This window comes from Cysteiniphilum sp. 19S12-1 (assembly GCF_052030685.1).
Classification (GTDB): domain Bacteria; phylum Pseudomonadota; class Gammaproteobacteria; order Francisellales; family Francisellaceae; genus Caedibacter.
The window spans coordinates 1-57,671 of sequence record NZ_JBQAJM010000006.1 but is presented as its reverse complement, the minus strand read 5'-3'; the positions used below and the strand labels follow the sequence as shown (position 1 = coordinate 57,671).

At 38.4% G+C, this 57,671-nt stretch carries 48 protein-coding genes (1 of these 48 running past the window's edge); 37 read left to right on the top strand and 11 right to left on the bottom strand.

Features of this window, described 5'->3' with window-relative positions; genetic code table 11:
* From aceE to ACTS4L_RS03150, 4 genes are all read left to right on the top strand, one after another.
* Window positions 1-2,162: the 3' portion of a pyruvate dehydrogenase (acetyl-transferring), homodimeric type gene (aceE, locus tag ACTS4L_RS03165; RefSeq protein ID WP_440615216.1), read on the top strand. 520 nt of this gene lie to the left of the window's left edge; the window shows 2,162 of its 2,682 coding nt (coding positions 521-2,682); its start codon lies beyond the left edge, outside the window; its stop codon occupies window positions 2,160-2,162.
* Window positions 2,163-2,272: 110 nt separating this feature from the next.
* A complete protein-coding gene (gene aceF, locus ACTS4L_RS03160) occupies window positions 2,273-3,853 on the top strand; it encodes a dihydrolipoyllysine-residue acetyltransferase (RefSeq protein ID WP_440615215.1) in 1,581 nt (526 codons plus the stop codon).
* Window positions 3,854-3,868: 15 nt separating this feature from the next.
* Entirely contained in the window at window positions 3,869-5,287 is a 1,419-nt protein-coding gene (gene lpdA, locus ACTS4L_RS03155) for a dihydrolipoyl dehydrogenase (protein ID WP_440615214.1), read from the top strand.
* Window positions 5,288-5,427: 140 nt separating this feature from the next.
* Window positions 5,428-6,393 carry a biotin--[acetyl-CoA-carboxylase] ligase gene (locus tag ACTS4L_RS03150; RefSeq protein WP_440615213.1) on the top strand — a complete coding sequence of 322 codons (966 nt, stop codon included), beginning with the start codon at window positions 5,428-5,430 and terminating at the stop codon, window positions 6,391-6,393.
* 1 nt (window position 6,394) lies between these two features.
* Here ACTS4L_RS03150 and ylqF read toward each other — a convergent pair whose 3' ends face one another.
* A complete protein-coding gene (ylqF, locus tag ACTS4L_RS03145) occupies window positions 6,395-7,237 on the bottom strand; it encodes a ribosome biogenesis GTPase YlqF (RefSeq protein ID WP_440615212.1) in 843 nt (280 codons plus the stop codon).
* 248 nt (window positions 7,238-7,485) lie between these two features.
* On the opposite strand from ylqF, the gene gcvT reads away from it, so the two are divergent.
* The 4 genes from gcvT (at window position 7,486) to gcvPB (ending at window position 12,109) form a co-directional block, all read left to right on the top strand.
* On the top strand, window positions 7,486-8,592 hold the full coding sequence (gene gcvT, locus ACTS4L_RS03140; RefSeq protein WP_440615211.1) for a glycine cleavage system aminomethyltransferase GcvT: 1,107 nt from the start codon (window positions 7,486-7,488) through the stop codon (window positions 8,590-8,592).
* Window positions 8,593-8,631: 39 nt separating this feature from the next.
* Complete coding sequence (gcvH, locus tag ACTS4L_RS03135; protein ID WP_440615210.1) at window positions 8,632-9,015, top strand: glycine cleavage system protein GcvH; 384 nt, start codon at window positions 8,632-8,634, stop codon at window positions 9,013-9,015.
* 253 nt (window positions 9,016-9,268) lie between these two features.
* Complete coding sequence (gene gcvPA, locus ACTS4L_RS03130) at window positions 9,269-10,651, top strand: aminomethyl-transferring glycine dehydrogenase subunit GcvPA (RefSeq protein WP_440615209.1); 1,383 nt, start codon at window positions 9,269-9,271, stop codon at window positions 10,649-10,651.
* 3 nt (window positions 10,652-10,654) lie between these two features.
* Window positions 10,655-12,109, top strand: coding sequence for an aminomethyl-transferring glycine dehydrogenase subunit GcvPB (gcvPB, locus tag ACTS4L_RS03125; protein WP_440615208.1), 1,455 nt, complete (start codon window positions 10,655-10,657; stop codon window positions 12,107-12,109).
* A 135-nt stretch (window positions 12,110-12,244) separates the two neighbouring features.
* On the opposite strand, the gene ACTS4L_RS03120 is transcribed toward gcvPB, so the two are convergent.
* The 4 genes from ACTS4L_RS03120 to ubiD all read right to left on the bottom strand — a co-directional run bounded on the left by ACTS4L_RS03120 (window position 12,245) and on the right by ubiD (window position 16,675).
* A complete protein-coding gene (locus ACTS4L_RS03120) occupies window positions 12,245-13,261 on the bottom strand; it encodes a DUF475 domain-containing protein (protein WP_440615207.1) in 1,017 nt (338 codons plus the stop codon).
* Between the two features lie 13 nt (window positions 13,262-13,274).
* The gene (locus tag ACTS4L_RS03115) at window positions 13,275-13,841 is read right to left on the bottom strand and encodes a UbiX family flavin prenyltransferase (RefSeq protein ID WP_440615206.1); all 567 of its coding nucleotides are present in this window, start codon (window positions 13,839-13,841) and stop codon (window positions 13,275-13,277) included.
* Between the two features lie 528 nt (window positions 13,842-14,369).
* Complete coding sequence (locus tag ACTS4L_RS03110) at window positions 14,370-15,125, bottom strand: CDP-alcohol phosphatidyltransferase family protein (protein ID WP_440615205.1); 756 nt, start codon at window positions 15,123-15,125, stop codon at window positions 14,370-14,372.
* Between the two features lie 80 nt (window positions 15,126-15,205).
* On the bottom strand, window positions 15,206-16,675 hold the full coding sequence (gene ubiD, locus ACTS4L_RS03105) for a 4-hydroxy-3-polyprenylbenzoate decarboxylase (RefSeq protein WP_440615327.1): 1,470 nt from the start codon (window positions 16,673-16,675) through the stop codon (window positions 15,206-15,208).
* A gap of 294 nt (window positions 16,676-16,969) precedes the next feature.
* Here ubiD and fur point away from each other — a divergent pair, with 294 nt between their 5' ends.
* On the top strand, window positions 16,970-17,398 hold the full coding sequence (fur, locus tag ACTS4L_RS03100) for a ferric iron uptake transcriptional regulator (RefSeq protein ID WP_440615326.1): 429 nt from the start codon (window positions 16,970-16,972) through the stop codon (window positions 17,396-17,398).
* Window positions 17,399-17,415: 17 nt separating this feature from the next.
* Here fur and ACTS4L_RS03095 read toward each other — a convergent pair whose 3' ends face one another.
* Complete coding sequence (locus tag ACTS4L_RS03095; protein ID WP_440615204.1) at window positions 17,416-18,576, bottom strand: hypothetical protein; 1,161 nt, start codon at window positions 18,574-18,576, stop codon at window positions 17,416-17,418.
* Window positions 18,577-18,926: 350 nt separating this feature from the next.
* Between ACTS4L_RS03095 and ACTS4L_RS03090 the strand changes: the two genes are divergently transcribed.
* From ACTS4L_RS03090 to ACTS4L_RS03060, 7 genes are all read left to right on the top strand, one after another.
* A complete protein-coding gene (locus tag ACTS4L_RS03090) occupies window positions 18,927-19,250 on the top strand; it encodes a hypothetical protein (protein WP_440615203.1) in 324 nt (107 codons plus the stop codon).
* A gap of 176 nt (window positions 19,251-19,426) precedes the next feature.
* Window positions 19,427-19,933, top strand: coding sequence for a hypothetical protein (locus ACTS4L_RS03085; RefSeq protein WP_440651696.1), 507 nt, complete (start codon window positions 19,427-19,429; stop codon window positions 19,931-19,933).
* Window positions 19,934-20,282: 349 nt separating this feature from the next.
* On the top strand, window positions 20,283-20,876 hold the full coding sequence (locus ACTS4L_RS03080) for a hypothetical protein (RefSeq protein ID WP_440615201.1): 594 nt from the start codon (window positions 20,283-20,285) through the stop codon (window positions 20,874-20,876).
* Window positions 20,877-21,093: 217 nt separating this feature from the next.
* Entirely contained in the window at window positions 21,094-22,926 is a 1,833-nt protein-coding gene (locus ACTS4L_RS03075) for a hypothetical protein (RefSeq protein ID WP_440615200.1), read from the top strand.
* Window positions 22,927-23,042: 116 nt separating this feature from the next.
* Complete coding sequence (locus ACTS4L_RS03070; protein WP_440615199.1) at window positions 23,043-23,222, top strand: hypothetical protein; 180 nt, start codon at window positions 23,043-23,045, stop codon at window positions 23,220-23,222.
* A gap of 393 nt (window positions 23,223-23,615) precedes the next feature.
* The gene (locus ACTS4L_RS03065) at window positions 23,616-24,581 is read left to right on the top strand and encodes an SGNH/GDSL hydrolase family protein (protein ID WP_440615198.1); all 966 of its coding nucleotides are present in this window, start codon (window positions 23,616-23,618) and stop codon (window positions 24,579-24,581) included.
* A 117-nt stretch (window positions 24,582-24,698) separates the two neighbouring features.
* Window positions 24,699-25,454, top strand: coding sequence for a response regulator transcription factor (locus ACTS4L_RS03060; RefSeq protein WP_440615197.1), 756 nt, complete (start codon window positions 24,699-24,701; stop codon window positions 25,452-25,454).
* Window positions 25,455-25,474: 20 nt separating this feature from the next.
* Here the strand turns inward: ACTS4L_RS03060 and ACTS4L_RS03055 are convergent, their stop codons facing one another.
* Window positions 25,475-25,963 (bottom strand): universal stress protein, encoded by a 489-nt coding sequence (locus ACTS4L_RS03055; RefSeq protein WP_440615196.1) that lies wholly within the window; start codon window positions 25,961-25,963, stop codon window positions 25,475-25,477.
* Between the two features lie 239 nt (window positions 25,964-26,202).
* Between ACTS4L_RS03055 and ACTS4L_RS03050 the strand changes: the two genes are divergently transcribed.
* From ACTS4L_RS03050 to ACTS4L_RS03015, 8 genes are all read left to right on the top strand, one after another.
* Window positions 26,203-27,111, top strand: a complete 909-nt coding sequence (locus ACTS4L_RS03050; RefSeq protein WP_440651694.1) for a DotH/IcmK family type IV secretion protein — start codon at window positions 26,203-26,205, stop codon at window positions 27,109-27,111.
* A complete protein-coding gene (locus tag ACTS4L_RS03045) occupies window positions 27,108-28,391 on the top strand; it encodes a DotG/IcmE/VirB10 family protein (protein WP_440615194.1) in 1,284 nt (427 codons plus the stop codon). Before ACTS4L_RS03050 ends, ACTS4L_RS03045 begins: the two co-directional genes overlap by 4 nt.
* A gap of 23 nt (window positions 28,392-28,414) precedes the next feature.
* Window positions 28,415-29,677, top strand: coding sequence for a hypothetical protein (locus tag ACTS4L_RS03040; protein ID WP_440615193.1), 1,263 nt, complete (start codon window positions 28,415-28,417; stop codon window positions 29,675-29,677).
* Between the two features lie 168 nt (window positions 29,678-29,845).
* The gene (locus ACTS4L_RS03035; protein WP_440615192.1) at window positions 29,846-32,836 is read left to right on the top strand and encodes a hypothetical protein; all 2,991 of its coding nucleotides are present in this window, start codon (window positions 29,846-29,848) and stop codon (window positions 32,834-32,836) included.
* Window positions 32,823-33,251 carry a type IVB secretion system protein IcmW gene (locus ACTS4L_RS03030; protein ID WP_440651692.1) on the top strand — a complete coding sequence of 143 codons (429 nt, stop codon included), beginning with the start codon at window positions 32,823-32,825 and terminating at the stop codon, window positions 33,249-33,251. The genes ACTS4L_RS03035 and ACTS4L_RS03030 overlap by 14 nt, the downstream gene beginning before the upstream one ends.
* A 32-nt stretch (window positions 33,252-33,283) precedes the next feature.
* Window positions 33,284-33,901 (top strand): DotI/IcmL/TraM family protein, encoded by a 618-nt coding sequence (locus tag ACTS4L_RS03025; protein ID WP_440615190.1) that lies wholly within the window; start codon window positions 33,284-33,286, stop codon window positions 33,899-33,901.
* A gap of 96 nt (window positions 33,902-33,997) precedes the next feature.
* Window positions 33,998-34,414 carry a hypothetical protein gene (locus ACTS4L_RS03020; protein ID WP_440615189.1) on the top strand — a complete coding sequence of 139 codons (417 nt, stop codon included), beginning with the start codon at window positions 33,998-34,000 and terminating at the stop codon, window positions 34,412-34,414.
* Between the two features lie 39 nt (window positions 34,415-34,453).
* Window positions 34,454-35,476, top strand: coding sequence for a secretion/conjugation apparatus DotM-related subunit (locus tag ACTS4L_RS03015; protein WP_440615188.1), 1,023 nt, complete (start codon window positions 34,454-34,456; stop codon window positions 35,474-35,476).
* Between the two features lie 16 nt (window positions 35,477-35,492).
* On the opposite strand, the gene ACTS4L_RS03010 is transcribed toward ACTS4L_RS03015, so the two are convergent.
* Entirely contained in the window at window positions 35,493-35,681 is a 189-nt protein-coding gene (locus ACTS4L_RS03010; RefSeq protein ID WP_440651690.1) for a hypothetical protein, read from the bottom strand.
* Window positions 35,682-35,761: 80 nt separating this feature from the next.
* Between ACTS4L_RS03010 and ACTS4L_RS03005 the strand changes: the two genes are divergently transcribed.
* A complete protein-coding gene (locus ACTS4L_RS03005; protein WP_440615187.1) occupies window positions 35,762-36,286 on the top strand; it encodes a hypothetical protein in 525 nt (174 codons plus the stop codon).
* Between the two features lie 497 nt (window positions 36,287-36,783).
* Here the strand turns inward: ACTS4L_RS03005 and ACTS4L_RS03000 are convergent, their stop codons facing one another.
* Entirely contained in the window at window positions 36,784-38,070 is a 1,287-nt protein-coding gene (locus ACTS4L_RS03000; RefSeq protein WP_440615186.1) for a sensor histidine kinase, read from the bottom strand.
* A 299-nt stretch (window positions 38,071-38,369) separates the two neighbouring features.
* Here ACTS4L_RS03000 and ACTS4L_RS02995 point away from each other — a divergent pair, with 299 nt between their 5' ends.
* On the top strand, window positions 38,370-39,764 hold the full coding sequence (locus ACTS4L_RS02995; RefSeq protein WP_440615185.1) for a response regulator: 1,395 nt from the start codon (window positions 38,370-38,372) through the stop codon (window positions 39,762-39,764).
* Between the two features lie 74 nt (window positions 39,765-39,838).
* Here ACTS4L_RS02995 and ACTS4L_RS02990 read toward each other — a convergent pair whose 3' ends face one another.
* Window positions 39,839-40,018, bottom strand: coding sequence for a hypothetical protein (locus ACTS4L_RS02990; protein ID WP_440615184.1), 180 nt, complete (start codon window positions 40,016-40,018; stop codon window positions 39,839-39,841).
* Between the two features lie 94 nt (window positions 40,019-40,112).
* On the opposite strand from ACTS4L_RS02990, the gene ACTS4L_RS02985 reads away from it, so the two are divergent.
* From ACTS4L_RS02985 to ACTS4L_RS02970, 4 genes are all read left to right on the top strand, one after another.
* Window positions 40,113-40,268, top strand: coding sequence for a hypothetical protein (locus tag ACTS4L_RS02985; RefSeq protein WP_440615183.1), 156 nt, complete (start codon window positions 40,113-40,115; stop codon window positions 40,266-40,268).
* A 231-nt stretch (window positions 40,269-40,499) separates the two neighbouring features.
* Window positions 40,500-40,814, top strand: coding sequence for a PQ-loop domain-containing transporter (locus tag ACTS4L_RS02980; RefSeq protein ID WP_440615182.1), 315 nt, complete (start codon window positions 40,500-40,502; stop codon window positions 40,812-40,814).
* Between the two features lie 33 nt (window positions 40,815-40,847).
* Window positions 40,848-46,748, top strand: coding sequence for an amino acid adenylation domain-containing protein (locus ACTS4L_RS02975; protein ID WP_440615181.1), 5,901 nt, complete (start codon window positions 40,848-40,850; stop codon window positions 46,746-46,748).
* A 58-nt stretch (window positions 46,749-46,806) separates the two neighbouring features.
* A complete protein-coding gene (locus tag ACTS4L_RS02970) occupies window positions 46,807-47,994 on the top strand; it encodes an ATP-binding protein (RefSeq protein ID WP_440615180.1) in 1,188 nt (395 codons plus the stop codon).
* A 28-nt stretch (window positions 47,995-48,022) separates the two neighbouring features.
* Here ACTS4L_RS02970 and ACTS4L_RS02965 read toward each other — a convergent pair whose 3' ends face one another.
* The gene (locus ACTS4L_RS02965; RefSeq protein WP_440615179.1) at window positions 48,023-49,582 is read right to left on the bottom strand and encodes an AAA family ATPase; all 1,560 of its coding nucleotides are present in this window, start codon (window positions 49,580-49,582) and stop codon (window positions 48,023-48,025) included.
* 455 nt (window positions 49,583-50,037) lie between these two features.
* Here ACTS4L_RS02965 and ACTS4L_RS02960 point away from each other — a divergent pair, with 455 nt between their 5' ends.
* The 7 genes from ACTS4L_RS02960 to ACTS4L_RS02930 form a co-directional block, all read left to right on the top strand.
* A complete protein-coding gene (locus tag ACTS4L_RS02960) occupies window positions 50,038-50,784 on the top strand; it encodes a hypothetical protein (RefSeq protein ID WP_440651688.1) in 747 nt (248 codons plus the stop codon).
* A 107-nt stretch (window positions 50,785-50,891) separates the two neighbouring features.
* Window positions 50,892-51,389 (top strand): hypothetical protein, encoded by a 498-nt coding sequence (locus ACTS4L_RS02955; protein ID WP_440615177.1) that lies wholly within the window; start codon window positions 50,892-50,894, stop codon window positions 51,387-51,389.
* 117 nt (window positions 51,390-51,506) lie between these two features.
* Window positions 51,507-53,975 carry a TcfC E-set like domain-containing protein gene (locus tag ACTS4L_RS02950; protein WP_440615176.1) on the top strand — a complete coding sequence of 823 codons (2,469 nt, stop codon included), beginning with the start codon at window positions 51,507-51,509 and terminating at the stop codon, window positions 53,973-53,975.
* An 8-nt stretch (window positions 53,976-53,983) separates the two neighbouring features.
* Window positions 53,984-55,003 carry a hypothetical protein gene (locus tag ACTS4L_RS02945; protein ID WP_440615175.1) on the top strand — a complete coding sequence of 340 codons (1,020 nt, stop codon included), beginning with the start codon at window positions 53,984-53,986 and terminating at the stop codon, window positions 55,001-55,003.
* 1 nt (window position 55,004) lies between these two features.
* Window positions 55,005-55,511: a hypothetical protein gene (locus tag ACTS4L_RS02940; RefSeq protein ID WP_440615174.1), complete on the top strand. Its 507-nt coding sequence runs from the start codon at window positions 55,005-55,007 to the stop codon at window positions 55,509-55,511.
* Window positions 55,512-55,520: 9 nt separating this feature from the next.
* Complete coding sequence (locus ACTS4L_RS02935) at window positions 55,521-56,093, top strand: hypothetical protein (protein WP_440615173.1); 573 nt, start codon at window positions 55,521-55,523, stop codon at window positions 56,091-56,093.
* 15 nt (window positions 56,094-56,108) lie between these two features.
* On the top strand, window positions 56,109-57,671 hold a 1,563-nt coding region (locus ACTS4L_RS02930), incomplete at its 3' end, for a hypothetical protein (RefSeq protein ID WP_440651686.1).

The window sequence follows — 57,671 nt, the reverse complement described above, 5'->3', positions numbered from 1 at the left end:
ATAAAGGTTTATCGTCTTATCCTCATCCATATTTACAGCCAAGCTATTGGCAGTTTCCAACCGTTTCGATGGGACTTGGTCCTTTGCAGGCAATTTACCAAGCACGCTTTATGAAATATCTACAAGCGCGTCAATTAGCCGAAACCAAAGATCGGCGTGTATGGGCGTTTTGTGGTGATGGTGAGATGGATGAGCCTGAATCATTAGGGGCGATTAATCGCGCGGCACGTGAAGGCTTGGATAATCTGATTTTCGTGATTAACTGTAACCTTCAGCGCTTAGATGGTCTAGTTGATGGCAATGGTAAGATCGTTGAAGAATTCGCTCAGATTTTTACGGGTGCCGGTTGGAATGTCATTAAAGTATTGTGGGGTAGCAATTGGGAGCCATTATTCGCTAAAGATACCAATGGTAAACTGCAACAACGCTTAGCACAAATGAATGATGGTCAGATGCAGTTTGCGCGTTCGCATGGCGGACAAGATTTGCGCCAAACCATTTTCGGTGGCGATCCAGAGCTAGAAGAAATGGGCAAAGGCTACACTGATGAAGATGTACAGAACTTAATGCGCGGTGGTCATGACCCAATCAAGGTTTATGCGGCTTACCAACGTGCGGTAAATAATACAACAGGTAAGCCAACGGTTATTTTACCAATGACGATTAAAGGCTATGGTTTGGGCGAATGGGGTGAGTCTAAGAACATTGCCCATAACGTCAAAAAGCTAGATACCGCAGCATTGAAATATATTCGTGATCGCTTTGATGTACCGGCAACGGATGAGCAAGTTGAAAACATGGAATTTGTGAAATTCCAAGAAGGCTCTAAAGAGCATGCCTATTTACATGCGCAACGTAAAGCATTAGATGGATATGTCCCCGCACGCTTTGAGGATAATACAGCGCTGCCGATTCCAAGCTATGAGGATTTTGGTAAGTTATTTTTAGAAGCCAGCGGTGATCGTGAGTTTTCAACGACAACGGCATTTGTGCGTATGTTTGTTAATCTGACGCGTCATAAAGAGCTCAAAGATCGTTTGGTGCCGGTGACGGTAGATGAATCGCGTACTTTTGGTATGGAGGGTTTGTTCCGTCAACTAGGCATTTATAACCACCGTGGTCAGCAATATGTGCCAGAAGATAAAGCGCAAGTGATGTATTACAAAGAGTCGGTTGATGGGCAAATCATTCAAGATGGCATTAATGAAGCCGGTGGCTTTTGCTCATGGTTAGCGGCAGCGACTTCGTACAGTGTCCATCGTGTACCGATGATTCCGTTTTATATCTATTACTCAATGTTTGGCTTTCAACGTATTGGTGATTTGGCATGGTTGGCAGGGGATTCACATGCCAAAGGTTTCTTATTAGGTGGTACAGCAGGACGCACGACACTTAATGGCGAAGGACTTCAACACGAAGATGGGCATAGCCATATTCAAGCAGGCCTTATTCCATCATGCATCTCTTATGACCCAACGTATGCGTATGAACTTGCTGTTATCCTTTGGGATGGTATGCGTCGCATGTATGTTGAGGGTGAGCAAGTTTTCTATTATGTCACGGTAATGAATGAAAACTATGTGCATGGCGCGATGCCTGAAGGTGCTGAAGAAGGCATTATCAAAGGTTTATATTTATTAAAAGGTGCCAAAAAAGCCGATGCTAAAAAGCATGTACAGTTAATGGGTTCAGGCACCATATTGCGTGAAGTGGAAGCCGCCGCTGAATTGTTAGAAAAAGATTTTGGTGTATCCAGTGATATTTGGAGTATGACCTCAGCCAATGAGCTTTATCGTGATAGTCGTAAAGTGGCACGTTGGAATATGCTTCATCCTGATAAAAAATCACAACAAACGCATATTGAGAAATGTTTAAAAGATCGCAAAGGTCCAGTGATTGCCTCAACGGATTATATTAAGCTTTATACCGAGCAGTTACGTGAGTTTATGCCTCAAAATTATATTACGTTGGGTACGGATGGCTTTGGTCGCTCTGATTCGCGTGAGAACTTAAGAAGCTTCTTTGAAGTAGATCGTTACCATGTAGTTATTGCAGCATTAACCGGTTTGTTACGTGAAGGTGCGGTGACTGCTAAAGTGGTTAAAGAGGCGATCAAGAAATATAATATTGATCCAGAGCGCCTTGACCCGATTAATCACTAGTAGGGGCGTATTGAATACGCCCAAGAGAGAGTATTGCATACGCCCAATAGGGAGTTGCGTACACCCAAAAAAGCATTTTAAAATCAAATTAAAAACAAGAGGAAAATTGCATGGCAATACAAAAAGTCACAGTACCAGATATTGGTGACTATAAAGATGTTGATGTAATTGAGGTGAATGTCAACGTAGGAGATGTGATTGAGGCGGAAGACTCATTGGTTACCCTAGAAACGGACAAAGCGTCAATGGAAGTGCCAGCCCCCTTTGCCGGTGTGGTTAAAGAGATCAATGTTAAAGTGGGTGATAAGGTTTCAGAAGGCTCATTGGTTCTATCTGTAGAAACGGATGCAGCTGCTTCATCTGCGTCACCTCAACCAGCGGAGCCAGCAGCATCAGAAGCCCAACCATCACAAGCGCAAAGTACACAAGTGATCGATGTGGCCGTTCCTGATATTGGTGATTATAAAGGGGTTGATGTCATTGAAATCAACGTCAAGCCAGGGGACGAGATCAATGCAGAAGACTCATTAGCAACACTTGAAACCGATAAAGCGTCAATGGAAATTCCAGCACCTGAATCAGGTAAAGTTGTTGATGTCAAAATTAAAGTAGGCGATAAAGTATCACAAGGTGACTTGGTGCTAACACTTGAGGTTGCAGGTGCAGCAACTGCTACACCTGCAGCAAAACAACCAGAAACCAAAGCAGCAGCTATCACTGCTGCCCCAGCCGCTCAAACTCAGTCAGCAGCTGGATTTGAAGCAACTGAAGTGCATAACACCAATGCCCATGCATCGCCTGCTGTGCGTCGTTTAGCGCGTATCTTAGGTGTTGAGTTAGCACGCGTTGTGGCAACAGGTCGCAAAGGGCGCATTACCAAAGAAGATTGCGAAAACTATATCAAAAAAGCCGTGCAAGCAGTTCAATCAGGCAACGTATCAAGTGGTGGTGGATTAGATCTTTTACCTGATCCACAGATTGACTTTGCTAAGTTTGGTGAGATTGAAGTTGAGTCTTTATCACGCATTAATAAATTAAGTGCCAAGAACTTAGCGCGCAACTGGGTGAAGATCCCACATGTGACTTTCTATGATGATGCGGATATTACCGACCTTGAAGCCTTTAGAAATGCGAAAAAACCAGCTGCTGAAAAAGCAGGTGTTAAAGTGACACCGTTATCATTTTTGATCAAGGCTGCTGCTGTGGCATTAAAAGAATATCCACGTTTTAACAGCTCATTATCCAATGATGGTGAGAATTTAATTGTTAAGAAATATTTTAACATTGGTTTTGCCGCGGATACGCCGAAAGGGCTAGTTGTACCCGTCATCAAAGACGCTGATCAAAAAGGTATTTTTGAAATCTCACGCGAGATTATGGAGTTAGTTAAGAAAGGACGTGATGGTAAGTTAAAACCTGATGATATGCAAGGTGCGACATTTACGATTTCAAGTTTAGGCGTTTTAGGTACGACTGCATTTACGCCAATTATTAATATGCCTGAAGTGGCAATTATGGGTGTATCAAAGGCTGCCATTAAACCGGTATGGAATGGTAAAGAGTTTGCGCCAAGAACAATGCTGCCATTATCGCTATCTACTGATCATCGCGTGATTGATGGCGCGTTAGCAGCACAGTTCTTAACGCGTTATTGTGCAATTTTGGCAGATTTAAGAGAAATACTTTTATAAACAAAGGGTAAAAAAATGAGTGATGTAAATAATATTAAAACAGAAGTCGTTGTCTTAGGTAGTGGTCCTGGCGGTTATAGTGCAGCATTTCGTGCGGCAGATTTAGGTAAGAAAGTGGTACTTGTTGAGCGTTATGATTCCATTGGTGGTGTGTGTTTGAATGTTGGATGTATCCCATCAAAAGCGTTGTTGCATGTCGCTAAAGTGATTAATGAAGCGCGTCACTTAGAAAAAGATGGCTTGATTAGTTTTGATAACTTAACGTTCAATAAAGATAAAATTCTAGGTTATAAAGATAAGATCGTTGGTCAGTTAACCGGTGGCTTAAAAGGGCTTGCCAAACAACGTAAAGTTGAAATTGTACAAGGTTATGGCAAATTCACAGGCAGTAATGAGCTTGCTGTTGAAACAAAAGATGGCGTTAAGAAAATTGCATTTGAAAATGCCATTATCGCAGTGGGTTCTAGCTCAATTAAATTACCATTTATTCCAGAGGATCCACGTATTATTGACTCAACAGGTGCGCTCGAGATGAAAGAAGTGCCGAAAAAAATGCTGGTTATTGGCGGTGGTATCATCGGTCTTGAGATGGCGCAAGTTTATAGTGAATTAGGTTCTGAGATCACCGTTGTTGAGTTTATGGATCAACTTATGGGTGCGGCAGATAAAGATATCGTTAAGCCATATGAGAAAATGATGTCTAAGCGGTATGATATTCGCTTAGAGACGAAAGTGACTAAAGTTGAAGCGAAAAAAGATGGTCTTTATGTTTCAATGGAAGGTAAAAAGCCAGCTCAAGATGAGCGCTTTGATCACATTCTTTTGGCGGTAGGGCGTACACCAAATGGTAAGTTGATCGATGCCGAGAAAGCAGGTGTTAATGTCGATGAGCGTGGCTTTATCGCTGTTGATAATCAGCTAAAAACTAATGTGCCACATATTTATGCGATAGGGGACGTGGTCGGTCAGCCGATGTTAGCACACAAAGCCGTGCCTGAGGGGCGTATTGCTGCTGAGGTGATCTGTGGTATGAAACATTATTTTGAACCAAAATGCATTCCAGCCGTGGCTTATACTGATCCTGAAGTTTCTTGGGTTGGTGTGACTGAAAAAGAAGCCAAAGAAAAGGGTATTAAGTATGACAAGGGTGTATTCCCATGGGCAGCAAGTGGTAGATCCCTTAGCATCGGACGCAATGAAGGGATCACAAAAATCCTTTATGATGAGAACCATGTCATCATTGGTGCCGGTATTGTCGGTCCAAATGCCGGTGAGTTAATTGCAGAAGCCGCGTTAGCCATTGAGATGGGTTGTGATGCCGAGGATATCTCGTTGACGATTCATCCACACCCAACCCTGTCTGAAACCTTAATGATGGCAACAGAAGTTTATGAAGGAACAGCAACCGATATTTATGCGCCTAAGAAGAAATAACTCTAATTACGGCAAAATCAGCTTTTAAAGTTTTAATATCTTATCAAGACATGCTCTTTGGGGCATGTTTTTATTTCCTCACTGTCAATATTATTTGAATATGTAAATAAATACACAGTTGTAAAACGGAGTAATTATTATTGAATACAACAACATTAGAGATTTTAAAGCAATTAAGTCATGAGAGTTATATTGATGGCACTACCATCGGTAATACGCTTGGAATTACACGAGCTGCGGTATGGAAAGCGATTCAGAAACTGCAAAATGATTATCATATAGCGATTGAGTCGCATCGTGTTTATGGTTATAAGTTACAATCACCACTTATTATGCTGGATCAAACAACGATTTTGGCAGGTGTTGCGGTTGAAAATGTAGCTCTTGAGTGCTTAACAACTGTTGATTCAACCAATACTTACTTGCAGAATTCAGCACTTAAAAGTGAGTATCATATCTGTATGGCAGAGGAACAGCGTCAGGGTAAAGGACGCTTTGATCGTGTTTGGCGCTCACCCTTTGCTGAGAACCTATATTACTCATTAAAAGTAAGCTTACAAAAAGAATTAAGTGAGCTATCAGGCTTGAGTTTGGCAGTGGCAGTGAGTGTCGTGAAAGCGTTAGTGAATAAATATCCAATGCTAGATGTTAAAATTAAATGGCCAAATGATATTTATATTAATGCCAAAAAGCTTTCGGGTATTTTGATTGAGGTAAAAGCAGAATCCAATGCGCAAAGTCAGATTGTTATCGGTATAGGTGTTAACGTTAATATGCAGCAAAGTGATGATATAACCCAAGATTGGACATCATTAGCAAGTGAATTAAATCATTATATTGATCGCAATGACTTAGCCATCGGCATTAGCAATAAACTGATCTCAACGTTAGAGCGATTTGAAAATAATGATTTTGGTATCTTTATTGATGATTATGCTAAGTACGATTATTTAAAAGGCAAAACCATTGGTTTAAATATTTTAAATAAAGAAGTGATTACAGGTATTGCTAATGGCGTTAATGCGCTGGGTCAATTAAAACTTACAATTGGTAATACTGAACGTGTATTTGCCTCAGGTGAGGCTTCTGTTGTTAAGAAAGGTTAAATCAGATATTATTTTCAATTTCTTCAGCTACCTGAAATTTTAAATAATTCTCAGGTGTCTCTAAGGAGATTTTCCCTGTTCTGCCTTGGCGGAAATCTTGAATGATTTTCTCAGCAATATGGTGCATATGTTGCTGCCCAAGTGCTTGTCCAACACACATGAGTATTTTTTCTAGATCCTCAGAATCCTCAGCGATTTTATAACGCGTGTTTAATACACCAGGGTAGTCTTCTTTAAGTAATTGAAGCATAAAATAGGCAGTAGTTGGGTAATCCATGGCGGTATCACGAATGGAGCCAATCGCAGCCAACTTAAAGCCACAGCCTTCATCTCTAGGGCTTGGGAACATAATTCCAGGTGTGTCGTTAAGATAAAAATGTTTCTCGATTTCAATTTTTTGTTGTTTTTTAGTCACTGCCGGTTCATTGCCTGTTTGTGCAATTTTGCGTTTAGCAAGGCTATTAATAAGCGTAGACTTTCCGACATTAGGAATACCAAAAATAACGGCACGTATCGGTTTTAAGAGTGTACCGCGATGAGGCAGTTGTTTTTTGCATAATTGAATAATCTTTTGCGCACTTTTTTTATCACGTGCAATATCCAGAGCAAGCGCTTTGCCATTATAAAATTGCAGCCATTGTTTGGTGACTCTGGGATCAGCCAAATCAGACTTAGAGAGAATCTTAATAATTGGCTTGCTTGTTGCCGCTTCATGCAATACTGGATTAGCACTTGCCTCAGGTGCGCGTGCGTCAACAACTTCAATTGCAATATCAATTTGTGGCATAAGCTTCATAAGCTCTTTTGTTGCTTTGTGCATATGCCCTGGAAACCAGTGAATCATCGTATCGTAAAATATGCTTAGTAAATAAAACTGACGGCTACCTTAGCTTATTTGTTTAGTGAAGTAAACAATGTGAAGATTGCATCAGCTAGTATCTCTCCCCTTGCGGGAAAAGTCGTGCAGTTTATGCTGTACGGGTGAGGGAAATTTGAATTCTGTAATTTTCTGCCAATTAGCGATTTATTCGCTATTTTGTTTTGGCTATAATGAGCCCTCGACATAAAAGGATTAAGCCACACGAGGTCATAATGGGATTAAGAACACCTTTATATGAAAAGCATTTACAACATAATGCAAGAATGGTTGACTTTGCTGGCTGGCAGATGCCTATTCAATATCAGGGTGTGATTGAAGAGCACCATGCGGTACGCAAAAATGCAGGTATGTTTGATGTCAGTCACATGTTAACGGTGGATATTGTTGGCAAGGATGCAAAGCGCTTTATTCGATTTTTATTAGCCAATGATATTAATAAAATACCGCAAGGTAAAGCATTGTACTCTTGCATGCTCAATGAAGAAGCCGGCATTGTTGATGACCTTATTGCCTATCATTTTAGTGATGACTTTATTCGTTTGGTGATTAATGCTGGAAATCGCACAACAGATGTTGAGTGGATGAATCAGCATAAAGGTAATTTTGACGTAAAAATTAATGTGCGTGATGATCTGGCAATTATTGCTGTGCAAGGTCCTGCTGCACGCCAAAAAGCCGATGCGGCACTGACTGATTTGGCTACAACAGAAGTAAAAAGCTTAAAACCATTTTCTATGCATAAAAATGGTGAGTGGATGATTGCGCGCACTGGCTATACCGGAGAAGATGGCTATGAAATCTCACTACCTGCAAGTGAAGCATGTGCATTTTGGGATAAGCTTATCGATCAAGACGTTACACCATGTGGTCTAGCTTCACGTGATACTTTGCGCTTAGAAGCGGGCATGAACCTTTATTCGCAAGATATGGATCAAACGACAACACCGATCGAGTCAGCCTTGATGTGGACGGTATCATTAACCGATGATCGAGACTTTGTCGGTAAAAAGGCATTACTTAATAAAAAGCCTGTGATTGATAGTAAGCTTGTCGGTTTAGTGCTTTTGGATCGCGGAGTGTTGCGTCATGGTCAAAAAGTCGTAGTTGAAGGAAGTAGCAAAACAGGTGTTATCACCAGTGGCACATTTTCGCCTACTTTATCTGAGAGTATTGCTTTAGCACGTATTCCTAAAGATGCTGAGAACGTATTTGTTGAGATTCGCAACAAGCAAGTGTCTGCTAAAATCGTGCAGTTTCCTTTTGTGCGCAAAGGCGAAAAAGTATATAAAGAGTGCCAAAAGGCAGTGACTGAAAATTAATATTTTAACGAATAACATATAAAAGCTAAGGAGAAAAAAATGGCAGAAATAAGAGAAGAGTGTCGCTATAGCAAGTCACATGAGTGGGTGCGTGTTGAAGGTGATATTGCCGTTTGTGGGATTGACGATTTTGCGCAATCTAGTGCGGGTGAGCTTGTTTTTGTCGAGTTACCTGAATTAGATGATGAAGTGAAAGCAGGGGACGATGTCTGTGTTGTTGAGTCAGTGAAAGCCGCCTCTGATGTTTACGCACCTGTTTCAGGGACAATTATTGAAATCAATGAAGCATTAGTTGATTCACCATCAATGGTTAATGATGCCTGCTACGATGAGGGCTGGTTATTCAAAATCAAAATGGATGACCCAACCGAGTTAGATGATTTATTATCTGCAGAAGAATATGCAGATGAGCTTGATGCTTAAGTTTGGCATATAAAGAGACGCCCGGTGAGCTGCAATGACATCGGGCGTTTTTGTTTGTAAATTTTTAAATAAAAGTAGGGGCGTATTGAATACGCCCTTGTAAGTAGAATGATAGAAATATAGTAACAATGAAAAAATAGGTTGAATTTTAATTCCCCCTCACCCGCGCAGCGCAAGCTGCACGACCTCTCCCGCAAGGGGCGAGGTAATGAGTGGTGCAACTTATTTTTTCATCACTATCTAAGGAGCCTATATGCCTTTTGTGCCGCATACCGAGCGTGACATTGATATGATGCTTTATACGATTGGAGCAAAAAAAGTTGAAGACTTGTTTGATGAAATTCCCCAATCGATCAAAAGTAAAAGTCATTTAAACTTGGCAGATGGTTTAAATGAGTGTCAAATGCATCGTTTGTTCAATGACAAGTGCGCTAAAAATATTCCGCAAACCAACTTTATTGGTGCGGGTGCTTATCAGCATTACACACCAGCGATTGTCACGGATGTGATTAGTCGCGGTGAGTTTTATACATCCTATACACCTTATCAGGCGGAAGCCTCACAAGGGACATTGCAAGTGATATATGAATATCAGACGATGATCGCTTCATTAACGGGTATGGATATCTCTAATGCCTCGATGTATGATGGTGCAACGGCTTTGGCTGAAAGCGTATTGATGGCAGTGCGTGCCAATAAGAAAATCAAGAGTAAAAAAGTGCTGATTACTGATGCGATTTTCCCGCAGTATGTTGATGTCATTAAGTCAATGACACATGCCCAAGGGGTTGAGCTTGAGTTTTTAACGCCAAATCCAAGCATCGGGAGGACTGAGATTGATGACTTACCGGATATTGAAGTAGGTGATTATGCCGCTGTTATCGTGCCGCAAGTTAATTTTTATGGTCAAATTACCGAGTTTGATGCAATAACTGATTGGGCGCATGAGTCTTCAGTAATGGTTATCGGTCTTGTCAACCCAATGACGCTAGGCTTGTTAAAAGCACCGGGATATTGGGGCGAAGACGAAGATGGTGCCGATATTGCCTGTGGTGATGGTCAAAGTTTAGGATTGCCACTAAGTGGTGGTGGACCTTACTTTGGTTTTATTACCACCAAAGAAGAGTTGTCGCGCCAAATGCCAGGGCGTATTGTGGGGCGCACGGTTGATGTTGATGGTAAAGAGGCTTTTTGTTTGACACTGCAAGCACGTGAACAGCATATCAGACGTGCTAAGGCAACATCAAATATTTGCTCAAATCAAGGCTTACTTGTAACGGCGGCAACAGTTTATATGACGTTGATGGGTGCTGTTGGCTTAAAAGAAGTAGCATTACAATCGCATCAGAACACACATCGATTGATAGAAAAGCTAGCAAAAATATCAGGTGTTAATGTTCGATTTACTGATAACTATATGTATGAAATAGTTATTGATTTACCGATTTCAGCTAAAGAAGCGAAGGCGCTTGCAAGCAAAGAAAACGTACAGTTAGGTTATGATTTGGGTCAGTTTGATGCTCAACAAGCCAATAGCTTATTGGTATGTGTCACTGAGGTGCACAATGAAGCGGATTTAAATCGCTATGTTGAGGTTTTGACAAAAGTTCTAGCAATGTGTATGGCAGAGGTATAATAAATGACAGTTAGTTTTGAAAAATCAGCAGAAAATCGCAGGGCAAATTCACAAAAATGGGCAGTTTCAGATGCAATCTTTTTTGATCAAAAGCATTTGCGTGATGATAAACCGTTATTACCAGAGATGGGCGAGCTTGAAGTATTACGCCATTTCACCAAGTTATCGCAAAAAAATTTCTCAATTGATACGCAGTTCTACCCACTGGGTTCATGTACAATGAAATACAATCCGCGTATTGCATTAAAGTGTGCATTTAATCCATCAATATTAAATATTCATCCATATCAAGATGAGCTAACACAACAAGGTCTTTTAGAGATGCTCTATGAGTTACAGGAGATATTAGCAGAGCTCACAGGGATGGATGGGGTGTCACTTGTACCTTGCGCAGGAGCCCAAGGTGAGTTTGCCGGTGTACAGATGATAAGAGCCTATCATATTGCTAATGGTCAAGCACATCGCAATGAAATCATTGTGCCGGATGCTGCCCATGGCACCAATCCGGCAACCGCGGTGATGGCAGGATGCAAAGTGATTGAAATCCCAACATCACTTAAAACAGGTGATATTGATATTGAGGCATTAAAGAAAGTCCTAGGACCTAATACGGCAGGGATCATGTTAACCAATCCGTCAACGATGGGCGTATTTGAACGTGATATCGAACAGGTGGCTAAGCTTGTCCATGAGGCAGGCGGGCTTTTGTATTATGATGGCGCGAATTTAAATGCAATTATGGGTAAAGCCAAACCAGGCAAAATGGGCTTTGATGTAATGCATATGAATGTTCACAAAACCTTTGCAACACCGCACGGTGGTGGAGGGCCAGGAGGTGGGCCAATTGCTGTGAATAAGCGTTTGTTGCCTTATTTGCCGATACCAACGATTGTCAAAGAAGATGGTGTTTATCGTATCAAAGGCAAAGAGGTCATTCCTGAAACCATTGGTGCGATGCATGCCTTTATGGGAAATATCGGTGTATTAATTCGCGCGTATGTTTACCTTAAAACATTAGGTGGTAATGGTTTAACAAAGGCGTCAGAAATAGCCACTTTAAATGCCAACTATATGATGGCACGTTTGAAGTTAGCAGGTTTTACTATTGCATTACCTGATCGTCGCGCGTCACATGAGTTTATTGTTTCATTAGCTCCCGAGAAAAAAGCCTATGGTGTGAATGCCAATGATTTTGCTAAGCAGCTTTTAGATCATGATATGCATGCGCCTACGATGTATTTCCCTTTGTTAGTGCCTGAATGTTTGTTGATTGAGCCGACTGAGACAGAAACGCGCGAGCAAATGGATCAGTTTGTTAATGCGATGATTGAAATTCGTGAGCTAGCACGAACGAATCCTGAGAAGATGAAACAAGCGCCACTAACGCAACCGGTAAAACGTGTGGATGATGTCAAAGCCGTGCGCGAGTTGGATGTTGTCTTTGGGCAATGTTGTTAATAAAGTAAGTAACGATGTATGAATAAGTTGCATCAGCTAGCACCTCTCCCCTTGTGGGATTGCTCGTGCAGCATTAAGCTGCGCGGGTGAGGGGGAAATTAAAGTGCAACTTATTCTTGATTCATTACCAAGAGGTTATTTCGAGCGTTTATTAGCGATATTTGAGTGAATGAACGCTATAATAATCAAACCAATCCCAACAGTTCCTGTTAACCATTCTGGTACATGGGTATAGATCTTGATAAACATCACAACTGCTAAAAAGCCAATGGCATAATGCGCACCGTGCTCAAGATAACGAAATTTAGTTAGCGTTTGATGCTTAACAAAGAAAATCGTCAGTGAGCGTACATACATCGCACCAATACCCAAACCAATCATGATAATGAAAATATTGGTTGAAATGGCAAAGGCGCCAATAACACCATCAAAACTAAATGATGCATCTAACACTTCAAGATATAAAAAGCCCATTAAACCGTTTTGCATGACTTTTCCGGTCATGTTACTACCAAAGGCATGATTTAAAATACCTAATGCCTCGTGCACCATTAGCCCCATTAAAAAAGCAAGTGCCAGTGTGCCACCTTGATTGCTATCTGCATTGTAAATAACGATAAAGCCAATAATCAAAGCAAAGATGATATAACCACCCGGGTAGTGACGAATAAGGCTAATAAATTTATTCTCCTCAATGGCAGGGATCCAATGCAGTTCATGCTTCTCAGCAACAAAAAACTTTAAGAAAACCATAATCAGAAAGCCGCCACCAAACGCGCAAATCGTCGGAAAGCCAAGCTCTAAGGCATGTTGATAAGCCGCAGGATCATTGGTGGCAAGTTTGAAGACATCAAGGAAAGATAGGCTTGTCGTCACACTGACTAAAAGGATGGGGAAGATTAAACGCATGCCAAATACAGCGATTGGCAAACCAATCCAGATAAATATTTTTTGCCATTTCTTAGGCATTTTTGAGAGTACTTTCGCGTTGACCACGGCATTGTCAAAACTTAATGAAATCTCCAAAAGAGATAATACCAAAATCAAATAAAGTGCATAAAGTTTGTGTGTTGGTTCAAGCATGATGGCAGCAATGATGCCGACGATCGTGATGAAAAAAGCACTGTAAAAATATTTAAGGTTTTGATGCATGTTTATTATCCTTTTATCCTTGCCATTGTTTCATTTGTGGTAAATTTAGCCCAAAAACATCGAGTGTACGATAAACAAAGTCATCGATAATGTCATCAAGCGTTTGCGGTTTGTGATAAAAAGCAGGTACAGGTGGCATAATAATTGCGCCTGCTAATGTTGCTTTTTGCATATTTTCAATGTGTATTAAGCTAAGGGGCGTTTCTCTTAAGCAAATGATGAGCTTACGACGCTCTTTTAGTACCACATCCGCCGCACGCGCAATTAACGAATCTCCAATGCCACTGGCGATTTCAGCCAATGTCTTGGTGGATGATGGAATGATGATCATGCCATCCGTTGGGTATGAACCACTGGCAATTTTGGCGCCAATATCAGCATTAGCATAACAGCTATGTGCTAAAGATTTAATCTCTTGTGAGCGATACGCTGTTTCGTATTCACGCGTCATCTCGGCAGGCTTTGATACGATTAAATGCGTTTCAATACCTTGGTTTTTTAGAACTTTAAGCATTCTGACAGCATATTCAATGCCGGTGGCACCGGATAACGCAATAATAATTCGATTATGTTTAAGCATGTGCTTGAGTGATAAAGTGGTATTTGAAATTGGCTGGGAGTATATATCACAGGTGCAGTATTTTATAGATTTTTTTTGAGCGGCGTATTGCATACGCCTAGTACTTTCTGTGTTGCTTAAATTTTATTTTATTTTTCTTCACCGCTGTTTCACAGCTGATGTGACTTTTCTGCAAAAGGTTCCATACATTTTTGAAAAGCGGCTCTGCACAATCCGTGTTACGGGTGTTTCGCAGAAAAAACTTGCAGTAGCAGTTTTTTAAATCCTGCTCAACCTTTTGGCATTGCCCCAAAAGTAGGCAAAAACGCTAGCCTCACAAATTTCTTAACGCTTTTAAAACAGGTGCTTTGCAAACTCGTTGCACTCAAACAGTGCAATGCACTTATCTGTTTTAAAACCTAAAATTTGCTATGGCAATATTACCGATTCCCGCTCGTTGGCTAAGCGTTATTTACCTCTCCCCTTGCGGGAGAGGTCGCATAGCTTGCTATGCGGGTGAGGGGAAGTGAAACTATATTATATCTACAACTAGCGCAACGGCTTTAAGGTTCGATAAAGACTAAATAGAAAATACACCAAAATATAACTAACAATCGTCCAAGTCAAAAGGGTATTGGAAACTGGCCAGATAAGTGCTGATGCAATCGTTGCTGCCCCCCATATGAGGGTGTAAATAAACATCAATGAAATAATGGATTTACGCTTGCTTAGATAATTCATACGTGATGGGTAGATATATTTAATCGGCACAAAGGTCAAAATAGTTAACGCGATAATAATAACAAAGTTGGTGGTGCCTGAGAATTGGAAATAAATCAGATAATAAATCGCGAGATTCCAATAACTTGGAAAGCCCTTAAAGAAATGATCTTTGGTTTTGGCATCAATTTGACAAAATTGATAGCATGAAGCGAGCATGATCAAAATAAGAGCGAGTGTTTTAAAGCCATCAGGTACCACATCGGTGATATAAACCCATACAGCAGGAATAACGGCATAATTAGTGAAATCGATAATATTATCTAATAAGCCACCATCTAAAGGTGCCAACTTTTTAATGTCAACGCGACGTGCTAACGTGCCATCAGCAGCATCGATTAAAATCGCAATGACGACATAGAGGAAAGAAAGTTTTAAATAATGGATATAATCAAGATGGTTTCCTAGTAACTTAGCGGCATAGGCTTGTGCTGAGCTGGTTAAAGCAAGTACTGAGAAAACAGCACCACTGGCGGTAAATAAGTGTACAAACCATGCGTAAATACGCTGAAAAAAAATAGGCATAGACTTTTAAAGTAAACTCAAAGTCTGGATAGGTTAGCAAAAAATACTTCAGATAGAAAGTTGTAAAAATTGTGAATGAACTAAAATCCTAAATCCGCCCAAATAGCATCAACTTTATCAACAATATCTTGACGCATGGTGATCACCTCACCCCATTCGCGCGTTGTCTCACCGGGGAGTTTATTGGTAGCATCCAGCCCCATTTTTGAGCCTAAGCTTGCCACAGGCGAGGCAAAATCCAAATAATCAATCGGTGTATTATCAATTAGTGTTGTGTCTCTTGTCGGGTCCATGCGTGTGGTAATTGCCCAGATCACATCCTCCCAAGATCGTGTGTTGATGTCCTCATCAACGATAATCACAAACTTGGTATACATGAATTGACGTAAGAATGACCAAACACCCATCATTACGCGCTTGGCGTGTCCTGGGTATTGTTTTTTGATACTGACAACTGCCAAGCGATAAGAACAGCCCTCAGGTGGTAGATAAAAATCCACGATTTCAGGAAATTGCTTTTGAATGATGGGCACGAATATCTCATTAAAGGCAACACCCAAAATAGCCGGTTCATCTGGCGGGCGTCCAGTGTAGGTGCTGTGATAAATAGGATTTTTGCGATGGGTGATTTTCTCAACTGTGAATACAGGGAATTTTTCAACTTCATTATAATAACCGGTGTGATCGCCAAAGGGCCCTTCCTCGGCGATATCATTAGGATATATAAAGCCCTCTAAAATGATCTCAGCATGCGCCGGTACCATAATATCTTCACCATGGAGGATCGAAGGGGTGAGTTCCGTTTTGCTACCTCGCAATAATCCGGCAAAAGCATATTCAGAGAGCGTATCGGGAATGGGGGTTACTGCTCCTAAAGTAGTCGCAGGATCTGCTCCCAATGCAACGCACACTGGGAAAGGCTTCTCGGGATTTGCTTTGCACCAAGCTTGGTAATCAAGCGCACCTCCACGATGATGAAGCCAACGCATAATAAGGCGATTCTTACCAATGACTTGTTGGCGATAAATGCCTAGATTTAAGCGCTCTTTCCGAATACTATTGGTGATGGTTAATCCCCATGTCACAAGAGGAGCAATATCTCCAGGCCAACAGGTTTGTATGGGCATTTGATAGAAATCGATATCATCTTTGTTAATGATTACCTCACGACACGGCGCACTTTTGATTACTTTAGGTGACATCTTTAAGACTTGTTTTAAAATAGGCATTTTATCCCAAGCATCTTTAAGACCTTTTGGTGGTTCGGGTTCTTTTAAATACGCGAGAAGTTTACCAATTTCGCGCAGTTGGCTGACATCCTCAGCACCAAGTGCCAATGCAATGCGTTTTTCAGTGCCAAATAAGTTGGTTAATACTGGCATATCATGATTTTTAGGGTTTTCAAATAAAAGGGCAGGTCCTTTATTATGAAGTACGCGGGATGAAATCTCGGTCATCTCCAGAAAAGGTGATACTTCTTGTTTGACGCGTTTTAGCTCACCCATTTCCTCTAAGTGATCTAAAAATTCGCGCAAGTCTTTGTAGTTCAGCATAAATGCCTTATCAATTTATCTCAAGATGATGCTTATGGTAATGATTCAAGATGCAAAAAAGCAAGTGTGACGGTTTGATTTCTCACAAGTACGAAGTGTTAACCGTCTCTTGAGCACAGTCGAAGAGCGCGGTATATAATGGCTTCGACTTACGCTCAGGGTACGGTGAGCACTTATGGGGGAACATTTTTAGTCTTAGCCGAAAATTTTAGGTTAGTGACTTCTTCATTTATCTAAATGATCAGGTTAGAATGTCGAGCATTGATGAATTTAATGAGTTGTTATATACAAATGTCATTAGGAAAAGAAGATCTAAAACAGGCGGGATTAAAGATTACGCAACAAAGATTAAAAATATTACGCATTTTTGAAGAATCAGAGCAGCGCCATTTATCTGCCGATGATGTGTATAGAATCGTTAAAGAAAAAGAAGAAGATATTGGAATTGCAACGGTTTATCGCGTGTTGGCGCAGTTTGAGTCAGCTGGATTGTTGCAGCGCCTAAACCTTGGGCGTGAGCAAGCGGTATATGAGCTTGATTCGGATGACCATCACGATCATATGATTTGTGTCAAATGCCACAAGGTAGAAGAATTTGTTGATCATGTGATTGAAGCCAGACAGGTTAAAGCGGTAGAGGAGTTAGGAGGCAAACTTGTTGAGCATAGCTCAGTACTGTATATCGAATGTAAGGATTGTTTAAATAACAAAAAGAAATAAATTTATGCGAAAGCACGTTAAAATACAACACTAGCAGATAGTGTTAGCATGCTGACGTTGCCGTTAGGAATACCGTAGAATAATCCTGATTGCCCATTGTGTGGCATAATGTAACTATATTCGCCTTTCAAGACAATGTTCTGTGCAATATAACGATTTAAGCCAACGGATAACGTTGTTTGATTTTCTGGAATTTCAGTTGGCCAATTTTTGGGGTTGTTCAGTGTGTCACTATTGGTTGTGTGTAAATTAGCAATGCTAATATACGGTAACCAATTGTCGGTGTTATAACCAATAGTCATATATTCACCAAGTAAAGATGCCATTGGATCTGCTTTGCGATAAGCGACTTCAGCGCTGAGCATTAGATTGTGAATATTCCAACTAGAGCCTAAGCTTAAAAATTGGGCGTTAATGCCATTTTTATTATTGGTTTGACCATTGACTGTGGCTGATACATCAACCTTACTGTATAGATAAGCGCCATGTAGACTAAAACTGCCATTATTTAAATCAACACTTGAACCAATGAGATTATAGGCTTTGCCAGCTAAGGTGATTTTATCTTGTAAGGTTGGTGCAAGGCGCATCATCGCATCGTATTTAAAATCGTTTTGACCGTAAAAAGGGGATAATGTCAGCTGCCAATTTTGATTTAAATTAATCGTATAATCTGCCTTGACGCCATTGAATGAATAAAAAGGAATAATGCGATAAACTTCATTGGGTAAAAAAGCATAAGGATAGCTGTAACCTACATCGATTTGTTGCGAGTACATGTAAGAGGGTAGTTGCATACGTCCAGCGCTAACACGCAAATTCGAATTGACTTTATAAGCCAGATAAAGCCATGGTGTTGTCAGGTTAAAGGCATTATGACCATTGGTACTATCACCATTGGCAACCACTTGACCAACCGCGCTAAAGCCACTGCCTAAATCAGCGGATAATTGTAAACCTAATAATGAAGGTGTTGCAAAATTAGGATGATTGTCAATTGTGCCATGTCCTGGCATAGCATAAGGTGTGGAGCTAGTGCTTGTCGTCATACCGGTTGACGCAAAACCACTGATATCAACACCGACCTGTCCTAGATTAAAAGTATGCGCGTAAATAGGCGCGATGGTGATCAGGTTGGCAGCGATCAATAGTGATATTTTTGATTTATTGTAATTCATTGAGTAACCTCTACTTTAATTGTTTTTTGTTTTGAGTGACAGGCGCCAAGATATCAATAAAATGATTTCAATCTAAGCAAAGGAAATAATGAAATGATATATTTGCTGGCATATAGTGTCAGTAAATGCAGTGTTTTCTAGGTCTTACAGGAAGAAATATTAAATTATCACAGCCAGCACTTTTACTGTCGTTAACGTGTGCTTTTAATTCTGTGTAAGGTATAAAAGTGACAACAAAAGGCAAGTATTTATATCAAATGACCTACCTCAAACCGTTGTCAAAATTAATATTTCGTTGAAAATGCAGGTTATGTTATTCATGGACTGTTAGATAAAATAGGAGCATTAATATGGCCAATCAATATGCGGATAGTTTTAGGGACTATATTTTAAAAAGATATAAAAAACCGATAGATGAAGTACTGGCTATTTTTTCTTATCGCAATATGACGTATCGTGATGTTGCTGAGCTAACGGGCTACAAAGAAACCACCGTGCGTAAGTGGTGTCGTTATTTTGATGTCGAATTATATAGTGACTATGAACCTTCAAAGCATTACGCTGTTGATATATTAAGTGCGGTTCGTAGTGAAAAACTCAGTTGTGATAATGTCTTGTTTCGACCTTGGCGTCGTCAGTTTTCGCATGGGTTGTATGTCAAAACGATATTTTAATTTAGCTGCATTTATATTAATTCATGTATGCTAGCACAAATGAAGAAAGCGTAAGTAATCAGTCAATGAGAAAAAGCATCAAACCAACTCATTTTAATAAGGGCGATAACTGCCAAGCAATGCTCAAGCACGGTAAATACTTCGTTTTGCAGTGGTGTCGCTTTGTACTAATGGTAATGTTTACAGTAACCTTGCTATTTAATAGTTGTTTTGCACAATTGCTGGTGATAGCAAATAAAGATTTTCCAGAAAAGCAATTAACGCCACAGTCGCTGCTTGCGTTGTACACTTATAGCAATCATCTTAATAGCACGAATGTGACAACCATTGAACAAACCGATAGAAATATCAACTCGATATTCTATAATGCACTGGGTGTTGATACTTCTTATATTACACGCACACGTGCCCAAGCCCAATTTTCGTCACCCTTAGGGTTTTGTTCTCCCTTGGTATTAGGCTCAGCACAAGCCGTAGTTGAAGCTGTAGAAAAGCATGATAATTATATTGGTTACATTGTTGTGTCACCCGAGCAATCATTACCAGATGATGTCAAAGTTATTTATCAATCGCCGACAAGTGCTCATTATTATCAACGTATTAATACGCCAAAAACAACGAATCATTTACGAACGGGTGATATTTGCTATCTAGAGCATGGCAAGAAAGTCTGCTTGAGCTGAGTGACGGAAATTAATCCTGACTCCGTTATCGTTTATTGTCTTCCATGACACAAATGGATTGCCACGCATCCTGCTCGCAATGACAAAAGGCGTCATCCTGAGCCACCTCTTTTCTTGTCATCCTGAGCCAGGATGGCGTGAGGATCCAATGCGGAGCTGCCATGGATGGTTAGTGATCCTCCTAAAGGTAGTGCCATTGATTTAAGCATGCTGTTTCAAAAACTAGATAATCGAGTATAAAAGTTAATGATAAGGTGCATCTTTGATACATCTTGTGTAACTACTTTATTTTATGTTTGTGCTAAGGTTTCTACTTAAGGATGACATCGCAAAACAGGCAGTGTAAAGCATGAAACACTATTGTATAGTTGTTATTGGGTTGATCGGATTAATTAAAGTACTTTCCTTCGTTGATGTAAGTTATGCAAACTATCGATTAAAAACACAGCTCAAAGACCAAGGCAATGTGCTGACGGTTAATCAAATGTCATTCTTTGTCCCTAAAAAAGATTCAGTGTGCGCCTATGAGATTATTGAGCAAAAAGATCAAACGTCAACGCATAGTTACAATTGTCAATTACACATCTATCATAATGCAGAAGATAACTCAATCGTGTTAACCTATGAGATTAAAGGGCAATGGACAACCCAGTATTCACAAGGAGAAGATGGATGGCATTGGCGGATTACAGAGGTTCCTAATCCAACAAGCACTTTACAGTTGTATTCGCCATTTTACCTTGAGTTTAAGGACATGGGGGTTAAGATGAGTATTGTCAGCCCCACGAGCTTGTATAGTCAATTGACCATCAATGGTGGACTATTGGTTGTTGGTAGGAAATTACACACTCTGTCGACTGTTGCTAATATTTCCTTAAGCTCAGGCTATCCAGTATTTGAAGGATCTATCAAATGGGGTGTGCATCACACGGTTTCCGTTTGAGTTAAAAATGATGACTAATTTTGCGTATCAAAATGTATTTTTATGCATAAAATGATATCGATTTTGACATGCTAAGATCATTTTAAATTACTCTTGACCCTTTAATCTATAAGCTTTTAGTGACATATTTGAGGCTTTGTGTTTTGGGATAAAATTATTGATAATTTACTGACCAATATGGTGAATTTTCAGTTTAAATACAAAAAAGGAAACAACTATGTCAAAACTTACACAAGATGAATTCAAAATAAAATTTGAAAATGACTCATTAACTAATAGTGAAATTATAGAGTACTATGAATTAAGTGGTGAATATAAGGCTTATAAAGATCAATTAACTACAAACTTTACTGTGAGCGATAAACTTTTAGAAGCGGCAAAAGGTAAAAGAACTCTAAATGAACTTGAAAAGCAGACCTTGAGGGAGCAGTTATTTGAGCGAATGATTATCATTGATTTTATAGCGCATTCTAAATCATTAGATAAAGAAACTCAAAGTTATGCCTATGGTGTTTTCATTTCAGATTTAGCTAAATTAAGGGTCTCGTTATCAGATATGCAAGGGTATAATTCTGAATCTTCACCAGATGGTGAATGGTATAAGCAACAGGATTATCAGTTTGTATCTAAAAATAACGAGCAAGCACAACAGTCGTTGATTAGGAATCAGGCATGGCAACAGTTGGAGAATATGTGGGATGATTCATGTGCCAAAGATTTAAAAGCAGCTGCACTTCGTGCAATTGTCAGTAATAAAAATATAGATGAAATGTCAGAATTCAAAAACTTATTGAAGTCAATTTCAAGTGCAGTAGAAACAAAGCTAGCACGGAGTAATAGCTATTTGCCTAAGAAGGTTAGAAGCAATCTAATTAATCGTTATTTAGCTGAAGATGTAAAAAGTTACCTGAGTTTGCAGCTTGAGTCATTAGATCTTGATGATGATTTGAGGAAGTTTGCCACAAAAGTAGCTGTAGAGCGTGTTGAAAAAATGACAGACAACAAAATTTTTCAGAAGACTGTAACAATCGAAGATGATCATGCTAGGAACGACCAATTGAAGTTTGAGTATGGTCAAATTAAAGGTCAACTAGAAGCTAGAGCAAATCTTTTGCCAAAGCAAGAATTAACGATTGAACCTTTGACAGTGCAAGAAAATAATCTGAGCAAAAAAAACTTATCTGATCTTCAAGGAAAAATAAATGAAAATTTAATGCAGCAGAAGCAACTTACTGATGGTTTAAATAGGCTAAAAGACGATCAAGTCGCTTTAGATGAAAAACAAAAAGAAATTGATCGAATTAAAGGCAATATAGGTGAATTAACGCTTAAAAGTAGTCAGCTAGATGACAAAAAATTCGAGTTTGAAGAGAAAACTAAAATTTATGGGGATCTCTTGCAAAATTATGAAAAAACTAAAGATAACATTTGCGTAAGTCTTAACAATCTAAAAAGCGAACACAATCTTCTTGAAGATAATAAGGCTAAGCTCGAAAAGCAAAGTGCTTTAGATGATTTCTACACAGAGTGTGCCAAAACATCTAAGGAAATATTAATGTTGCAATTCAATTACACAAGGGCGGTAGTAGCAAAAGAATCAACAGAATCTTCTTCAGACATTTTAGGTAAAATTTTAAAGTATCAGGATCAACTTGAAGCGCTACAAAATCGAGGTGTCTCTTTAGGTTTAAATAAGAATGATCCGATTATTTGTAATCTTAAATTGGTTGCTGAAGCAGTTTATTCTTATGACCAGCAAGTTAATAATAAAGATCATAATAAATTATTAGATGATGTAAAAAGTACAGGTCGCTCCAATAATTTGTCTAGTACCGACAGTGTAAAGAGTGGAAATAAGGGTGATAAAGATTATTCTGCTCTCACAGAAAGTAATGTAAAAAAAATAGTAGAGAGAAAGACGTTGGAGAATGATGCTAATAGCAATAGTGATAGTGAGAATAGTTTTAATGTGGGGTTGAATGTGAGTCATCTCATCCAAGACTATACTAAATCATGTAATAATCTGCCTAAAACGGTGGAGATAAAATGATAATGACACAGGACAATAACGGGTTCAGGACTAATTTCCGCCTGTTGTCATTGCGAGCATGGATGTGTGGCAATCCAGTTGTGTCATGGATGACAACTGTCACTGAGTAATAAGTGATGATGCCCGCCACTGTCGTGGCTGATGGCAGTGACTTTTTCCCGCAAAAAAGTCACCAAAAAGCTCGCCCTACACGTTTTGTTAACGCCAATCCCATGGGATTTTTGCAAACTCGTTGCACTCAAACAGTGCAAAAATCTAATCCATGGTATTGGACGCAAAACGTTAATGGGCATTAAGTCAGCCAATGAATCAAGAATCAGTTGAGTTTAATCTAATTACCCCTCACCCGCATAGCAAGCTATGCGAGCAATCCCGCAAGGGGAGAGGTAAATATTGTTGAATAATATCAATCGTTCCCTGAGCGAAGTCGAAGGGGAAAGGTTAAAACAAGATGGCTTCGACTAATGCTCAGCCAACGAGTGGTGACCAGAAAGATTGCCATAACAAATTTTAGGTTTTAAAACAGATAGTTTGTAATGAATTGGACATTAAAATTGATTTGTTAAGTGCTTAAAGCCTCAAAATACAAGCGTTTATGTAGACATATCTTAAGCAGTTTGTTTTGTGTATGCCAAAGATGATTTCTGATTAAATTGTAAAGAAACACAGAAATCACAAGGAGCAATACAATGATGCAATTGAATAATAAATGGCGCTCAATATTCTATGCTTTTGGTTTGTCAATGGTTGCATCATATACTTACGCCAAAGCGGGAGTGAATGTATATGTCGACAATCATTGTGACAAAATACAGTATATTGAATCGCAAGTGGATGGTGTTGCAAAGCCAGTAAAAGAGATTAGACCCTATCAACGTACTTTCCTTGAGTATAACGATACAGGCTATTTATCGTACGACAGTGATGTTAAATATTCGGTTTATCAAGATAACGCGAAACAAAACGCATTAGCAACTGTTGATATTGCCTTGCATAATTCATTGCGTAATAATCAATATACTGCCATGTCGTCAAATGAAGGAAATATTGCTATTGATATGCCTAGTCGTTCGTGGCATAACTGGATAGGCACTCCTAGTGTTACAATGCAACTATGTCCTAGAAAGCAACTTGAAATTTCAAAAAACGCGCTGCTTGACGGGGTGAAACGTGTTATTGTCTTTGGCGATAGTCTATCTGATGAAGGTAATTTATTTAGCATGACACAAGGTGCCGTACCAAGTGCACGTAGTTATTATAACGGGATGTTTACTAATGGGAATACTTGGTCTGCCATTTTAAGGGGTAAGCTGTCAGCGCAAGATATACAAATGAGTAATTATGCAGTAGGCGATGCGACTACTTTATCTTATGCCGATACCGAACATCTGCCTTATACTTTAACGTATCAAACTTATATGTATCATGCCAATGCGTTAAATGAAAACTGGCAAGATATCGATAGCACATTAGCAATTATCTGGATAGGTGGTAATGACTATCTGACACAGCCTCTTAAGTTAGATGAAAAAGCACAACAACAATTAACAACGGAGGTTGTGGCAAACATTAAGGCGACGATTTATGACTATGTTCATCCTACTGAGCAAGTACATAAAGTCATCTATAAAGAAATGGCTAAAAACGTATCATAAAGCATCAATGTGAAGCAAAAATTATATGCATATTGACTGATGCAAAGTGGCTACATATGCTACCAGTTGTAATAAATTATACGAAATTGTATTTAAGTGACTGCATAAGGAAGTAAGATGAAAAATACAAATAAAATTTTAATTATTGATGATGATAAAGAAATATTAAGTCTTGTGTCAGATTTGCTAAAAAAGCACGGTTATAAGACGGAGTGTGCTGAAACTGCAGAGCAAGGACTCAAAAAATTACAATCTAAACCGGATTTGATACTGTTAGATATTATGTTACCAGATGGTGATGGTGTTGATTTATGTCGTCAAATTCGTAGTCAATGCGACATTCCAGTGATCATGCTAACCGCTGTTGATAGTGACATTAAGAGGATCTTAGGTTATGAATTTGGGGCATGCCAGTACATTACCAAACCATTTAATCCAGATTTGCTCGTGGCACAAATAAAGAGTGTATTTAATATTAAACGCACACCAAAAAAAATAAATTCTCGTTATATTTGTTTTGGTCCTTGGCGGCTTGATATTTATGAAAGAACGCTTTTTGATCGTGATATGGTGACGGTTGAACTCTCCAGAGCCGAATACGATCTTTTGATGTTGTTAATTGAAAATGCACGGCGAGTTGTCTCAAGAGATCAGATCACAAAGTCAATGCATAATAGACATTATGATGGCATCGATCGTTCTGTGGATATCACCATAGGGCGTTTACGCAAAAAAGTAGAGCAAAATACCGCACAGCCGCGGCTAGTAAAAACAGTCCACAGCACTGGGTATATTCTAACTACAGATGTACACTATACCGACAGCTTAACCGATGACTTTTCTTCAGAGTTGAGTGAAATGAATCACTTTTGATTTTTAGTGCTTTATACCATTTACAAAGCAGTCTGCAGTATTTCCTTTTTCACTCTATTGAGGTAAGACTTTTTAGAAATAATCACATCGCAATCAAGCATGCTGATGATTTTTTCCTGATTGCCGGTGATGTAACGCTCCCATAAACCATGTTTCTGCCCGTTAATGATAACGCAGTCGATATGGTTTTCTTGAACATATTCCTTAATTGCGTGAACGACTGAGTTGTCGATTATAACAACTGGCGTAAAATGATAATTATCGCCGACATGGTTTATTGATTGTATTAGTTTCGCTTTGGCAGCATTCAGTTGCTCCTCATTAAGTTCATTAATAATACCAATCAAAAAACCGGTTGTATCAAGTACTTTAGGGATTACGGTAACGATATGAAATTCAGTATTCTGGGGAAATAGTCGAAGACTGATTTCGTCGATCATACAGGTATGCTTCTCATAAATATCTAGCGCATAGAGTACTTTTAGTGGCTTATTTTGTACATTTTCCATAAATATATCCTTGATTTAGAGGTTACAGTACGGTGCTGATCGTATGTGTTTTTTGATGGGAAAAGTATGTACGACAAGTGACAATGTGTAACATTAATTATGATAAATATTGCACCAATATCTGAATATGGCACTGGTGAAATCAATGTGCTATTGCACTGCAAATATGTCATTTTAAAATACATATTATTACAAGTAAGGCATCTTATTGCGTATATTTGTCACATTCAACAAAAGTGATGATGAAGTCAATGGCTAAAAAACTCAATAATGCAAAAGCAATACTGCAACGATGGCTATATTTTGTCACTATTACAATGTTCTTTTGGCAAAACACCCTTTATGCGGCAACATCAGTGATCAAGAATCAAAGTGATGAATCCGTCTTTAACAATGTATTAAGACAAGATTTTTCGATGTCACCAGCGCAAATAAAGAAGTTAAAAACCATCATTAGTGCACATCAGCAAGCAACAGAGTTGTCTCCCGGTGAGACATTAAATGCACAAAATCGCACATTAAGCGCAAGTATTAAACCAGGAGATACCAAAGATGCACCTTTGGTCATTGTGACAAAAGGAATGGTAACCTCAGTAGTTATTACTGATCAAAACGGAACACCTTGGCCGTTGGATTCTTTTACTGTGGGTAACCCAGGTGATTTTAATGTCAAACAATCAGGCAAAAGTGTGCTATTAATTCAAGCACTTAAAGGCTACAGCCATACAAATATTGCTTTAATGCTCTCAGGTGTTGCGGTTCCACTCATGGTCAATGTGATTTCAGGGCAAAGTAGTTATGATTCTCAAGATTATATTCAGGTTCAAGCTACACAAGCCGGCAAGCAAAGTCAGACAAGGCTTGGGCAAGCACCTAAATACCTACAAGATCTACTGGCAGGTATACATTTAGCTGGCGCGAAATCACTTGATATTGAAACAGACTCAGATGCCAAAATGTGGGTTTATCAAGACAAATATCTTATTTTAACAAGTGCCAGTTTGTCCTCACCAGGATTTGATGCGCAAGCATATAATACGATGAGTCATATGCACGCCTATAGTTTACCCAAAGCACCTTATATTTTATTAACAGATAAAAATGGACAGACACAAAGTATTCAGGTTATAGGCGAGGCGCAATCATGAAAGGGGTAATCAAAAAGCTATTGAGTATGCCAAGATCACGTATTGTTATTGGTGTGATGTGTGTTTTCTTTATTGTTGGTTTTGCTGTGAATAGTTGCTCAAATACAACTGATACAGATCATGGACAAACGATGAATTCTTCGATTGAAGATACAGCGCTTAATTTGCAGCACAATAGCGCGATTTCGGCAAATGACTATCAACAAAAGTTAGACCACTATAATAGTGATCAATATCATCAAGCAGAGATCACTGGGAAAAGTTATTTCCAACAGCCTAATGGGCGCATCAATGATGTTAGTGGTGACAGAAGTAATCCATTAACTGATCAGCAGAATGGGCAACAGAAAGAAAAGAAAAAAGAGAAGCAAGAGAAGCAAAAAGGGCAATATAGTCAAGGTACAGATACTTCAACAGTGTCTTCTAATAGTCTGGCATCAGTACAAAGCGTGCATGCACGTCATATGAAGCTGGCACATTCGTTATCAGAAGATGAGTCATCAACGCTTGCGCAACGTGCGCAAAAAGATTTGGATGATGTTTATGGTCAACCAATCGACAATCAACAGGCGCAACAACTGTACCAAAAAGATGTACAAGGGGTTGTTGCCAAATGGTCAAATCAATCCAACATGGAGACCAAAGATGCGCCTAAAGATAATGCAAATATGACAAATAACGGTGAGATAAGTAGTCAAAACAAAGCCGTATTGGTTAAAGCAGGATACATTGGCTTCGCGGTGATTGACACCTCTGTTAATAGTGATCAGATTGGGACACCTGTATTGGCACATATTGTTGAGGGACCTTTGAAAGGGTCGAAGCTCCTTGGCAGCTTTACTCGTGAGGGTGATTATATCGTGGTCAAGTTTAACTTAATGTCCATGCCAAGCAGAAGTAACAGTATTTCAATTAATGCTTATGCAGTTGATGGTTCAACCGCGCAAATTGCATTAGCCAGTGATGTTAATCATCACTATATTGAGCGCTATGGCAGTTTATTTGCAGCAGCGTTCTTGCAAGGATTTGGAACCTATTTTTCAAATCAAAATCAAAATCAGCAGATTTGTTTAAGTGGTCAAAGTGGTGGGTTATTGCCATGTTTTAATGTCAATAGCAACAATCAGCCTTCAGTAAAAAGTGCCGCATTTTCTGGACTGGGGCAAGTGGGTACAGCATTAAGTAGCAATATGGCATCAGTCTTTAACAGACCACCAACCGTGAAGTTATATCAAGGTACTGGCGTTGGCATTTTATTTACCAATGATGTAAATGCATGAGCGTGACAATGAAAGGAAAAACGATGAAACAAAAACGATTAGCAATAGTTGAAAAGCTAAAACAAATAAAATGGCTAGATAAATTAAAACAATTACGCATTGACGCTCGTTTGATGACGTTATTTGAACGCGTTAAAAAGGGTAACGGTTTTCGTTTGCAGTTTGCGCATGTGCTCATGGCTGGAACCGTTGCAGTAATTGGGTTGGGTGTGTATTTAGGGTATCGAATCATCGTACCTTATAAACCACAAGCGGTTACACAAACTGTTAACCCAGGATTTGGTGACTTTCAAAAAGTACATGCAAATCCTATCCAAAGGAGTGATAATACAAAGCTTATAACCAATAGCCAAAGCAATACATTGGCGATGGCATCGCATGCGACCAAAGCATCGCCAGAGGCTCAAGACGGTAACACGGACATGCCGGCGAATAAAGCCAATACTACATCACATTTAAGCAATGCGCTGACTCATGCTCATGAGTCAACAGCAGCAGTAGATAAAGAAGGTAAAGGAAGTAAAGTCAATGATCAAGATAATGAAAATCAAATAAATAAAGAGAATAAAGAAAATAAAGAAAATTACAAGCGTGTTGCCAGTAGTACACTTGCAGAGTCAGATTCAACGATCGTCACAAAAGATCATAAGCTAAACGAAGACATACCAATTGATGCCAAGCAACAGGTTGCAAGCGCAAAGCATACTGTGCCTGATCATGCTCAAGCACCAGTGACGTCTAAGCAGGTGCCTGCCAATGATACGTTAACCAATCAGGTTGATAGTGAGTCACAAAAGATAGGTCAAGCCCATACAAATAGCCAAATTGAAACCTCTTTACAAACAGGCACGCATGCAAAGGTATTAAATCAGAGCATATCGGCACTTGAGCAACAGGTCAGTATGTTATCTGAGCAACAAAAGCGATTGCTTGAGCTAGTTAAAACTCAACAGCAAATGCAAGAAAAACAGCAACAGCAATTAGCGCAAAAAGCACAGCAAAGGCAAAACAAGTCGATTGATTCACTCATAAGTGGTAATGATATTACGGCGCAAAAACTCCAACAGATGTATGAAATGTTGCATGCGTTAATGATGAAAAATACTTTAATCAAAAACCCATTATCGCTCGTTGCTGTGGTTGGAAACTATGCGTGGTTACAAAATAATAAAGGGGTTACGCAATCGATTACGCTTGGCAGTAAAATTGATGGCTATGGTGAAGTGCTCAAAATTGATGATCAGAAAAATCAAGTTTTGATGAGCTCAGGTTATATTTTTAAATAAATAACGGTTATGACAATATTATCCATCAAAGCCGTAAGGGCAATTCATGCGGCGGCAATTCGTGGGGTCGTAATTCATGTAGGGGCAATTCATGAATTGCCCCTACTTAAGGTGAGATGTGAACTTTGGTATTTAACCTAAATAAGATAAACAAAGTAGTCAGGAAATATGAAAAACTGGTTTGAATTTTTACATGGTGGCAGTCAGGCATTGATTAATTGGCTGTCACATTATTTAAAGCAAGAGCTTTCTGCATATTGTGATTTATATGGAATTGATGATGAGCAGTCATTATTGATCAATAAAAATGGCTCGCTGCTGAGTGTTTTTGAGCTTGAGGGCTTCTCGCAAGTTGCTTCCGTAGCGCAATTACAACATTTATCCAATAAATTATCACAAGTCTTGCAACCGTATTTAGCAAAGCTCGGTCATAGCCTACAGTTTGTTATAGATTATAAACCAACGATGACCATCGAAAAATCTCAAAAGATATCACAAACATGGCAGCATAATTTAGCCTTATTACAAGCCGATATTGCCCATGAATTGTTACAGTCAAAACAGCAACATTTGACTCAGCATTGTTGTGAAATACGTGTTTTTATTGTGGTTTCATCACACTTAACACTATTAGATAAAGAAGATATTAAACAATGTAAATCAAAAACAGTAATCAAGGATAAGGTAGTTACGGATGTAATGTCTGAATATCTTAAGCACAGTGCTGATATGCTCTATGCATTACATATCGGTTTTCTTGAAGATTTTTGTGAAATTTTTAAGCAGTTACAATTAAGTTTGATTAAACTTGATGGGGTTGATGCTGTGAAAGTGATAAAAGCGCAGCTTTATCCGCATGGTGAATTAGAACATTGGCAGCCAAGAGGCGCAAGTGACAAACTATCAATCAAAGTCAATCCTAAAACAAACGATGCTGAACTTGCTCATATTGCATTGGATCGTCAGCTCTTAACTGAGGCATTAACCATTGAAAAATCAGAGGTAATCGCTTGTGACGAGATGTTAGCAAGCGTTGTTGGTGTCGAGCTTTTCCCACTTGATGAGGTCGGTTTTTATTCATTGTTTAATCAATTAACAGCAAAGAAAGCGCCATTTCGGATCAGTTATTTTATACGTCCTGGTGGACAGGCATTATTAAAGCTTAAGTCAGTGCTAGCAAAATTTTTAGCATTTAGCAATTCAGATAACAAGCTGATTCTAAATGCACGTGACGTATTAGCTGAATTTGAACGTTCGCAATTACAGGCAATTGTTAAAATGACAATGCTTTTAACAACGTATGTAACAGACCAAGATCAGCTAAAACTTAAAAAACAGCGCAACGCCTTAGTTAAAGCAGTCAATGCTTGGGGCAGTGCACAAGTCAAAACACATCATGGTGATCCTTGTAAAGCCTATATGGACAGCATAATGGCAATGACGCATGAGCCGATCAATCCAGCCACTGCCATGCCAATGAATGCCTCTTTGTATATGTTGCCGCTGCAAGTGCCAGCACGCGTATTCCCTGATGGTGGTGTACACTTTCGCACATTAGAGCGCAAATTTTGGCCTTATCAATCCGGCTCCAGTGAGCAAGTCAGTTGGGTTGAGATGATTTATGCCAGAAGTGGATCAGGCAAATCAGTGCTGTTAAATACCTTAAACGACGCCGTTGCAATGTATGCACAATCCAAGCGCTTACCTGTGATTGGGATTATTGATATTGGAGAGTCATCTTTTGGTTTGATGAAACGCTTACAGGCAATGCTACCTGAACATGCAGCATATATTCAATATCATCGTTTAAGCTTAAGTGATGATATGGCAATCAATGTCTTTGATACGCCATTGGGGATGAGAAAACCTAGCGCGCACCAAAAGCAGTTTTTAATAAATTTTATTGCCATCTTACTGCAGGATGCTTTAGATGATGATTTACCTGAAGGCATGACGGCGATGTTGTCATTAATTATTGATACCAGTTATCAAATAGTCAGTGATGATTATCAGCCTAAACAATATATGCCAAATAGATGTTTAGCAGTTGATAAGTACCTAGATAAACAGCAGAAAGCAAAAGATTTTACACATTGGTGGCAGGTGGTGGATTATCTGTTTGCACAAGGTGAGCATACACTGGCAAAAAAAGCGCAAGTTTATGCAATGCCAACCTTGGCAGATACCGTCAGTGCCTGTCAATTTTCACAGATAAAAGACATTTATCATAAAGTAATTGCCAGCACCAATGAGACTTATACGCAAAATTATAATCGCCTGATTTCAGCAGCGATTCGCCAATATCCGAGTTTATCGATGATATCAAAGGTCGATTTTTCAGTCGCGCGTATCTTGTCACTGGATCTTAAATCATTGGATAGCAGTGCATCAGATAAACATTTTAAACAAACAACGATTGGTTATATGCTGGCAAGATATGTGATTGGCTTGAATATCTATTTACCGGATGAAAGCGATAGGCGCCATGCGCCGGATATATATCAAGCGTATCATCAAACGATGCTTGATCAGTCATTTCATACCAGCAAGAGAATTGTCTTTGATGAATTTCATCGCACAAGTAGTGCCAAAATAGTCCAGTATCAAGTTCAACGTGACATGCGTGAAGCGCGAAAATATAAAACACAAATCGCCTTAGCATCGCAATCGCTGGAAGATTTCTCACCACAGATGATCAGCTTTGCCACCTCGATGTTTATCATGGGCAATATGCAGAATAATAGCTCAGAGCAAGTGCTTGGACACTTTCAATTATCAGCAGATGAGATCCAGATGCTAAAGTCTCACGCACATGGACCAAGCCAACAAGGGGTGACATTCTTAGCGAAGTTTATGACCAAACACGGGGCTGTTGGACATGCTTTAAATTTAGTATTGCCAGCAATTGATTTATGGACCTATACAACCACCAGTGAAGATATGTATGTACGCAACCGTTTATGGCAAACATATGATGTGTTGGCTGTTTTAAAAACATTAGCACGTGTTTTCCCCAAGGGGACATTGCAGCAAAAATTTAAGCTTTATAAACAAAAATATTATGACCAATCCGTTGATGACATTTTATTGCTTATCATCGATGAGCTTATTCCGTTGGTTGAAGAAGAAATATTAAAAGAGAGTGATGATGAATCATAATGAAATAGATTATTGGAAAAGCTATCAAAATCCGTTGATTAATAATTTACTGGTTAATTTAGAGGCGCATGAGAGCTCACTAACCCTGACATTGAGTGAGGAGACGCGAGATACGCTTGAAGGCTTGTTGGCGCATTTGTGCAAAGCGGATTTCAAAGCGCAATATGCTGACCTTTTGACCGATGTTTTGTCACAACTTCCCAGTGCTTATTTATCTTATTTTTTAGCGCAATTAGCAAAACATAATGGCGCTTTTTTTAAGGCAACTTTGGATCATGTGGTTGGTTTGCCTTCATCTCATGCAAGAAAAGCAGTATTAGAGCGCGCAGGCGTTGTTGAGAAATTACAAACGTTGGTACGTATTTTTAATGATGAAAGAGTTGAGCGAGTAACGCGCATTCTAGAAACAATGTAAATTATATAGATTATATAAATGAGGTAATTCATATGTCAGAACTCCTTCAAGAAGTCATTGAGAAAAACAGTTTTTATCGCAAGCATTATCAAAAAATCTTACATTTGTTTAGCATCAGTTTGCTGATTAATGTTGTTGTTTTATGTGTATTATTGTTTAGTCATAATCGTACTGAACTGCGATATGTTTATGTGATGGCAGATGGTCAGGTAGTACAGTTGCAATCAACACCTACATTAAAATTAAATAGTGACAATCTAGTGCAATGGGTGGCAAACAATGCACCAAAACTTTATCAGTTGGACTTCTTAAACTACAAAGTGCAAATGCAATCAATGCGCCCTTTATTTAGTGAGGAGGGTTGGCAGAGTTATATCGATGCTTTTAAGACGGTTTTAACACAGATTCGATCACAGAAATTAGTCGCTAAAGCCGTGGTTACAGGGTTACCAATGATTGTAGCAACTGGGTATTTGGAGGGTCAGCCAAGCTGGAAGGTGCAAGTACCAATTGATTTGAATTTTCAAAAAGATCATCAAACACAAGATACACAATATATTTTAACGTTAACCATTAAAGGTATTGAACCCAATTTAAGAGATTTGCGTAGTTTTGAAATCGTTCAAGTATTAGCAATGGCAAAGCAGTAATCAAAAGTTTTGTGTCAAAATGGTCATAACAAAATTTTGGTTATGATCAATAAACTCTTATTATGATACGTAATGCAGTATTAGGGGCAATAATCAATGACTAAAACAAAAGAATTAAATATAGGGCAATTAGGTAGCTCAAATCATCCTAAAATAGTGGCAGTTAATGCACTGTATAACGAGCTAAATGCTGAGCGACAAGCTCAGGTTGATCGCTATGCTGCATGCTTGCAAACGCAAGATTTCTCTGCAGGAATAACAGGTGAGACTAAAATTAAGCTCCTTGCCAATGAAGTCTTTAACGGGATTGAAGAATGTTTTGAATCAAGGTTGCAGGGATTGTCTAAGATATACTCGGAAGATGATGCCTACGCGTATATGAATAAAGCGTATCAGCAAAAACCTCGCTTGTTACTTGAGCATGGCGACAGAATTGATTCAGCAGGTGCTAAACCAAGTATGAGTATTCAAGACTATCTGAATAATGATAAAGGTTATGGATGTGATAAATAGCAAAAAAGCAATCATCAACTAATAAAAAAGGATAATCATATGTCAAGACAACAAGGTATGTCTGAAGACAATAGTTTGACGCATATTTTTATTGCTGGAAGCATTATCTTTTTGGGTTTTGTGGCATATTATTTTTTTGCCGCTTATATCAATAGAGCATATATCCAGATGATGCATTTTGAGTTAAGTGTCTTTGGGTTTTTCTCACATAATGCAAGTGCCCTCAAAAATCAATTAATGCATATTGATGCAAGTCATATATCCTTTAGCGAGTTAATGTCTCTGAACAATCAAGCAGGACTTTTGCTGCGATTACCGGTTGCGATTATCCTTGGCTTTTTGATTTGTGCTGTGATGTTACTGCATCCTAAAAAATTATTTAATGTCTATTATGATATGGCAAAACTTGCTAAAAAAATGGTGAGTCATTTTAAGCATATTACACCGGTGATAGATCAGCATTTAGAGCAAACATCTCCTAAGGAAGGTGTTTGGGCTTCAGCATTAAGTAGTAGTGATTTTATAAAACAATATGGATTGTATAGTAACGATAGTCAACTAGATGAGAACAAGCTTGAACAGCAGCTTGTAAAGCAGCTAGGGCAAAAGTTTAATGCTTTTGACGATCTATCTATTAATGAGCAAATATTATTTACAGTATTTGCATTAAGAATTGCCGGTAAAGATGCCAAAGCTCAGTGCTTATTGGAGAAAGCATCGACAAATGCTATTGATCACAAAGCGCTTAACGTATTATCTGAATCGGTATTAGAGCATCCAGAGGTTAGTGCAATATGCCAAAAGCATGCCTATGTTCGCACGCTTTTATGTGGGTTATTGGCAAAAGCCAGATCAACTGGCATTCTCGCGACAGCAAGCTTTTTATGGCTTAAAACAAAGGATCGAACCCTATGGTATACCTTGAACAATGTTGGTAGACAAGCGGTTTTTATAGAAGGGGCTTCCGCTTTTGGTCATTGGCAAACTGAAAATGCGGTGGGATTTAAGGTCGAGACTCCACTTTTTGAGCAGTTGATAAAAACAATAAAAGATCAACAATAACGCTAATGACATTACCTTAAGAATTATTTTGTAAATATAGATTGCTTTGCAACGAAGTTAAATCAACCATCCCTGATAAAATGGATTGCCACGCATCCATGCTCGCAATGACACACTCTGACTTGTCATCCTGAGCCAGGATGGCGTGAGGATCCAATGCGAAGCTGCTATGGATGGTGATTGATCCTCCTAAAGGGAGTGCCATTAAACAATGGCAGAATTTTAAACTTGAGAGATATAGGAAGCAACAATGAAAATTAACAATAAATCACTTTAAGATATATTATGAAACATCAATGGTTATTTGAGCGCAGTCAATATCAAGCCTATCAAACTTGGTTGACGATGATTAATAAAGAGATCACAGAATATGACCTCAAAAAATGCGCCTTATGTCAAAGTGATGCTAATCAATATCCACTGACTTTGCAGCCTTTTCCAAAGGACTATGATTTTTCAGCAAGTGACCATAATCAAGGTTTTGTATGTACAACATGCCTTGATAGCATATTTGCCTGTCACCCTTCAAAAAAAGAGAAATTAAATGGCTGCTTTATTTATTTGCCAGAAGTAAATCAACTTAAATTAAATTACTTTATGAATTGGTTGCAATATGGCAATGATATCTCAAGTATCGATAAAAAAAGCTTTTATGCTGAGCTTAAAGCGTGTCAAGGTCGTTGGTTGGATATCATTGGTATAGATATTAGTGATCCGTTTTATTTTAGGCTTTTTTACCATAAGCACCTAGATCAAGCCAATAAACTGTTTGATAAAACGCGCTTTTTACCTCATTTTACTGATCATTAATATGCCCGCCACTGACGTGGCTGATGGCAGTGACTTTTTTCCCGCAAAAAAGTCACCAAAAAGCTCGCCCTACAAGTTTTGCTAACGCCAATCCCATGGGATTTTTGCAAACTCGTTGCACTCAAACATGCAAAAATCTGATCCATGGTATTGGGTGCAAAACTTTAATGGGCATAAAGATTGCCATCTTGCTCAATGAGACCGTCGATTAATTTCACTACCTTAAGAAGTGGTTTTTAAATATGGGCTTTGCAACAAACTTAAATCAACCATCCCTGATAAAATAGATTGCCACGCATCCATGCTCGCAATGACATCCTATGACTTGTCATCCGTAAGCCAGGGTGGCGTGAGGATCCAATGCGAAGCTGCCATGGATGGTGATTAATCCTTCTAAAGGTAGTGCTATTAGTAATGATAGTGGGGTCTGGTAGCATGGTCAGAGCTAATTTTCGTCACACAATGCTTTAAGATAGAAGAAGATAGAAAAAGGCGTGTTATTGTCGCCAACAAATGCGCACTATTAATCCATGCGTATCTGTGCGGTTTTTAATGTTAATATGTGCATTGTTCTTGGTAATAATTTCTTTGACAATGGCAAGTCCCAAGCCTGAGCCTGGAATACGATGATTTCTGGCTAAATCGATGCGATAAAAAGGTTCAAAAATATGTGCTAGTTTATCCTCGGCTATTCCTGACCCTGAATCGATAATTTCTAGGCAAATCTTTTTATCATGAGCGTTAGTCAGTTTAACCTGAGCATCTCCAGCGTATTTCAGGGCGTTATCAATAAGGTTTTGTAAGACGCGTTTAAACGCTTTGCGTTGAAGTGTTAGAATACAAGGTTTCGTATCGGTTGTTATACATTGTACATCAAAGCCTACATCTTGATACTCATGACATATCGACTCAATTAAGTCGCTAAGATTGACTTGGTGGAATGTCTCTTCAAAATAGCTTTTTTTGGCAAAAATCTGTATTTGATTAAGCAGATAATCCATATCATCAAAGTATTTCTGTAATGCGTGTTGATCTTTGGGTAGAAGATTGCTTCTAGTGTAAAGTATGGCTTTGGTAATAGGCGTTTTAATATCATGTGAAATGGCAGCAAAAATTTGTAACTTTTCCTCATTGATTTTGGTGAGTTTGTTGCTTACAACGGCGATAATCTCCGCCATGTTTTTGAAGTTGAATGCACTGTTATAGGTGATCAACTGCGGATCAATGTCAAGTTCACTTGCAATTTTTTTCATTCTCAAAAAAGGGACAATCAGCTTTTGTGTGCAGAAAAAATACCAAGGGATAATGATGACGAGGCTCATTGCAAATAATGCAATCATCAGATATAAGTAGAATTTTTCAGATGCTTTAACGGTGAAATTAGCACAGAAATGATGATCATAACAGATCGATAAATGCCGCGCTAAAAAATGAGCTTTTGATAGTTTAAGCATAATGCTTTTACGAATTGCTTTATGAAGTGGGGCATCACCATTATTCTTGATTGAATTAAGGTCAAAATAGATCGTCTTGCTGTAATGTGGGTAAGCAGAAAAATCAACAGCAATATTATCTGAAAGCTGATGTTGTTTTTGATCAAGTTGCTCAGATTGATCAAGTCTATCAATCAAAGCAACAGCAGAGTCTGTGATAAGGTGAACGGTTCGATGATACTGAGTTGTGCGATAACTTAGAAATGAAATAACGATTAAAGTAAAGTTAATCACTAAAAATAAGGTAAATAAACTCGGTAAAAACCAAAATTTTAAATGGTGCTTATGCATGAGAGCTAAACTTATAACAAATATCATGTTGATCTTGTCTATAGTAGAATAGGTTTTGCATTCAAACGCTATATACAGACATAGCGTAAATGACATCAAACTATATCATAACGTCCACTGAAATTACGTTTGGATATATGATGAATCATAAGTTAATCATATGTATATGTATGTGATAATTAGCGATATTAAGTTTCAATAAATAGGATTCAATGCAGCGCATCTAGGGCTAACATGTCGGTTGAATGTCAATTCAAATTAATACACGTTGCACACAAGACATATAAGGACATAATACCATGAAAGAAAATATGAAAACCTCGGTAAAAGTGGCATTGGGAGGATTTGATGATCCTTGCTATATCGTTGATAAAGATGCAAAAATAGTCGATTATAACGATGCTTATGCTGATTTGATTGGTGCTAAAAAAACAGATTTGTTAGGTAAGAAGATTACTGATACTAAGTTGTACTTCAATCGTAAGATAGAGCAAGACAATCTACAGTTTATGGCACAAACTAAGCTACAGCATACGACAGCGCTAGAGGGCTATTATGATCCTAGTGGGCGCTTAGGAGAGATTGCATTAATGTCACATAAAATGCTGATATTTGATGGTGATAGACAAGTGATTGGTTTGATTTGCTTGGTTAAGATGAATGAAGGCAATAATAAAGTAGCCTTGCAACTGAAGGAATGTCTTAATGCATTGAAAGGTTATAGTCAATTTCTGATGAAAGAAGATTGCTTTTTAGGACAAATGGATGCGATTGAAGGTGCTAAGGCAATCACCGATAGCTTGGCATCAATTAGCACGCAGATATTAAGCAAGGAGTATGTACCATTTTGGGATAGAGTATACAAAAGGATAAAAGCAAATGATGTTGCAAGTTATTTCTTTTTTAAGGCGCTCATTATATATGATGATATCGGTAGTGATCTGATGGTTGCTTTGCAATCAAGTTACTATATTCAGTTTGATATTATGACACATAAACAGGCTCTAGAAGATAGTGCTGTGCTTGAGTCGTTAGGCAAAGGAGAATACCAAATAGTTATTACCAATATGATTGATGCAAAGATACAAGCACTAACAGCGAATACGTCGACATGTTACTTTGGCATAAAAACAGCTTCAGGCGCGATACATCCTAGTTTGGCTGAGCCTAAGGTGGTAAAAAGGCTCACTATGCAGAGCCTGATAAGTAGCATTGATGAAAATGTATTTAAGCCGTGGCGTGAGTCTGTTGCACAGATGATCAAAGAGAAAGTTGACCAAGAGAAGTATCTAACCATCTTATACGTAGAAGATGATGAAAATTCAAGGGTTAGCTTTGAACGATTGATTTCTATTTGCCCTTATATCGGTGATGCAGAAAAAGGGCAATGCATGAGTGCTAGTAGACCGCTAGAGGCGTTGGATATCGTAAAAAATAATGTATTTGATATTATCGTGCTTGATATAGGCTTGCCTGAAATGGATGGCTTTGAGTTGGCGGTGCAAATACGAAACCTACAGTGGGAAAAAGGCGATATTGCTTGTCCTATCTATGGTTACACCGGTCACCTTATTGAAGCGGATGAATTGAACTATCAAACTTGCGGTATTGATTGGATTTTTATTAAACCTGAGCTTGCTATTGATATCAATAAGGTCATTCGGAAATTCGTCCCTGAAAGCATGCTGATTTAACTATTTTCGCAACTATCTATTTGAGCTGTTTTTATGATCATTTCTAGACTTTCTTAAGTAATTACCTATTTTTACTATTTTTTACGCTTGTGCACAATGCTATCATTATCTGACTGGGCTGCTCTTTTCAATATCTCAACTTTTACTGATTCCGGCATGTCAGTATCGATAATATTTTGAGTCTCTTTTTTGCTGAGATGTTTTAGTGGTGAATTACGTTTTTGATTGATGTATTCAGTCAATGATTTTAACATTTTTGTTCTGCTCTCCATGTGTTTATATTTTACCTAGCAGTAAAAGTCACCTATATTCCAATGGCACTACCTTTAGCAGGATCATTAACCATCCATGGCAGCTCCGCATTGGATCCTCACGCCATCTTGCCTTACGGATGACAAGTCAGAGGGTGTCATTGCGAGCATGGATGCGTGGCAATCCATTTTATCAGGGATGATTGATTTAACGTCATTGCAAAGCCTATATTTACAAGCTACTTCAAGGTAGTGCCATTAACCTAACTATGCCGAATTGTTACTTTAGCGTTAACCGCATTAACTTAACAGTCCGTTTGAGCATCGTTTTGTATCAATCACATGCTTTTTGATACGTTTAGAGCGTATAAGTTCAGTTGATATCCAGTGACAATGCCAATAGCCAAGTTGTTAGTCTGGGCAGTGTCCCTGTTGCCCCTATCCCCCGCAGCTTGGCATAAAATTTTTGTGAAGTTAACAAGGGATGCTAACAGCAGGACTGATAAAATTTATGTATGCCTATATTGTGAAAATGATGTTTGCGTTGAGTTTATTTATTAATGCATTACTGTTCTTGCCACAGACAATCAAAGTCATCAAGCTCAAGTCGTCTGAGAATATATCGATTGTGACGTTTATCGGTTTTTTGGCGATTCAATTGGTCTGTGTGCTTTATGGGTTCCTAGTCGAAGATTGGATTTTGGCATTAGGGTTTATGCTAGGGATGGTGGCGTGTGTGACGGTTGTGATTGCCGCCATATACTATCGTGTATGCGCGTCCAAGAATAACAAGTCATAGTAAGGTTCAATTTTTTTAAGGGAAGTTAACGTTTTGGTAAATAATCTGAAAAGTCGTAGTAGCAATTTAGTCGTAGAAAAAAGCAGGGTGATCAGTCGATTATTTGAGCATCAAGTAGAAAAAACACCAAAAGCAATTGCTTTGATTTTTGGTGATGAGACTTTGAGTTATGAGGTGCTTAATCGTAGAAGTAATCAACTTGCAAGAAAAATCAGGGCATGTTATGAAGATAGCGCTGGTCAAAGTTTTAAAAAAGGCACGTTAATAGCATTATATCTTGATCGGTCATTTGAGATGGTCACTGCAATATTGGCAATATTGAAGGCAGGTGGCGCCTATGTTCCGATTGATCCCACGTTTCCAGATGAACGTGTGCGCTACATACTGCAAGATAGTAACGCCAAGGTGTTGCTCACACAAACATGGCATACGCAAGCTCTAGAGCAATTGGGATATGATAATGGCTTGGTTCAAGCGAATGAATTAAGCCAGTCGGCAATCTATAGCAGCGAAAATCTTCAGAATGACCTATCTGGTGATGATCTTGCATATATTATCTACACCTCGGGAACAACGGGTAATCCCAAAGGTGTGATGGTGCCTCACAAAGGTGTTGTCAACCGCATACAATGGATGCAAAAGCAATACCCGATTGGTGCAAACGACAGGGTGTTGCAGAAGACACCTTATAGCTTTGATGTGTCTGTTTGGGAACTCTTGTGGGCAAATTGGTACGGTGCAACAACCGTTATAGCAAAGCCCGAAGGCCATAAAGATGTTGATTATCTTCATCAAATGATCACTAAGGAACAAGTCACTATCGTACATTTTGTGCCTTCGATGCTATCCGTTTTTTTAGACTTGCTTGCAAATAAGATGCTCTCAAAATACGCATTGCGCAGAATATTCTGTAGTGGAGAGGCTTTAAGCGATTCTATCAAAAATCGATTTTATGAGGTCTTTGAGCATCTTTTAGCTATTAGTTTACATAATTTATATGGACCAACTGAAGCATCGATTGATGTTAGTTTTCATGATTGTGCGCAAGACAAAAAAGTCACCATCGGCAAAGCCATTGATAATATAAAACTCTATGTATTAGATGAGCAATTACGATTGTGTGATAAAGGAAATGTCGGCGAGTTATACATATCAGGAATAGGTCTTGCTTATGGCTATTTGAATTTACCTCACCTCAGCGAAAAGGCTTTTATGAGCAATCCTTTTGCAAGCAGCATAGAAAAAAGCTTAGGCTATGATCGACTGTACAAGACAGGTGATTTAGTGCGTGAGTTAGCCGATGGTGAGATTGAATATCTAGGGCGGAACGACTCGCAAGTCAAGATAAGGGGTTTTCGGATTGAGTTGGGTGAAATTGAGCAAGTCTTATCTAAGTTTAATGGCATTAGACAATGTTGTGTCATTGTCAAAGAACCTGCAGTGGCGAGCAATGCGCATCAGACTTTAGTGGCCTATTATACGCAAGAACAGGCTTGTCATATGAGTAATTCACAGATAATCGAGCACCTCAAACGCTTTTTGCCTGAGTATATGGTGCCAAGTTTTATTGTCAAGCTTGAGCATTTTCCGCTAACGGCAAATGGTAAATTGGATAGAAAGGCATTACCTAAGATCAGTATCGATGTTGTTGACTATGTTGCACCATCAACAGAGAGAGAAAATAAGGTCTGCCAAATATGGCAAGGAGTTTTGAATGTCGATAAAGTCGGTGTGACAGATCACTTTTTACAGCTTGGCGGTAATTCAATTTTGGCGATTGATGTTGTTGTACGAATGAAGCAATTGATCGGTTGCCATTTTGATGCCTTAGATCTAATTAAGGGAAAAACCATCAAGGAGTTGCTGTGTTCAGAATATGTTGAAGATCAATATAAGCAGCATCCGTCACAAACTCAAATGCAATCAGATGATTTACACCACTTTGAAAAAAGTATTCTAAATCATGTGTTAGCAACGAACACACCTTTGATCTATAACGAAAGTTTCACCATTGAGTATGTCGAACGTATTAGTTTTAAGATCTTTAAAGTTGCGGTTGATTATCTGATGGCGAAGTATGAACTACTACATAGTTCTTATTATGAAGAAAAGCAAGCAGGAAAGTTACATCGGCGTTTAAATTTTGATCAGCCTGCCGTGTGTCAGCATGTTAAGCTGAATGAAAAAAACACACTTGAGTCATTTTGCAAGCAGATAGATCAGACACCCTTTGATATTGAAAAGGATAAGCTTATTCGCTTCTATCTACTTGATGATGTTGACGCGAAGCAATATGTATTTATTTCATTTTTTCACGCACTTTTGGATGCAACATCGCTCATTAATATTATATTGCCTGACTTGTATCTTTGTTTACAAGAGGATAAAAGGTCATTGGTTAAACAGTCGATGGTGGATTTCACCGCATTGTCAATGTCGCTCAATGACCATTATCAGCGGAATATGCAGCAAAAGATAAAGTATTGGCAACAAAAATTGGATAGATGTCAAGCGCTTGATATGGGTTTTTCAAAAACGACAGAGGATGTTAAGGGGCAACAGTTAAGTTGTGACTGGGGGACGCAAGTAAGGCATCAGCTCAAGCATGTTGCCAATGTACTCAAGATTAGTGAATACTCAGTCTTGTATGGCTTGTTTACGCTAATGCTATCCAAGATATCTCAGCAATCAGATTTTGCAGTGATTACTAATGTTGATGAGCGAATGTACGTACCGCAATGTCAATCGGTAGTTGGATGCTTTATTAATAATGTGATTATTGATGTTAACCTCACCCAAAAGAACACGCTAAAAGAGCATCTTGTCAATACTCATAAGAAAGTGATCGAATCGATCGAGCAGGCGTTGCCTTATGATCAGTTGCTGGCAATTGATCGTGACAAAGTATTACAGCTATCGGATGTTCAGTTCAATCTGGAAACTAATGAAATATATCATTATCCCTATAGGCAAACACAAAATAACTCACATTCAGGCTATGTCAAACATGGGCTTTATTTTGAGCTAGATTTAAAGCAAGATCAGATTTTATGTCGAGTTGAGTTTGAGTCTGCCAGATATCCTCGGTATTTTATTGAATCACTTTTGGATAGTTACTCTGTGTTATTAGATGGCTTAGAAAAGTCACTTGATCACAAAGTTTTAGATATTAGTCTTTTAAGTGCTAAAGATTATCAGAAGGTGGTTTATGATTGGAATAGCACAGAGGCACCTTTTCCAAAAGACAAAACCATATATCAGCTTTTCGAGGATCAAGTTGCGAGAACCCCGAATAATATTGCGATTGTTTTTGAGGAAGAGGAGTTGACTTATCAAGAACTAAATATAAAAAGCAATCAGCTAGCGCGTCATATAAGACAATCTTTTTTATTGACGACCGGTGACGAATTAATGCCAGATACATTGATTGCATTATTTCTTGAGCGCTCATTGGAAATGATTGTTTCTATTCTCGCGGTGCTTAAGGCAGGAGCTGCTTATGTTCCGATCGACCCAAATTTGCCTCATCAACGCATAAAATATATGTTGACAGACACACAAAGTCAGTTAGTACTTACACAGACTAGAGTCTTTAATCAGTTGACACTTTTAAACCAAAATGAGATGGGTTTGCATTATGTGTTAGTTGATCAAGATAAATGCTATCAAGGGGATAGCAAAAATTTATTAGCATATAGTAAACCAGAAAATCTTGCTTATGTAATTTACACCTCAGGTACCACGGGTGTGCCTAAGGGAGTGATGCAAACGCACAATAGTCTGGTGAGGCTTTTCAAAGCAACGTCACAGCACTTTGACTTTAATCAAAATGACAGATGGATGATGTATCATAATTATATATTTGATTTTAGTGTTTGGGAGTTATGGGGTGCATTAACCTATGGCGGAATGCTTGTTATACCATCGAATGAACAAGTATTGGATGTGTCGGAGATTTTTAGGCTGTGCAATGATTATAAGATTAGTATATTTAATCAAACACCTGCAGTGTTTTTACGCTTTCAGGAGTTTTTGAGTTTCTTACCAGAAGGGTGTCACAGCCTTGAAAGTTTTCGATATATTGTATTAGGTGGTGATAAATTGACACCAGATAAGCTAAAACAATGGTGGGAATTTTGTAATGTGCAAGGGCGCCCGTCACCAAAAGTCATTAACATGTATGGTATTACAGAAGCTACAGTCCATGTTTCTTATAAACAAATGTGTGATGATTTGACACAATGCAATAATTCTTTAATTGGTAAAGCGCTTACTGACATGAACGTTTATATTCTTGATAAGCATATGAAACCGATGCCAGTTGGTGTTGTCGGCGAGATTTACGTTGCAGGTGAGGGGTTATCACGCGGATATTACAACAATCCGGATTTGACGAATAAATACTTTATGAAAAATCCGTTTTATAATGAAGTGTCTATGAAAAAGGGGTTTGAACGAATTTACAGAACTGGAGATTTGGCTCGTTGGCTTGATAATGCAGAATTAGAGTATATAGGAAGAGTTGACTCACAGCTTAAAATTAGAGGATATAGAATTGAACTGGGTGAAGTTGAGACAAGATTGACACGCATTTCTGGGGTCAGTCAGGGTTGTGTTGTCGCTAAGAAAAACCAGCAAGCTGACAACTACATTGTCGCCTATTACGTATTAAGTAAAGGTAACCCTACTGGTTTGACAAAAGAAATTATATACAAGGAACTTAGTGCATTTTTACCAGGGTATATGTTGCCTTCATTTTTGATTGAGTTGTCCAGCCTGCCAATGACGATTAACGGTAAGGTAGATCAAAGTGCTTTGCCAGAGCCCAATTTTGTCAGTCAGCAATATATCAAGCCCGTATCAAATACAGAGAAAGCACTCTGTGAACTTTGGCAAAGTGTATTAGATATTAGATTAGTTGGTATGCATGATGACTTTTTTAAATTAGGTGGCAATTCTGTTTTAGCTATTACAACTGCCTATCGTATGTCAAAAATATTAAAGTGTAAGCTAACGGTTGCAGATATTTTTAGATTAAAAACAATCGCTAATATTGTGCGAGATTGTACATCAACTACAAAAGAGCACCTTAAGATATTGTCGCAAACCAAAGTCAGTCAACATGTCTTTTGTTTTGTTCACCCTGCTTTTGCTGGTTGTGAGGTCTATCAAACATTAGTCGACAAACTCTCTACGGCACATCTTTGTGTTGGTATTGAAAATTATAACTTTGAAAATGACAATAAAATTGAGAGCTTGTCAGAAATCGCACAGCAATATTTGTGTTATTTGAGATTAAACTCCATTGTCAACAATGCCGATCAATTAACCTTGGTTGGTTGGTCATTAGGTGGACTGATTGCTTTAGAGATGGCGTATTGGCTTGAACAACAAGGGCACACTAATGTGAGATTAATCCTTTTAGATTCGCATATTCCTTATGGGCGTGCATTACAATATCATCCACACTTTGATCCTGATAAAGGGGGGCAAACTGTCGATGAATTCCTTAACCAGAAAGTCGCAGATCTTGAGCCAGACTATGCACAAAAAGTATTGGCAAATAAAGCGTATGATATAGCGATTGGCAAGTGTAAGCCAACAGGTAAACTCAAGCATACTAGAGCGATTCTTTTTAAAGCCACACAACAGCTTGGTTATAAGATTAAAGATAATAATGCTGGTAAGTACCTAAAATCTTTAAAGATTATTAAGGTTGCCGCAGATCATATGAATATTATGGAGAAGATTGATAATAATTGGACGAAATATGAGGCTTTATTTAGTCATAATAGCGCTAAGGTTGGGTTTAAATTATACGACTGGATAAAGCGAGTAAAAAGAGAAATTCCGACACTTATCTTTGTACTAGGAGCGGTTGCTATTGCGGCTTATCTCATTGGTGCTGATGAGTATATTATTGCAAGCGTTTAGATGAGTACATTAAATATCAGCATTATGTCAAATTAGCTACTTTGTATGAGGTGCATAGATGAATTCGATAATACGCGATGAGATAAAAAGTAGAGCTGATCAATTACAAGAAGAAAATGATACATTGAAAGAAGAAGTTTTAATGTTAAGGCAGGTTATAGATAGTGTCGATGCACATATTTATTGGAAGGATTTGGCAGGGAGAATTATGGGTATCAATCTGCCCAATGTTAAAGCACTTGGGTTCAAAAACAAAGCTGAAGTAGTGGGGCGATATGATAGTGAGCTACAAATTTTAGCTAAAGGGTGTGCTAGGATGATATCCACTAACGATCAGCAAGTTATAAGGCAAGGAGAACCAATGACTTTTGAGGAGTCTACGGGAAGTACTGAATATCTGGCAAAAAAAAACCGTCTAATCAACATGAAGGGAAAAGTTATCGGTTTAGTTGGTGTATCGGTTGATATCACTGAACGTAAAGAAAATGAAAGATTATTAGAACAGCAAAAAAATGAGCTTGAGGCGCAAAAAGCGTGGATTCAAGAGTTTGTGCATAATTTTCATCATGATTTACGAACGCCGATTACAGGTGCTTTATCGAATATCGCCTTGTTAAGAAAGCTGAGCACCAAGATTAAGGATGAGTTATTTCATCGAAGTTTAAGTCTGGTATTGGAGGGACTCAATGCAGTATCGCAAATGACAGATCAGCTATATCTTTATACCAAAGAACCTAAAGGACAAAGCGTGTGTTCTATTGGTATCGATATTGAAAAAATGGTTGAGCAGGAATTAAATATTGCAATGCTTGCAATTGGAGAACGTAATATTGTCCTTGATCACCATTTCACACCGAGAAAAATTCCTCGATTTTATGGTGACTACATCAAGCTTATGCAGATAATACGCAACTTGTTATCCAATTCAGTTAAGTATACGCATGAGGGTAAAATTGAGGTCATTGTGAAAATAATTGAACGTAATAAAGAGAATATATTATTGAGAATTAAAGTTGCTGACACAGGTGTTGGTATTGCCAAAGAAGATAAAGATGATATTTTCAAGATGGGTTATCGCGCTGAAAGGCATCGTAAAAGTGAAGTACATGGTACTGGGTTTGGTTTGAATATGGTTAAGCGCAACCTAGATCAGTTAAATGGCACGTATGGGATAACCAGTGTGGTTGATCAAGGTACTGAGATATGGGTGGATATTCCGTTTAAACTGACAGAAGATGAGAATTAGAAAATAACAATGCCAGACACCGCTTTTTTCATTGCTCAGCCACCTCAAAACCATTGATTGTGCGCTTGTTATGATCAAATGAAATGCCGACTTGATATATGGGCAACTTAAGATGAGTGAATTTAACTGCGTAATCTTTATCAATAATTTGCTGCAGCGCTTTTTGCGCAAGATCTTCGCCATTGCCGACTTTAAACTCAAAAATAATCACCTTATTATTTGGAATAACAATCGACATATCAATACGTCCTTCAGAGGTGTGATCTTCTAGTTTTACCTCATAACCAAGGGCTGCGAAATAGCTGTAAATAATCGCGCAATAATAGCCCTCATAACGGCTCAATGGTGTTTTGGCGTAATAATCATAGGGAATGCTGCTATAAAAGCTTTGAATTGCTTTTTTAAATTGCTGCCAATCATCTGTTAATAAGGCGCGATTAATGGCAAGTTGATTAGCGGTGGCATCTTCTTGTGTGATACCGATTTTGGTAAGTTGTCTATTTAAAGCGGTCTTGACTTCAAAGTTAGGGTAATCCAAGCGATACCAAAGATCTTGACCGAAATGAAATTGTTCTTTAATCGTCAAATAACCGCTTTGTAACATCAATGCAGCAATGGGCATGTTGTTGACATCAATGCTATTTAAGGCATCAGGCGTTGCCTCATAGTGCTCAAGATCAGGAATAATATCGCGGCGTTCGCTAATTAATTTCACCAAGAAACTGGGGGTGCCTGTTTCAAACCAATAGCTTTGATATTTGTTGGCATTGTCAAAAAAAAGCAGAATATCAAACGGATTATACACTTTTTGTGATTCACTACCTGCAAAGTTGTAGCCGTTATACCAGATCTTTAGCTTAACCAGATCGACATCTTTGAGATAATCACCAAAGTTTGTCTCAAGCTCCTGTTGGGTATAACCACATAAATCTGCATAGCGATAATGAAACGAGATATCCTTTAAGTTGTTTAAGCCGCTAAATAGACTGACTTTTGAAAATTTTGAGACACCCGTTAAGAAAACAAAGTGCAAACAGTGATCATTGTCTTTGATCACACTATAAAGCCCTTTTAATATTTCACGGTTTCTAGTGGCTTGCTTAGAGTCACTAATTATATCAAGGATCGGTTTGTCATATTCATCAACTAGAAATACCACGCGTTGTTTATGTTTTTGATAGAGTGCTTTAATCAGTTGGTCAAGTTGCAGGTCGTAGTGCGCGTTGGTATCTAGCTCAATATCGTAAAGTTTGGCATTGTCACTCAACTGGCGCGTGACCCATTGTAGCAATGATGTTTCAGAAAATACCGATTTAGAGCGCCCAAAGCTTAGATGTATTACAGGAAATGTCTCATCAAAATCCCATTTGTCTTCGATATATAAACCTTTAAAAAGCGCGCGTTTACCAAGAAATAACTGCTTTAACGTATCAATCGTCAGACTTTTGCCAAAACGTCGCGGGCGAGATAGAAAGTAGTATTTGCCATTATTGGCAATGTCGTATATGTGTTTTGTCTTATCAACATAAATGGTATTGCCATTAATCATTTCAGCCAGACTGGAGTAGCCTATTGGTAATTTTTTCATCAAATGACAGCGCTTTAGGTAAAAGTGTAATGATTGCAAAGTGTAGCAAAGAATAGGGTGTTTAGAAATAGCAACAAAGAATCAAATGGTTTTGTCACTCTCGCAGGCTGAGCGTCAGTCGAAGCCATGTGGTTGTATTTTTCCCTTCGACTTCGCTCAGGGAACGGTTAGTGCTTTTAGGGAATGGTTGATGCTTTTAGGGAGCTGTTAATACAGTTAAGAACCATATAAAGTTGGATGTAACAATTATCGATACATTTTGTTTATTTTAGATTCATTATTATTCATCTTGTGTGTACAAAACTGCAGTTGCTATGCGTTAGACTTCCTCTCAAGTTTTCAGACAAATGTTTAGTTATGTCATATCAATTTAAATGTAAGTACAACCTAAAATGAGGAACGTAATGATAGTAATTCGCTTAATAAAAAACATTATATTAATAGGCGCTTTAAGTATGACAAGTGTGGCATTTGCAAGTATTGATTTGAATAGTCTTTATGATATTTGGTCTGAAGATAAGCCTATGTTTTCAAAGACTATTTATAATAATGACTCAAGCAAGACGGCGTATGTTAAAATTGAGTTGCTAGAGGTGACGAATCCTTTATCTGAGAACAAAGTTGAGAAACTACTTTCTTCCAAGGAAATGGCAGAAAGATTGTTTGTAACTCCAAGTAGACTTATTATTCCTCCAGGTCGCTCCAAAAATATTCGCTTTTACCATCCCAAAGGCAGGAGTAAAGATCAGATTAGTTATTACCGCGTCAGTATAATGCCAGTATTACCGAAGAAAGAAGATGGGTTTGCAATTACTGACAAAGAATTGTTGGCAGATGGTGAGATATCTGCAGGTGTTGGTATTATGATCGGATTCTCGAGTATATTAGTGGTTCAGCCGCAAAATGCCGTCTATAAGACCTATGTCAAATCCAAAGAAGAGGCTCTTGAAATTCACAATGATGGTAATGCATTGATTGAGGTTGTCGTCAAAGCAAAGTGTAAACCAAAAGAGGAGCGACAGAAGTTGTCTACTGATTTGAAAGCTCTGTATTGTGATGCTAACGATACATTTGAACAAAGATACAAAATATATCCATCGACGCCTAAAATAATAAAAACAGTGCCATTTGCTAATAATGTTGAGATTGAGGTTTTTGAAAATGGCAAAAGTACGCAGAAGCAAAAGTATTCAGTTGTCTAATTAGGTGTTATTTCAATTTTATCAAACGTAAGTTTTAGCCTATCTGGGTAAGGTTTCCACTTGCCTAAAGGTTAGAGCTTATATTATCAAACCAAAAGGAGAATGTTATGTTAAAAACTAAGAAAATCTTACTTGCAGGTGTTATGACCGCGCTATTGGGTAGTACATCCTTTGTCGCTGCAAAAGAGCATGCTACTCATGATGTTGAGCTTGAGATTACTGTAGGTCCAAAAAAATTCGGTGATAAATTTAAGATATCATCTTCGAGCTCTAATGTTCAAAGTTCGATGCAGGCTTCTGATACACGGGGCAGTCACACAATTAGAAACTTTATTGAGTGGACAGAGAGTGTAACAGAAAACATTGGTATAAAAATTAGTACTGGACCTAAGGATGGTTCCTCATATGTTATCGAATCGGGTGCCGATAAAATCCCTGTAGTATTTCATCTCGGAACTACCGAGATTAATGACACGCCTAGTAAGTTTGCGCTAAGCCAAAATGATGCTAAAGATTTAGAGATAACCTATGGAGATGGCTCTACGAGCTATCCATCAGGTACATATACAGGAACCTTTACTTTTAGTATAGAAAGTGATTTCTAGTTAAATGCAAAGCATAATTCATGCATTAGTAAACCTCATACCATTTATTGTCTTGATCTGTGATTTTATTATGGCGAGTTTTCTAATGATAAAAAGTATAATGCGGAGAGTCTTTATATGACACTAAAAAAGCTTAAACGGCTTGTGCCATTTTTGTGGATAGCGTTATTGCCCTTGCCTGTGACGGCGAACTCTCCTGTTTCTTTGGATCCTAAATTCAAAAAAGGCATTGAAGGTCTGGAAACGATCCCAGAAGACTTTGATTCACAATTAGCTGATGCTATTGAAGTCGATGTCTCTATATTAGGCGTTGAATTGGGGCAGCATATGATTCGACTAGATAAAGGTAAGATTTTCCTTGAGTCAAATGATTTGTTTGATCGTGCCAGTGTTCGCCTGAAGGAAGAGGTGCGATTGATCCTAAAGCAATTATTGAGCCAAGGGGTGGACCCCAATCAAGCCGTTGATTGCTTGCCTCTATGGGAGCAAAACGGTTTGTGTCAGCGCAATTTACCTTTTATGATGATGCAATTAGATTTAAATAGTATACGTTTGAAGTTATGGTTGCCAGCTGAAGCATTTAGCTATCAGTCGCAGCAAAATGATAAATATCTTAGCGCGCCCGAGGTTAGTCATCTAAGCTCATTCTTCGGTTATCGATTTAACTTTAATTATGCAGATCATCGTGACACCAATTATTATCTTGAGCTTGATAATGCCACAGGCTATGGTCGTCAGCATTTAAATAGTAGTGTGTTTTTGCAGAAAAACCGTCGACGCAGTGATGTGCGAGTGAATAATGTCTATTGGCAATATGATAAAGAGACTATGTATTCACGTGTAGGTTATTTTAACAATGCTAATTTTTACAGTGGTCAGAATACGTATAGCTTGAATTATGCGTTTAATGGCACAGGTGTGATTGGCGAGCTAGGTAGCTCTGATAATTTATCATTGTCATCGCAAAAAGCATCACTTATTCCAATACCTTTGTTTATTAATGCCAATTCAGTAGTCAATGTCTACAAAGATGGTCGCTTGATTTCGGTGCAGAATTTCAGTGCAGGCAATCACTTATTACAAACAGAGAGTTTTCCAAGTGGCATTTACCCTATCAGAATTGAGATTACTGAGGCAGGTCAAGTCGTTCAAACAAAGACAGCGATGATCAATAAACCCTCGTCTTTATCAAAGCTTCATGATAATAATCAAAACTATCGTGTATGGTTAGGTATTGTCGCCAAGAATCAAAAAACAGCAATCAAGGCACCTTACTTGGGAGGTAGTTTTGCAAGCGCGATCAATAAGACAACGATTATGAATTTTGGTGGTTATGGGGTAAATAACTTGGCAGTTGCTGAATGGGATACCGAAATTTATTTGCCTTTAAATACACAAATAACGCAAACAGTAGCTCTAGACTCAGGCGCTAACTATGGTTATAACCTGCAGTTGTCTAATAGCTATTTTAGATATTTTTCAATGAGTGCTTGGTACAATACAAACAGCAAAAGTCAGAATGCGTATAGCCCATTTAAATCACGTTACAATAGAATTGGGCTATCACCTTATCTAAATTTAGAGCCGATCAAGTTGGGGTCAATCTCGGGTACTTATAGTTATAGTTTTCATACGAAGAGAGATAATCTCAATGCGTCGTATTTTCATACGTTGTATCAGCGACATAACTGGTACGTTAATGCATCGATAAGTTATTCTAGAAGTTTCCAAGGAGAAGGAGAGAAGCAGAATAATTATGCCTTTATGCTCAATGTTTCTTATAGATTTGGTAGCGGTAATACGCTGAGTGATTACTTGCGTTATTCACCGAGTGATAAGCAGATTTCAAATGGCTTAAGCTTAAGACCAAATGTGGAGAATCAGCATATAAAATATGTCAATGCCAATGTTGATTATCGTAAAAATTATGCCAGTGGTATGTTGTCAACTAATCTCACCTCAAGTTATTTGCAAGGTGATTTAGCAACGTCGGTGGTTAGTCAAGATCATCATGAGAACTATTCTGCCTCAGGTAGTTTGTATGGTGGCATAAGTCTCACGCCACAAAGTGTCGCGCTGCACAATGAACATCGTAGTAAATCGGGCGTGATTATTCATCTGGATACAGAAGATAAAAAACATAAGATGGCAGCGCAGATTAATGGTGTCAGTTATCCGATTTATAAGGGAGATAACTTCATTGCATTGCCCCATTATAAACAATACAAGGTCTCATTGAGTGATCATCAAGATGAGTCGCAATTACTTAAGTATTCAGATAAGCATGAGTTTGTTAGTCTTTATCCTGGTTCTGTTTATTATCTGTCAAGAGCAGCATTTGCAGTGGTTGAGGTTGTTGGTCAAGTGGTTGATAACAAGGGCAATCCGATTCGCGGCGCCAAAATATCAAGCTATGGTGATATCGCAACTTATAGCGATGAGTCAGGATTTTTTGTCACAAGTGTGAGTAAGGTAAAACCTGCGTTAACGATTGCAACGAAAGCCGAGAAATGTGCTTATGATTTAAATGCAAATGAAATAACAAGTGCTCAACCTGGTTATTGGGTTGGTGCATTTACGTGTTGAGGTGTGTGATGGTAAGAAAATGTTCTAGTATATTGATTGGATATTTACTAATAAGTAGTGTAAATGCCAGTGTGGTAAGTGTTGATGTGGATTTTTTAAATAAAAGTATTAGCAAAACTAATAATGGTAATGAATTTACTCTAAAAGAGTTTGACAAAAAACTGAGTTTTTCTGCTGAAAAACTTTCTTTATCTGGGACGCTAGGAATAGATTTGAATGGTTTCTTTCAGTATGTTTGTACTTGGACTGACGCCTACAATAGGGTTTGTTCAGATTATTACGATCATCTCTTGTTTCAATCTTTTACAATAAAATGTGGCAGTAATGAGTTGAGTGGTAGACTTTATTCTGATAGTAATAGTTTTTCGATTGGTGGGAAGAATCTTAAGCCAGAAGATCAAGCCAAGGAGTTTCACCTTATCAGTCAAACGAATTATACAATTAGTAAACTATATGTTGAATTAGATAATATTGAGATGTTTAATTCGCTAGGTACTAACAAGTGCGAAGGTCAGATAAAGATTAGTGGAAGTATTTCGCTTGCCGAATATTCTAAAAACATAGATAGTAAAGGAAATAGGTCGCTTACAGGTAATTATAAAGAAATTATAGTTAATACCCCACTGCAATTAAAACTTAACTTTTTGCCCTATATAAGTGCAGGGAACTCGACATATGCAACCACACTCAAACAAAATAATAGTTCTGGTGACTATAGTGCAACGGTTAATGTGGCTTATGTTACTAATGCCAATAACGTTATAGTCAAACTTAAAAGCTGTGACAGTGATCAAGGTAGATGTACTTTGAAAGATAGTGATGCAAAAAACCGCATTCCATTGACATTGAAAATAAATGATCAGGAATTGAAGCCGCAGACGGATCAAAATCAATCTATCGCTATACGGGCTTCCAATGAACTAAATGTCGATTTACTTGCGGCTGCAGCTGCGGTTAAACAGGCAAAGCCCGGCACGTACAAAAATAAGACGGTGCTTGTACTGACGGCAGATTTTCAGGAAGGTTGAGATGAATAAAATAATAATAAAATGGGCAGTACTTTTGCTATTTCCTTTAGGTTGTACCGCTTCTAATCAATATGATTCCAATAAAGCCGAGATTACCATTGATAGCACACTTGAAGTGGAGCCTTGGTTTACTGTTGACGTCAATGATAGCAACAGTATTAATTTCACATCACAAGTAAAGGCGGTTACCCAAAACTGTTCGGTAGCTAATGAGTCTGACTATGTTTATGCAGGTAAATCGCCAACAATAAGCTTTTCAAGCAATATTCCTGATCCTAAATATTCCATAGAATGTGGTGAATCGACAATGAGTAATACTTCAAATACGATTACTGCGCATCGTTTCCTTTGCATAGAGAATAAAGCGGTGCCATTAACTCTAAATCGTAAGAAGAAAGTACCACAACAAGGTACTGAAGTTTTACTTTTAATTCACAAGCGGGATATACCTAATCAAAGCAGTGTCTATAAAGGGATGCTTACTTGTAATGTTTCAGTAGACTATTAGGTGGTAGCAATGATGCGAAAAACGATTATTTTTTTAAGTGGAATACTCTTAGCAATTGTATCCGTTGGGAGTTCACCTCCATCACAACAGGTTCAGTTTAATTTAACGCTTGACACTAGGACAATGCCAGCGGTTAAAGTTGATTTGTCGAGCACATATTTAAATATAGGGCAGCTTACGCTTAATAATGACAGGCTACCTGTTTTTACATCACAAGAAATAAAAGGTCAAGTGTCACTAGCGCATAGTAATAGACTTGATGTTTCACTGACTTGTCATAATCAAGATGATTCTGGAGCTTGTGCTTTAGTTCCAGCAGATAATAAGGAGGGGAAATGTCCAGCTTGTAAAATAAAGTATCAGGTTTGCCTAGCAATTGATCGTAACATGGATCCTTGTAGTGATCATTTAGCTAACCAGACAATTAGGGTTAACAGCAGCACTTCTTTTGGTGAGAGCACAATGCCATTTACTGTGTATGTCAAAGGTAGTGGGGGCGATCTTATTAAATTGGGTTCAAACAGTGAAAAGTATGTCGGAAGTTTTTCGCTGACATTTAGAGCAAGTTTTTTTAACACATAATAAGGAAAAAATAACATGAGAAAAAAAAGTGTATATGTTTATGTATTATCGGGTTTAATGGGTATGACTAGTATCGGTTATAGCGATAATATTAACACTAATGAAGTTCCAGCTAGCTATTCTTTGCATGATGGGGTATTAGATCAAGAGTTTAATGATAAAGTAACAAAACAAACATATCATAAAAATGAATTAGATCGGCTGCTATCTATGCATGAAGGCCATTTGTGGCTTCGATCAACTGAAGGGAAAGCTTGGCTAGTAAGCCATGTTGGTCATAACTGGTTTTTATCAAATTCGTCGGTCGTTAACGATTGGTTAGATACAGAAGATGCAAAAGCTTGGATGTCAGAACCTCAAGGGGAGAAATCAATGACTGCAAAAGTAAATTCTCTCTCGGATCAAAAAGCGCTTAACTTGAATTATCCAGATACTAAAGGATGGCCAAATTTCTCGACTATTCTTGGTTATGGAGTATCAGGAGTTGGTGGTGTTGCCGGCTACAAATACTATGATGGTGGCGTGAAACAAAAACTTGGTGCAGGCACTGCAATGGCAATAGCTGGATTAGCAGTTCTTCAAGTAACTCAATCAGCATTCAATGCTTGCACTAGCTTTCAATCACCCTTGGATAAAGTGCTAATAACAAAAGCAGGGCAAAAATGGTTGTATACCAAAAGTGGTATTGATTGGTTATTGAGTCCACAAGGTTCTCAGTGGCTTACGGCTGCAGAAGGTCAAGATAGATTAAGTCTTTTGGATGGGAATAAAAATGGTCATAGTGTGGCAAAGGATATTATACATAATGAGAACCTTAACGAAGCCAGTAAAGTCGCAAAAGAAATGGAAAAAGTACTACTTGAGAAAGTCAAGGCAGCAAATACAATCTCGGGCTATTGGTATGCATCTGATTTAGATCAATTTTTATCTACTTATGTGGGTGGACTTTGGTTGGCAAGTGATACAGGAATACAATGGCTACAGACTTATGATGGCAGTCAGTGGCAGGTCGATTCAAAAGGGGAGATGAGGTCAATTTTTATCCAGTGGTTAAATAAAAATGTAACTTTAGAATTTATTAAAAATAGTAGAGGTTTACAAGATCTCATTCTTGAGCATATTGAAAATATGGATAATCATGATGATTCCAACTTCTGGTATTATGATTCCGACTTATCGCAATTTATATCCTCAAAAGCTGCTGGTGTGTGGCTAACAACAAAAGTTGGCAAAGAATGGATGCAGAGTAAACAGTGGCAAAACTGGCTCAACAGTGTGCGCAATGGCTATGTGTGGGAGCATGCCGTTATTAGATGGTTAAATACACCAGCTGCTAAAGAATGGATAAACTCAGAGAATGGTAAGTCGCAATTTGAGCAGATGTACAATCAGTTGAAAAATCAAAAATGTCAAACTGCGGTAAAGAACACACGAGCTGGAAAAATATATTTTAAGGAAGCTAAGAAACCTAAGGAAACCAAAGAAACGGAAGATCCTAAGACAAGCAATACAGGTACTGGTGATAATAACCAACCGTCGAGTGATTCTAATGGAGCCCCAAGCAATACAGGTACTGGT

Coding starts and splice junctions, on each gene's coding strand:
- ACTS4L_RS03045 (WP_440615194.1), top strand. CDS start 27,108: ATGAAAGGGGTAATCAAAAAGCTATTGAGTATGCCAAGATCACGTATT.
- aceF (WP_440615215.1), top strand. CDS start 2,273: ATGGCAATACAAAAAGTCACAGTACCAGATATTGGTGACTATAAAGAT.
- fur (WP_440615326.1), top strand. CDS start 16,970: ATGTCATTAGGAAAAGAAGATCTAAAACAGGCGGGATTAAAGATTACG.
- ACTS4L_RS02935 (WP_440615173.1), top strand. CDS start 55,521: ATGATGCGAAAAACGATTATTTTTTTAAGTGGAATACTCTTAGCAATT.
- ACTS4L_RS03050 (WP_440651694.1), top strand. CDS start 26,203: ATGATGAAGTCAATGGCTAAAAAACTCAATAATGCAAAAGCAATACTG.
- ACTS4L_RS02950 (WP_440615176.1), top strand. CDS start 51,507: ATGACACTAAAAAAGCTTAAACGGCTTGTGCCATTTTTGTGGATAGCG.
- ACTS4L_RS03035 (WP_440615192.1), top strand. CDS start 29,846: ATGAAAAACTGGTTTGAATTTTTACATGGTGGCAGTCAGGCATTGATT.
- ACTS4L_RS03040 (WP_440615193.1), top strand. CDS start 28,415: ATGAAACAAAAACGATTAGCAATAGTTGAAAAGCTAAAACAAATAAAA.
- ACTS4L_RS03020 (WP_440615189.1), top strand. CDS start 33,998: ATGACTAAAACAAAAGAATTAAATATAGGGCAATTAGGTAGCTCAAAT.
- ACTS4L_RS03085 (WP_440651696.1), top strand. CDS start 19,427: ATGTTTACAGTAACCTTGCTATTTAATAGTTGTTTTGCACAATTGCTG.
- gcvPA (WP_440615209.1), top strand. CDS start 9,269: ATGCCTTTTGTGCCGCATACCGAGCGTGACATTGATATGATGCTTTAT.
- ACTS4L_RS03025 (WP_440615190.1), top strand. CDS start 33,284: ATGTCAGAACTCCTTCAAGAAGTCATTGAGAAAAACAGTTTTTATCGC.
- ACTS4L_RS03065 (WP_440615198.1), top strand. CDS start 23,616: ATGATGCAATTGAATAATAAATGGCGCTCAATATTCTATGCTTTTGGT.
- ACTS4L_RS03015 (WP_440615188.1), top strand. CDS start 34,454: ATGTCAAGACAACAAGGTATGTCTGAAGACAATAGTTTGACGCATATT.
- ACTS4L_RS03010 (WP_440651690.1), bottom strand. CDS start 35,681: ATGGCACTCCCTTTAGGAGGATCAATCACCATCCATAGCAGCTTCGCA.
- ACTS4L_RS02955 (WP_440615177.1), top strand. CDS start 50,892: ATGTTAAAAACTAAGAAAATCTTACTTGCAGGTGTTATGACCGCGCTA.
- ACTS4L_RS02960 (WP_440651688.1), top strand. CDS start 50,038: ATGACAAGTGTGGCATTTGCAAGTATTGATTTGAATAGTCTTTATGAT.
- ACTS4L_RS02985 (WP_440615183.1), top strand. CDS start 40,113: ATGGCAGCTCCGCATTGGATCCTCACGCCATCTTGCCTTACGGATGAC.
- ACTS4L_RS03055 (WP_440615196.1), bottom strand. CDS start 25,963: ATGGAAAATGTACAAAATAAGCCACTAAAAGTACTCTATGCGCTAGAT.
- ACTS4L_RS02945 (WP_440615175.1), top strand. CDS start 53,984: ATGGTAAGAAAATGTTCTAGTATATTGATTGGATATTTACTAATAAGT.
- ACTS4L_RS03080 (WP_440615201.1), top strand. CDS start 20,283: ATGAAACACTATTGTATAGTTGTTATTGGGTTGATCGGATTAATTAAA.
- ACTS4L_RS03060 (WP_440615197.1), top strand. CDS start 24,699: ATGAAAAATACAAATAAAATTTTAATTATTGATGATGATAAAGAAATA.
- lpdA (WP_440615214.1), top strand. CDS start 3,869: ATGAGTGATGTAAATAATATTAAAACAGAAGTCGTTGTCTTAGGTAGT.
- ACTS4L_RS03000 (WP_440615186.1), bottom strand. CDS start 38,070: ATGCATAAGCACCATTTAAAATTTTGGTTTTTACCGAGTTTATTTACC.
- ACTS4L_RS03070 (WP_440615199.1), top strand. CDS start 23,043: ATGATGCCCGCCACTGTCGTGGCTGATGGCAGTGACTTTTTCCCGCAA.
- ACTS4L_RS02970 (WP_440615180.1), top strand. CDS start 46,807: ATGAATTCGATAATACGCGATGAGATAAAAAGTAGAGCTGATCAATTA.
- ACTS4L_RS02990 (WP_440615184.1), bottom strand. CDS start 40,018: ATGTTAAAATCATTGACTGAATACATCAATCAAAAACGTAATTCACCA.
- ACTS4L_RS02965 (WP_440615179.1), bottom strand. CDS start 49,582: ATGAAAAAATTACCAATAGGCTACTCCAGTCTGGCTGAAATGATTAAT.
- ACTS4L_RS03030 (WP_440651692.1), top strand. CDS start 32,823: ATGATGAATCATAATGAAATAGATTATTGGAAAAGCTATCAAAATCCG.
- gcvH (WP_440615210.1), top strand. CDS start 8,632: ATGGCAGAAATAAGAGAAGAGTGTCGCTATAGCAAGTCACATGAGTGG.
- gcvT (WP_440615211.1), top strand. CDS start 7,486: ATGGGATTAAGAACACCTTTATATGAAAAGCATTTACAACATAATGCA.
- ACTS4L_RS03120 (WP_440615207.1), bottom strand. CDS start 13,261: ATGCATCAAAACCTTAAATATTTTTACAGTGCTTTTTTCATCACGATC.
- ACTS4L_RS03090 (WP_440615203.1), top strand. CDS start 18,927: ATGGCCAATCAATATGCGGATAGTTTTAGGGACTATATTTTAAAAAGA.
- ACTS4L_RS03115 (WP_440615206.1), bottom strand. CDS start 13,841: ATGCTTAAACATAATCGAATTATTATTGCGTTATCCGGTGCCACCGGC.
- gcvPB (WP_440615208.1), top strand. CDS start 10,655: ATGACAGTTAGTTTTGAAAAATCAGCAGAAAATCGCAGGGCAAATTCA.
- ylqF (WP_440615212.1), bottom strand. CDS start 7,237: ATGATTCACTGGTTTCCAGGGCATATGCACAAAGCAACAAAAGAGCTT.
- ACTS4L_RS03095 (WP_440615204.1), bottom strand. CDS start 18,576: ATGAATTACAATAAATCAAAAATATCACTATTGATCGCTGCCAACCTG.
- ACTS4L_RS02980 (WP_440615182.1), top strand. CDS start 40,500: ATGCTAACAGCAGGACTGATAAAATTTATGTATGCCTATATTGTGAAA.
- ACTS4L_RS03075 (WP_440615200.1), top strand. CDS start 21,094: ATGTCAAAACTTACACAAGATGAATTCAAAATAAAATTTGAAAATGAC.
- ACTS4L_RS02940 (WP_440615174.1), top strand. CDS start 55,005: ATGAATAAAATAATAATAAAATGGGCAGTACTTTTGCTATTTCCTTTA.
- ACTS4L_RS03005 (WP_440615187.1), top strand. CDS start 35,762: ATGAAACATCAATGGTTATTTGAGCGCAGTCAATATCAAGCCTATCAA.
- ACTS4L_RS02995 (WP_440615185.1), top strand. CDS start 38,370: ATGAAAGAAAATATGAAAACCTCGGTAAAAGTGGCATTGGGAGGATTT.
- ACTS4L_RS03110 (WP_440615205.1), bottom strand. CDS start 15,125: ATGCCTATTTTTTTTCAGCGTATTTACGCATGGTTTGTACACTTATTT.